The following is a 49,952-nucleotide window of genomic DNA, read 5'->3' on the forward strand; positions in this document are numbered from 1 at the left end:
GTATCTATCCAATCCTATTAACATTCCAAGTACTAAATTATGATAAAACTTCTCCTGCTTATCTCCATCATGGTAACTTACACTTGTTAAAAACATATTTTGAATCTCTTCCTCTATTGAATCTATTCCACTAACTTTTCCTCTAACTAACGCTTTCTCCAAATCTGCAAAACTACTTTTACTATTATTTCCAATTATATCTATAAATGTATTTTTAAAATACTTCTTCACTTCATAGTTTGGTATTTTTATATAGTATTCATCATCCCAATCCTCTGATAGTCCATCTATAGTTAGATATCCAGCAGAAAACATCAAATACAGCACCGTACTATCGCTATAATTTTCTCCAAATATCATATAATCATTTAGTATTGTCGATACTTTTTCATCCTTTAATAACTTGTAAAAAATATCTTTTATCTTGTCATCACTTTCTTCCAATATCTTCATTATAAGCTTATTCGCACTTGTGTTTACCCAATAACTTTCTAGTTTTTTTGTGTCACAATAATTTAATATACTCCACGGGTTGTATACCTTTACTTTTCCAAATAAATAACCATTATACCACATTTTTGCATCTTCTAAAGCTGTCTCTAGATCATAGTAATTCAGTATCCCATCCACTTCCCACTCTTCCATACCAAACTGTATGTAGTCTTCACTTAAAATTGTACTCACTTTCAAATTATTTAATGTCGAAAATATTGATTCTTTTGCTATACGTAGTATTCCTGTTATTACTGAAAAAGCTGCAACTCCATCTTTTAGCGCACTCCCATAAAATCCACCAATCAACTCTTTTATGTCTTCATAGTATCCATATTCATTAGCTTTTATCATTGGTGCATCATATTCATCTATTAATACAACTGGCTTTAATCCTGTATATTTGTAGACTATTTCTGCTAAAAATTTTAAAGATTCACCGTAGTTTCCATCTTCTTCCTCTAACCAAATTTTATTAAACTCTTTTAACTCTCGAGTATTTAATTTTTCCATAATATATTCATAATCATCAAAAAGTTTACTCAATAAACTTTTAAATTTTTTTAAAAACTCTAGGTAACTCTCCCCACCGCAATCTTTCATAGTTAAATAGATTACTGGGTACTTCCCTTGTTCACACATATATTTTGATTTTTCTATATCTAAATCTTGAAAAAGCTTCCTGTTTTCCTCTGCATTCTTTATATCTAAAAAGTATTTTAGTGTTGTCATATTTAAAGTCTTACCAAAACGTCTAGGTCTTGTTATCAGTGTTGCTTCTGCTTTCTTTTCAAGTACTTCAGCTATAAAGCTTGTTTTATCCACATAATAATAGTTATCCTCAATCATTTTCTTAAAATCACTTATACCTATTGGTAATCTTTTTTTATCCATGACACTCACCTCACTTTATATTCTCTTATATTATAACAAAAAGCTTATAAGAATAATAGAATAAAACTCTACTTATCTGAGCCAGCTTTATTTTTAATAAATTTATTTTAATATTTAAGTGAACATTTATTAAAAAAAGTGGTCACTTATTTTTTAATATATATTTATTACCTCTCCCTTTTCCAACTTGCTTAATGAAGTTCTTTTCAACAAGCGTATTTAAAAGGATTGCAGATATTACTCCACAACTCTCTCGTAAAACTTTAGTTTTTTCCCGCTGAATACCAAACCTAATTTCACTATTTTAGATATCCCTCTTTCTCTCATTCCACGCTCATACATTTTTTTATCTATCTGACGCAACGCCTCAATTCCCGCTTCATTCATATCTTTTTCTTCAGTACTTTTAGCTACCTTAAACTCAAATATATATCCAAATCTATTTTTATCCTTAGGCTCTAGTGCTAGATCATATCGTCCCAGTCCCTCTTCTCTATTTGAATATACATGGAAGTATCTATCCAATCCTATTAACATTCCAAGTACTAAATTATGATAAAACTTCTCCTGCTTATCTCCATCATGGTAACTTACACTTGTTAAAAACATATTTTGAATCTCTTCCTCTATTGAGTCTATTCCACTAACCTTTCCTCTGACTAGTGCCTTCTCCAAATCTGCAAAACTACTTTTACTATTGTTTCCAATTATATCTATAAATGTATTCTTAAAATACTTCTTCACTTCATAGTTTGGTATTTTTATATAGTATTCATCATCCCAATCCTCTGATAGTCCATCTATAGTTAGATATCCAGCAGAAAACATCAAATACAGCACCGTACTATCGCTATAATTTTCTCCAAATATCATATAATCATTTAGTATTGTCGATACTTTTTCATCTTTTAGTAACTTGTAAAAAATATCTTTTATTTTGTCATCGCTCTCTTCCAATATCTTCATTATAAGTTTATTCGCACTCGTGTTTACCCAAAACTCTTTTAACTCTCCTAAACGACAATGACTGAGTATACTCCACGGATTATACATTCTTTTACTTCCAAATAAATAACCATTATACCATATTTTTGTGTCTTCTAAAGTTGTTTCTAGATTATAATATTTTAGTATATTTCCTACTTCCCATTCCTCCATGCCAAAATAGCTGTAATCTTTATCCAATATTGTGCTGACCTCTAAATTATTTAATGTCGAAAATATTGACTCTTTTGCTATGCGTAATATTCCTGTTATTACTGAAAAAGCCGCTATTCCATCTTTTAGTGCACTTCCATAAAATCCACCAATCAACTCTTTTATATCTTCATAGTATCCATATTCATTAGCTTTTATCATTGGTGCATCATATTCATCTATCAATATTACTGGTCTCATTTTATAATGCTCAAAAATAATTTGTGATAAAAACTTTAGGGCTTCACTATATTTCCCATCGTCTTTCTCTAACCAGATTTTATCAAACTGTTCAAGATCTCTTATATCTAAATATTCTCTTATATCTTTGTGTTCTACAAATAGATTACTAACTAAACTTTTAAAGTTCTTTAAAAACTCTGAATAATTGTCTCCACCACAATCTTTCATAGTTAAATAGATTACTGGGTACTTCCCTTGTTCACACATATATTTTGATTCTTCTATATCTAAACCTTGAAAAAGTTTTTTGTTTTCCTCCACATTCTTTATATCTAAAAAGTATTTTAGTGTTGTCATATTTAAAGTCTTACCAAAACGTCTAGGTCTTGTTATCAGTGTTGCTTTAGCTCTTTTTTCCAATATCTCAGCTATAAAATTTGTTTTATCCACATAATAATAATTATCTTCTATCATCTCTTTGAAATCACTTATACCTATTGGTAATCTTTTTTTATCCATGACACTCACCTCACTTTATATTCTCTTATATTATAACAAAAAGCTGGTAAGAATAATAGAATAAAACTCTACTTATCTGAGCCAGCTTTATTTTTAATAAATTTTTTCACTAATTTCTTCTACTTCTAATAAATTCTTCTAAATTTTCTGAATAGTCATCTAAAAGTTCTTTTCTTAATTCATTTAACTCCATATACTTTTTTAAAACTACAATTTCAAATTTTTCTCTTTCAATTGGTTCTCTATCTAAAATAACTACTCCATTTCTAACAACTTGATTTTGAAAAACTGTTGTTGAATCTTTCAAATCTATTAAATCTATTTCTCTATTAACTTTACTCGATATCTCTTGAGCTTTTATAAAAATATCATATTTTTCTATTTTTTTATCTGATAAAAAAGCTATATCAATATCACTCTCTTCATTAACTTCACCTGTAGAATATGAACCAAATATATATATCACTTTACATTCAAAGTCCTTTAAGCATTCAATTATGCTCTTCAAAATAATTTCATCCATAATTAATCCTCCAATATTTTTTTAGCAATAATCAAAGAATCTCCTAAATGTTTTTCTATTATTTTCTGTAATATTTCTATATTTAAGCTTTGATAATCGTGGACAGCTATATTTCTAAATCCTACCATTCCTTGCATATTTACTGATGTCTTTTTATCAATAACTCCATTTTTTTCTAAAACCTCAAATATCTGTTTGCTTGTTTGAGGAATTTCTAATTTCTTTATTTTTATATAATGAAGCCCTAAATCTAATGTTGTTTCACACATCCTTTGTAAATTTAAAATTATAGAATCTTGTTTCGTATAATTTTCTAAATTACTTGGTGTATTTGCGTATTCCTCTTCTATTCTCTTTATACATCTTTTTATAGTTTCAATTTTATTAATAACTACATCATCTTTCAACTTAGCTCCTCCTTAGACTAACTCTCTTTTTTTCCTCTCTCGCTTCTGCTACTTGAAGTGTTTTCTCTACTCTTTCAGTAAGTTCAATATATATCTTTAAATATTTAATTTTTTTCTTCCTTAACTTTTGATATTAACTCATCTATTACAATTTTATCTATATAAAATCTTTCTAATTCTTCTCGTAATTCTAGCTGTGTCCTAAGTGATTTTTGGTACCACTCTCCACCCGAAATTATATTAAGTAAGATATTTCTCAGACAAATTTCAATTTCAATCTCTGTTGTTCCTAATATTCCTTTTATTTCTTTATAAATAACTCTATTTTTAATTTTTACATTCCTGTCTGAAAACATTAGCTTCTCCACAGTTGAAATATCTGTTGGAACCCAATTTAAAGTCATCAACAACTCTTTTTTCATCCATCTAAACTCTTGATGTTCAACTAACTTAAACTCTGAAAAATCTAAAACTGTACAGTTATAGGTAGATAATTTTATAACAAACTCTTCATACTCTTTTTGAACTTCATCAAAAAGTTTATCCACTCTTATGTCTATATTTAATTCTTCTCTGATCTCTCTTTCCAAAGCTTTTTTAGGTTCCTCTCCCTCTTCAATCTTACCCCCTGGAAATTCCCACATTCCTGGGAAGGTTTTATCCTTTGGTCTCATAGCACAAAATATATCACCTTTTAGATTTTCTAAAATAGCTCCTACTACTTCAATAGTTTTTTTCATTAATTTCTCCTACTTCTGCTACTTGTAGCGTTTTTTTTACTCTTTCAGTGAGCTCAATATATATATATCTTTAGATAGTGGATTTTCTAACTTTAAAGTTGTAGTTATAGGTTTACTTCCTCTATAATTTACACAATCCCCTTTTCCTATATAGATATATGGTTGAACTACACCATCAATCTTTTTATATTTTCTTACAAAAAGATGTATCTTTATATCTTTCTCTCTATTTTTAACTATTCTCTCCCCTATTTCACTATCTACTCTTGTTGCATTTGGAGTTTCCCATTGAAAATGATATCTATCTAATATTTTATCTTTATACTTAATACTTTCTTTTATATTTTCATCTTTATGTAAATCTATAAATACAAAATAATCCTTATCTTTTTTTAAAAGTCCACTCCCTCTAAAAGCACTATGTTTTTTATCGTAGTTACACAGTAGTGCAACATCCTTCATAAAATAGTTTTCATATAACTTTAAAAATGGAAAACCATAATCCTTTGTTCCAAAACTTTCTTTATATTTTAAAAGTCCATAATCTAAAACTTCTAAAATATAATCTTTTATATCTTTATTTTTTAAAACCTCATTTAACAACTCTGTTTTCTTTATAGTTCCATCAGAAACTTGAAAAAGATTTCCACATCTTTTCAAATCTTGCGAATCATAATAATCTCCATTCAAATATCCCATAGCATGGTCTATAGTACCAAAAGTATGGTTAACATCAGATATCTCAATATATTTTCCAACTACTCCTAAAACCTTACTTTTTGATAATCCTTGATTCTTTGCTATTAACTCACGAATTATTGCAAATTCATACACTCTTTTTATAGGTAAAAATCTCTCTATCTCACGAATAACTACTTTCTCTTTTTCGTTTAATGCAAATAGATTATCCTTTACTTTATCTAAAAAATCTAAATATGATTTTTGAAGTCTTACATATTTATAAAAATTTGGAGCATCTTCATATTCAATAAAATCTAGTGGTCTTGGAACTCTTCCCTTTAAGCAATCTTTAAACTCATCATACTCAGCTTTCAAGTACTTTAAACTATTAAAGTTTTCATTATCTAGTTGTTTCAATATCTCTTGCTTACAAATCTCTTCCATCTTTACATGAATAGATTTAGATAAGTTATAAAAATCCCTTTTTACAGCTATTTTTATACTCTCTTTATCATAACCTTTTCTTCCCATCAGTGCCAATGCAATTAAAAAAACTCTAGAATGGTTTCCTATAAAATCTATAACTGTTAAAAACTCCTTGTTTTCATAGTGTCTTAATCCCCTTCCCAACTGCTGTGTAAATATAATTGGTGAAGCTGTTGGTCTTAACATTAAAATACTATTTATACACGGAATATCTATTCCTTCGTTAAAAATATTAACTGTAAATATAACTTCTAAATCCTCTGTCTCTTTGAATTTTTTTATTATATCCTCTCTTAAATCTTTTCCATGATTTCCTGTTATAATTGCTGCTTTTATCCCTTTTTTTAGAAACTCTTTAGCCATATATTCACAGTGTTCAACAGAGACACAAAACCCTATAGTTTTTCTTCTCTCTCCGCTATATCCATAAAATTTCATCTTTTCTATAATAAAGTCCACTCTTTTTTCCAAATTTAAGGCTTTAGTCACTGCAGCAATATCGTTTAAATCTATTCCTTCTAAATTTACATCTGATATATCCTTTACTCCATAATAATGAAATGGTGTCACAAGCTCTCTATCTAGAGCCTCCTGTAAACGAATCTCCACAGGGACATTCATGTGAAAAATCTCATATATATTTCCACCATCACATCTTTCAGGTGTAGCTGTTAATCCTAGTAAAAACTTAGGTTTAAAATAATTTATAACCTTCTCATAACTTTTAGCAGTTATATGATGAGCTTCATCAACTATTATATAATCAAACTCATCCTCATTAAACTCTTGGTATCTATTATTTAAACTTTGTATAGTAGCAAAAATATAATCTCTATCTATATTTTTTTTATTTCCTGTAAAAAATCCCATAGCTTTTTCAGGTAAAATATTTTTAAAAGTTTCCATAGCAGATTTTAAAATTTCTTCATTATGAACTATAAATAGCAACTTATTAGCTTTGAATGCCTTTACATCAAAAGCACCTAAGTATGTTTTCCCTGTTCCTGTAGCTGCAATGCAAAGAGCTCTTGTCTCTCCATACATTCTAGTTGTTTCTAAGTTTTTTAAAGCTATCTCTTGCATATAATTTGGTTTTATATCTGATTCTTTATAAATTCCAAAATCATGATCCTCTGCCACTAAAAAATATTCATCTCTAACTTTTTTTCTTACAACTATCTCCTCTTTTCTTACATATGAAACTATATATGGATTTACATTTTCAACACCCTTTTCCCAAAGGTAATTAAACTCATTTAAAACCCCTTTTATAAAGTCACTATTTTTTTCTGTAGTAACTGCTGTATTCCATTCAATATTACTTTTAAGTCCACTTTTAGTCAGGTTAGAAGAACCTATTATAGCTTTATAGCAATCATCATACTCAAAGATATATCCTTTAGTATGAAATCCTTCCATCTTATCACTATCAAAAAATTTAACCTCTATATTTTTAAATCTTTTTAAAAACTCTATAGATTTCAGTTCTGTAAAATGAAGATAGTTTGTTGTTAAAATTTTACCTTTTATATTATGTTTTTCACTTTTTTTCAAAATATCTAAAATTATTTGTACTCCTGCAAAGTTAATAAACGCCACAGAGAAACAGAAACTTTTAGCTTTTTTAAATCCATTTTCTATATATCTATATAAATTTCCATTATTTTCTAAGTTAGTATTACTTATAAATTCATATTTCATATATCCCCCATTAAAACTTATATTTTAACTTTATACTATAAAGTATACCATATTTCTAATGTAAGATTAATTGAGATTACAAAAATGGAGAAACTAGTTTCAGTTTCTCCATCCTTTATCTATTATTTCTCTATATAGTTCTCAATATTGTTATAACATATATTTTGAACCATTTTCCCCAATTTATCTACATCATTTGGAATCTCTCCATTTTCTACCCACTCCCCAAGTAGGTTACAAAGTATTCTTCTGAAATACTCATGTCTTGTGTAAGATAGGAAACTTCTAGAATCTGTTAGCATTCCAACAAATCTTGAAAGTAATCCTAAATTAGCTAAAGCCGTCATCTGCTTTATCATTCCATCCTTTTGATCTAGGAACCACCATCCAGATCCTAATTGAATCTTTCCTGGAATTCCCCCTCCTTGGAAACATCCTATTAATGTTCCTAAAGTCTCGTTTTCTCTAGGATTCAAATTATATAATATTGTTTTTGGTAACTCATTTGTATCATCTAAAGTATCTAAAAACTTTGATAGTGAATGTACAAAAATATCGTCTGCAATACAATCAAATCCAGTATCTGGACCTAACTTTTTAAACATTCTAGTTGAGTTATTTCTAATAGTTCCCATGTGAAGTTGCATTACCCAACCTCTTTTATTATACTCTCTTCCTAAGAACGTCATAATGTTTGTCTTAAACATCTTAGCCTCTTCTGAAGTTAAAGTTTCACCAGATACTCTTTTCTTAAGTATAGCGTTCACTTCATCCTCACTTCCCATTACAAAAACAACAGGATCTAAAGCGTGATCTGATATTCTACATCCTACTTCGTGGAAAAACTCTATTCTTTCTCTTAAAGCTAATTTATACTCAGCTAATGAATCAATCTCTTTTCCATGTAACCTTTCTAATTTCTCTAACCAAGGTAAAAAATCATCTTTTTCAATATTAAACCCTTTATCTGGTCTAAATGCTGGGTTTACAACAACTTCAAAATCATTATCCTTTTTTAAAGCTATATGGTACTCCAGTGAATCTAATGGATCATCAGTTGTACAAAGTGCTTTTACATTGGCTCTTTTTATTAACTCTCTAGCTGTAAACTCATCTTTTTGTAACATCTCATTTGTTTTTTCCCAAATCTTTTCAGCTGTTTCTTTAGAAAGAATTGTATCTATTCCAAAGAATTTTTTTAACTCTAAGTGAGTCCAGTGAAAAAGTGGATTTCCGTAACACTCATCCATTGTTTCAGCCCATTTCATAAACTTCTCTTTATCCTCTTTGTCTCCAGTAATATAGTCTTCAGAAACTCCATTGCTTCTCATTGCTCTCCATTTATAGTGGTCTCCACCTAACCAAATCTCGGTTATAGATCTATATTTTTTATTCTCATATATCTCTTTTGGATTCAAATGACAGTGGTAATCATAAATTGGCATATCTTTTGCATACTCATGATACAGTATTTTTGCTATATCACTATTTAATAGAAAATCTTCACACATGAACTTTTTCATCTTTAACTCCTCCATTTTTAGTTTTATATCAGTCCAAATACTTCAGGTAAAAATAAACTTATTGCTGGTATATAAGTTACTAACAATAGTCCTATTAACATTACAATAAAGTACGGTAAAATCGTTTTTATTATATCCTCTATTTTCAAATCTGCAATGGCACAACCTAAAAACAGTGCATTTCCAACAGGTGGAGTACAAAGTCCTATACATAGATTATAGACCATTAAAATTCCAAAATGAACCGGATGCATCCCTAAAGATGTTACAACAGGTAGGAATATTGGTGTAAATATAAGCACAGCCGGTGTCATATCCATAAATGTTCCAACGACTAGTAATAATATATTTATAATAAGCAAGATGATATATTTATTGTCTGAGATTCCAAGCAATATACTTGTTATATATTGGGGAATTTGAGAATATGCCAAAGCCCAAGACATAATACTTGAAGCTGCCATCAAAAACATGATAATTCCTGTCATCTTAATTGTCTCATCTAAAATCTTTTTTAATACTTGTATGTTTAAATTTCTGTAGATTAAGGATAAAACTAATGTATATATTACTGCAATTCCTGACCCTTCAGTAGCCGTAAAAACCCCTTTTATGATTCCTCCAATAACAACTATTATCAAAAATAAACTTGGTAGTGCATCCAAAGTAGTTTTTATAACAAAAGACATCTCTGGCTTTGGTTCCACAGGGTAGTTATTTTTTTAGCAAATATATATGCTAAAATCATAATTCCTAATCCCATAACTATTCCTGGTAAATATCCAGCTATAAATAAGGCTCCAATGGAAGTTCCACCACTAACTAACGCAAATACTATAAGCACATTACTAGGTGGAATAAGTAGCCCTGTTGGACAAGATGTTATATTCACTGCTGCACAGTATTTTGGATCATATCCTTCTTTTTTCTGCAGTGGATATATTGTTCCTCCAATAGCAGCTTCTGCTGCAACTGCTGAACCAGATATAGCTCCGAATAACATATTTCCTAAAATATTTACCTGAGCTAACGACCCTGGTAATCTTCCCCCAATTAATTTAGCAAAATTAACTAATTTTATTGCTATACCACCATTATTCATTATATTTCCTGAAAGTATAAAAAATGGTATTGCCAATAATGCAAAATTGTCTAATCCAGTTATCATCTTTTGAGCTGATGCTATTATTGTCATATCAAGTGGTAGAGATAAAAGTATTGCTATAAATGATGCTAACCCTATCCCCACTGATACTTGAAGCCCTAAAATTAAAAATACAAAGAAACTTGCAAATAGTGCAATTGCCACTATTCCTATGTTAACTCCCACTATCTATCACTCTCCTTCAGTGCCAACTCATCAGTTATGTAAGTCATAAAATAAAATATATTTATAACTCCAGTTATTGGAAGTATCGAGTACACAACTCCCATTGGAATATATAGCACTGGTGATAGTTGCTTCATTGTATTTAAAGTTAATAGTGTCCCACCCCAAACCATAACAAATCCCATAAATACAATACTTAATATTGGAAGTGTTACTTTTATAATTTTCACTGTTTCAGCTCTTAAGAAAGTGTGTAGATAATCCATTGAAAGATGTGCTTTACAACCAAAAGCATAAGTCGTTCCAAGCATTCCTATCCACATCAATAAAAATCTAGCAAGTTCATCTGTAAAAATACTTGGCGAATTAAAAACATACCTCGATATCACTTGCCAAGCTACAGTTGCTACCATAACTGTTAAAAGTAGTGAACTCACTATAAATATAACTCTATTTACATATTCTCTTAATCTATCCATATTTTCTCCTGCTATTCAAAATTTCTTATTCTTTCAATATAATCTTTAATCAGTGGGTCTTTTGTAACTTCATCATAAAGGGGCTGAACCTTTTCCACAAACTCTGTTTTATCCACTTGAAAAAACTCTACACCCTTATCTTTTAAGGTTTCCATTAACTTGTCCTCTGTTTCAGACCATATCTCATTTTGATAGTCAAAAGAATTTAAAGCCGCTGTTTTTATTATGGCTTTCTCATCACTTGATAATTTGTTCCAAGTTTTTGTATTCATAATCAACACATCCGGTGATATTGAATGCTCATCAAAGGTAAAATATGGAGCCGCTTCATAATGCTTTGATTCAGCATAGGAGATTAAATTATTTTCTGCTCCATCAACTACGCCTTGTTGTAAGGCTGTATATATCTCTCCAAAACTCAGTGGTGTTGGACTTCCTCCTAAAAGATTAGTCATTCTCACCATAGTTTTACTTGTTTGTACTCTAATCTTCATCCCTTTTAAATCATCCGTATTTCTAAGAGATTTCTTTGTATAGAAATTTCTTGTTCCTGAGTTATAAAATGTTAATCCTATGAATCCTCTATCCTCTGTTGCCGCTAGAATTTCCTCACCGATTGGTGACTTTAACACTCTCAAATTGTGTTCCATATCTTTAAACAGATATGGTAATGGTAAAACTGAATACTCCTTTGCAAAACTCTCTAATGGACCTGCATTAGTTTTTATAACGTCAATTGCTCCTGCTTGCATCAGCTCAGTAATCTCTCTTTCTCCACCTAGCTGTCCATTTGGAAATATCAAAACCTCGATCTTTCCATCTGTTTTTTTATTTACTTCCTCTGCAAACTTAGTCATTGCCAAATGTACCGGATGACTTTCTGTCAATGCGTGTGCCAATTTTATTTTCTTTGTTGTTTCCTCACTCCTACCACATCCCATTAAAAAAACGAAAATTAAAGCCAGAAAACCGATAATTCTTTTCATTGTGCCCCCTGTTGATTATAACGTAACTCCAGATTTAAAAATCGCAATCTCTTGGAATCTATTTAATTCATTGTTTACTTTTTTTCCATTTATTACTTCAATTATATACTCTATAAATTCTTCTAATAGCTCATCCATTGTAATATCTTCTGATACTAATCTTCCTGCATCAAAATCTATCCATCTTCTTTTTTTATTATACAATTCACTATTCGTAGAGATCTTTACAGTTGGAACATATCCTCCATATGGATTTCCTCTTCCAGTTGTAAATAAAACCATATGACACTTCGCTGCCGCAAGAGCGGTAGTCGCAACAGAATCATTCCCAGGAGCACTCAAAAGATTTAAGCCTTTCTCTTTTAAAACTTCTCCATACTTTAATACATCCATAACTTGTGAAACTCCAGACTTTTGAGTACATCCTAAAGATTTATCCTCTAAAGTTGTGATTCCGCCAGCCTTGTTTCCTGGAGACGGATTTTCATATATCTCTTGGTCATTCTTTATAAAATACTCTTTGAAATCATTTATTAGTGATACACACTTTTTAAAGACCTCTTCATTTTTACATCTTTTCATAAGAAGAGTCTCCGCTCCAAACATCTCTGGAACCTCAGTTAAAACTGTTGTTCCACCTTGAGCAACAATATAATCTGAAAACTCTCCTAACATTGGATTTGCAGTTATTCCAGAAAGTCCATCCGACCCACCACACTCTAATCCAAAGTTTATCTCACTTAAACTAGCACTTTCTCTTTTATCCTGAAGCATCTTCTCATATAACTTTAAAAGTATATTTTTTCCAGCTTCAACCTCATCTTCAATATCTTGAGTTACTAAAAACTTAACTCTATCTTTATCGTACTCTCCTAAAGTCTTTTCAAATTCACCAATTTGATTATTTTCACACCCTAGTCCTAAAACAAGCACTCCTCCAGCATTTGGATGTTTAACTGTATTTTGTAGTATCACTCTTGTATTTATGTGGTCCTCTCCAAGTTGTGAGCATCCATAGTTATGAGTTAAAACATTGATATTGTCTATTTGAATATCTCCAATCTCATTTAAAAACTCATCTTTTATCAGTTGAGCAATTCCATTTACACATCCAACTGTTGGAACAATCCATAATTCATTTCTTATTCCTACATCTCCATTTTTTCTTTTATAAACCTCTACACTTCTTTTTTCTAAGTCTAAAACTCTATCTTGAAACTTTGGATTATAAATATAGTCACTTAAATCTTTTAAATTTGTTTTCATATTATGAGTATGTATCCATTCACCCTTTTTTACAGGTGTTACTGCATGACCGATAGGCATTCCATATTTTATTATATCCTCATCTTTTTCTATATTTCCAAGGGCAATTTTATGCCCTTTAGAAACGTCCTCTAACAATATTAAACTATCTCCATCTAAAGTTATAGTTTCACCTTTTTTATAATTTTTTAAAGCGATAACTACATTATCACTTGTGTTTATCTTTATAAACTCTTTCATTACTTAACCTCTTCTAAAGCTCTTTCCACTCCATTTTTATCTATATTCTCTAAATATTTTGTCACTAACTCAGCCATTCCATCAACTGAATTTAGATCTATATCCCAGTGACTTTTTAATCCCAATACATATTTAACTATATTTTCGTAGTTATTCTCTTGCCATAAATCTTCATACATATCTAAATGATGTCTATCATCTCTTAACTGAATAGTATCTCCATTTTCTCTAACCCCTTTGTAGAATCTTATTAAAGCTGCTAAAGAGAATAGAAGTCTTTTTGGTAACTTTCCTGTTCTTTTGTATGTCTCTAAAACTTGTGGAAGTATTCTAGATTTATATTTAGCCATTGAATTTAATGAAATATCCATTAACATATGCTTTACATACGGGTTTTTAAATCTGTTAATCACAGCCTCTTTAAACTCTTTTAACTCCTTTTCATCCATATCTAAAGCTGGAATAATCTCCTCATCTATTGCTAACTCAATAAAGTTTCTAATATCATCATTTTCCATAGCTTCTCTAACTGTATCTATTCCATATAGATATGAAACTGGAACCATAGCCGTATGTGCTCCATTTAATATTCCTACTTTTCTCATTTTATACGGTTTTAAATCGTCAACTATTAAGATATTTAGATTTAAGCCTTCTAACTTTAACTCCCTCGTCAATATGTCTTTTGGTCCTTGAATTACAAATAGGTAAAAGTACTCCCCAGTTGTTATAAAGCCATCCTCATAACCCAACTCTTTTGTTAACTCCTCTTTTTCTCCTCTTGGGTACCCTGTCACAATTCTATCAACCAATGTTGAGCACCAAATGTTTCCATTTATTAACCAATTTTTAAAGTCCTCTCCTAAGTTCCAAAGTTCAGCATATTTTAAAACCATCTTTCTTAACTCTTCACCATTATAATCAATTAGTTCACATGGCATTAAAATAAATCCTTTAGTCATATCTCCATTAAAAACTACAAATCTTTCATGCATCAGTCTTGTTAACTTTCCTGGGAATGTACTTTGAGGAGTGTCCTCATATCTATCCTCTGCACTAAAAGCTATTCCAGCTTCCGTTGTATTAGATACAATAAATCTCATCTCTGGATTATGAGCTAATTGTAAATATTCTTGGAAGTTTTTATAGATAGGTATCTCTCTATTTATAGATGAGATTACAGTATAATCTTTAACAACCTCTCCTCTTTCATCTATTCCCCTAATTATTGCTGTATATAATCCATCTTGAGTATCTAATAATGGAACTGCATCAAAATCAATTGGTCTTACTACCGCTACTCCAGCGTTTAAATCTGTATTTTTATTTATTATGTCTAATTGCCAATCAAAGAAACATCTTAAAAAATTTCCCTCTCCAAATTGAATTACTTTCTCTTCATATTTTGGTAAATTTAACTCTTCTCTAGTTAACATCTTTTCTCCTTTTTCTGATATATCAGTATTATATTATAAATATATTATAATTAGAAATAAAAATCAAGCTTTTTAGATAAATTTAATCAATAACTATATTTTACGTTCTCTTTAAGAACGATTTCTTATTTTGTGTTGGTTTTTTAAAAAAAATATTATATACTATTGATATAAAAAATGAGGAGTTATATATGAAGAGTTTAAAAGACAAAGCTTATGATGAGTTAAAGGAGTTAATTATTTCTGGTAAATTAGAAGCAAATGAAAGAATTGATGAAGATTTCTTATCAAAATCACTTAATGTCAGTCGGACTCCTGTCAGAGAAGCTATCAATCGACTTGAGCAGGAGGGATGGATTAATATAGTCCCAAGAAAGGGTATGTTTGTTAATAATATTTCACTTAAGGAAATCAATGATATTTTTCAAGTTAGAAGTAATCTAGAGCCAATTATCCTTGAAATGGCTTTCCATAAAATCGATAGAGAAAATTTGATAAGTTTAAAAGAAAAATTTAAAAATTTTTCAAATAAAATCTCTTTGACACTCGAAGAAAAAAAGGAGTTAGATACTTTAGATAACGAGCTCCATCTATTAATTTTAAAAAATTGTAACAACAATTTTATTATTAAAATGATGGAAAATGTTTACGAACATAATATGAGGATAAGAAATATAAGCTCTCAACCACCAATCAGAAGATTTGATGCCACTAAAGAGCACATAGATATTATTGACGCTATCTTAGATGATAATCTTCATAATGCAATAGAGGAATTAAAAAAACACAATTTAAAAGCTAAAGAGGGCTTTTTCTATAGCTTGATTGAGCAGTAAAAAAAGAGATTTGATAATTCAAATCTCTTTTTTATTTTAATTTAGTTATCTAACTAACCATCCACCATCTATAGCCAATATATGTCCATTTATATAATCAGATGCTTTTGAAGCTAAAAATATAACGCCTCCCACAAGATCTGATGTTTGCCCCCATCTTCCCGCTGGTATTCTTCCCAATATCTCAGCATTTCTCTTTTCGTCAGCTCTAATTGGAGCTGTATTTGCTGTTTCTATATACCCTGGTGCTATTGCGTTCACTTGAATATTATCTACTGCTAACTCATTTGCAAATGCTTTTGTAAGTCCTGCCACTCCATGCTTACTTGCTGTATATGATGGAACAAATTTTCCACCTTGGAATGACAACATTGAAGCTATGTTTATTATCTTTCCGCCACCTTGTTTTTTCATCTCTATTGCTGCAGTTTTACTTAAATAATAAATTGATGATAAGTTTAAATCAATAACTTGCTGCCAATCGCTATTTGCTCCTTCTAAAATTGGCGATCTTTTTATTGTTCCAGCGTTATTCACTAGGATATCTAATCTTCCAAAAGCCTCTACACACTTACTAACTGCTTCCATAGCTACACACTCTTTCGACAAATCTCCAGTTGCGTAGGCAATTTTTCTTCCTAATGCTTCAACTTCTTTTACCATATTCTCCATATTATCATCATTATATGTGAATATAAATAGGTCTGCCCCCGCTTTTGCAAGTCCCATTGCTAGTGCATTTCCTATCCCTACATTTCCCCCAGTCACCATCGCAACTTTTCCCTCTAAATTAAACATATTTAACATCTTTTTCCCCTCCTATCTTAACTCGTCCATTGAAACATGATCCATATCAGTAAACGTTTGATTCTCTCCAGCCATTCCCCAAATAAACGTATAGTTCTTAGTTCCTACTCCAGCATGAATTGACCAAGATGGTGATATCACCGCTTGCTCATTAGCCATTACAATATGACGAGTTTCTTGAGGCTGTCCCATCAAATGGAACACTCTTGAATTCTCATCCATATCGAAATAGAAATAAACTTCCATTCTTCTTTCATGTGTATGTGTTGGCATAGTGTTCCACATATTATTTGGATCTAATTCTGTCATTCCCATCACAAGTTGACATGATTTACAAACTGCTGGATGAACATATTGGAATATAGTTCTCTTATTTGAGTTTTCCAAATCTCCCAATTGAACTTTATTAGCTGTTGTTCTATCTATCTTTACAGTTGGATAGCTAACGTGTGCCGGTGACGAGTTTATATAGAATTTAGCCGGTTTATCCTTAGAGTTTGATATAAATGTTAACTCTCTATTTCCTACACCCACATACAGCCCATCTTTGGCTTCCATATTATGTTCTACTCCATCAATTACTACCTTTCCTGCTCCACCAACGTTTATTATCCCAAGTTCTCTTCTTTCTAAAAAGAATTCAGATCCAAGCTCCTTACACCCCTCTAGCTTTACATCCATGTCAACTGGCATAATTCCTCCAGCTATAACTCTATCCACGTGAGAATAAACTAAATTAACCTCATCAGCAATGAAAACTGTCTCCATTAAATAGTGTTTTCTTAACTCCTCTGTTGTATAATGTTTTGAATCTTCTGGATGATTTGCATACCTTATATCTAATCTCATTTTTTTACACTCCCTCTCTTATTTTTATTTTTTAAAATAATTTTCAAACTCCCCTTGTATTAAGTTTTGTAATCTTTTTATTCCACTATATAGGTGTTCCGTAATTATTTTTTCAACTTGCGCCACATTCTTTTCCTTTATAGTGTCCACCAATTTTTTATGATCCTCGTATATAGCTTTAAAATTCTTTACCTCAAGTATATCTAACATCTTAAATCTTTTATAATGTATTTGAGCTTTCTCTAACTGTTCCCAGATAAATATATTTTTAGTTAGTTCATACCAAAGTTTATGGAGCTGGCAATCTAAATCGTAAAACTCCTTTGTTTCAAACTCTCTTTTTAAAAGAAGCTCTTGCAGTTTTAAGTTATACTCCATCTCTGCAATAAACTTATCGTTCATCATCACTATAGCGTCTTTTATAATTTGTTTTTCCAAGACAACTCTCATGTAGATACTTTGCCTTATAATATCCATATCTAATAGACTCACATAGCTCGATTTAAACGGCTCACTTTCAACCAACCCTATCGAATTTAATTTTCTTAGTATGTCTCTACTCGGAGTTCTTGAAACTCCGTACGTTTTACCTATCTCTTGTTCCGTAATTATTTGTCCCGGTTTATATTCTAAATTCATTATTTTTTCTTTTAAATCTTCATAGATATTTTCTGTACTATTTCTTACTGACATTTTTAACTCCTCACATCCGTATACTATTTTTAAAATTGTATACTATATTTAATTTAGTATACGTTTTTGTTTCTGTTTTGTCAATTCTTTATTTCTATATTGCATCTTATTAGCGAGTACACAAAAATAGAGAAAATCTTTATCAGATTTTCTCTATTTTAAATTATTTAAAACTCTTCAATCACTCTCTTTTTACATTACCATTTAGTTGCTGTATATCTCCCAGTTTTAGAGTTTTTAACAACATTTATATATACAACTTTTCCAGAACTTCGATCTATATAATCAGATATTCCAGATATTAAATATGGATAATCTTGATTCAAATCGGGAGTTTCCGCTTGTACATGACTTTTTACTCTCCATAGAGGAACAGTATCTTCATAAGCCGACAAACTTAGAGCTTTGACAAAATAGTTCACATACTGAGTATTATCACTATACCACGCTTCTTCAAACATTCCATTGTGAACTCCAGCATACGTCTGCTCCACTCCCCACCATTCGTTCACAGGAGCCGAAAAACTCTCCTCCGCTGTAAATGGTCCTGCCACACTATAATCATACACTATATTATAACTAGCTCCTTTATTAACAAAAGTTCTTGTATAACCTTTTGCTGCTAACATATTCTGTAATGAATTTTCAAAGCTCTGTTTTTGTAATCCAGCTACTGCACTCTTTGATGAAAGATAATATGTTCCTGCTGTAACTGATTTTGGAGCATATGAATCCACAGCCACTAAATGTCCATCCATTAAGGAAGTACATCCTTGAAATAATAGCAAAGTTAATGGAAATAGATAGGTTAATTTTTTTAACATAATAAAAGCCTCCTTGAACTTATCTTCTTTAAAATAACTTTACTATAACCTCTTTACTCTTCCTTTATTTCTTTTTTACAAATTAAAATACATATCCTACATGTACTTGAAATAACATTTCATTGTTTAAAACATTGTTTGAAATTGAAAAGTCCATCGGTCCTAAGAATGTATCCCAACCAATTCCAACTCCATACCCTTGCTTTTTCATATCCCAAATCTCTTTTTCACTTTCAAAACCTGAATAATAGTTGTATGTTCCCACATTGTAGTTAAAACTTAAATACAAATTTTGTGCAACCGTATATTGAAGTCCCAAACTTCCCATGAAAAAGTTATCTGTGTACACTGACGATATCGGCAAACCTACAAAAGTATAGTTTCTTCTCATTGGGTCACTTTTTAATCCCCCTAAATTGAAAAGTTCAGAGAGAGGTGTATTCCTAGCATTATACATCTGTCCTCCGTTTATTCCAGTATTTAAGGACCATTTGCTACTCAGTTGAATATATTTCATCACCATCATTGAATATCCTTCAAAAGAGTTCCCCTCTTTTGCGTTTGTTTCAGAGAACACTTGTAATAGACCTTGCCCTCCTTTTGTCGCATATTCTGACTGATTCATTGTATCATAGTAAAAACTAAATGTGTTTGTAAAGTATGACCCATCCTTTTTAAAATAGGAAAAATTTTTAATTTTTTCTCCAGAGGAATAGTTTGTTTGCATATTTTTATAGCTCAGTGTATATCCCGCAATTATATTATTAAGTATAGTTGTCCCTATCGATAAGTTAGTTTCGAAGGTATTATTCTCATAGGTTGAAACATTGTCTCCACCTTTATATAAAAATATAGGATTTAAACCGTATCCCAATTCTGCTGAAACCAATAACTTATAATCCCAAATATTATACTGAGTCATATCTGTCAACGATATTTTAGGGTATCTCGAAAACTCAGCTTTCAGGGTATAATTTTTTTGAGAAAGATTAAATTTATTAAATACTGGTATCTCTGCCACAGCCTCCAATCCAGCACCATAGTTTGAAACATAGGACATTCCAACCTTTAATTTTGTATCCAATTTTTCTCTCACAGTAAAGTTGACTGTATCACCATCAACTGTATAGAAAACTCTGTCTACAAAGTTTTTAGCAAATATTTTCTCTGTCCATAAGTTTAAATCACTTACAGTCATTTCACCTTTTTCTGGTCTTAGCTTTTCTACCTCTTTCATTGTCAATAGGTCATTTCCATGAATATTTATATTTTTTATATCAAATTTTCTACTTTTCATCCTCTCTTTTTTTAAGTTTATCTCAGCATATCTCTCTTTATCAGTCAATTTAGTGAGAGCATAATCCAATTTTTCTGTTGCAATCTCCCCCTCTTTTACCAATTTTAATAGATTATCAAAATCTAAAGTGCTATGTTTTTTTACATCAGGAGTAATTAAAATATCTGGATAGTGTGTTTGAATCTCAGTATTTTTATCACCATTATATGTCGATAATTTATCCAGTATTTGAATTATATTTGAGTTGTCGGTTATAACAATTGGTTCCGCAGCTATATCCACCCCTATAACTATATCCGCCCCCATATCTATAGCTTGTAAAACTGGAAAATTATCTGCAACACCTCCGTCCACATAGTAGTTATCATCCTCTCTTATAGGATCCAGAAATGTTGGAATAGCCATACTTTTCAAGGTTGCTAAAGCTAAATCCCCACTATTTAGTTCCACTGATTCACCAGTTTGTAAGTTTGTTGTCATGGCTCTAAAAGGTATTGGGAAATCTTTAAATTCATTTATATTCTCCGCTCTAGCAAAAATCTTTTTTAATTCCAAGTATATATACTCCCCATTTAATACTCCCATTGGCAATGAAAGATTGTACTCTTTTGTCAATGAAACGTACAGAGGATATTTATTTGATTGCGTCTTTTGAACGATTCCCTCCAAATCTCTATTTGAAGAGTTTCTAAACAAATCATAAAACTGTAAATCTGTCACTATTTTTTCAATCTCATCTGGTGTATACCCAACAGAGTACATAGCAGCTATTATACTTCCTGCACTGGTTCCAACTATATAATCTATTGGTATTTGATATTTTTCCAATGTTTTTAAAACACCAATATGTGCAGCACCCTTAGCTCCACCGCCACTCAGTACCAACCCTATTTTAGGTCTTGCCACATTCTGGTTTTTTATGAAAGTTTGCCTTAAAGTCTCCAAATTTTTTCTCTTTAATTCCAACTCCTGTATCTGTTTATCAATTTCTTTTATCTTCTCCGCTGTTGTATTGACTCTATTTTCTGGACCTTCAACTGCAAAAATAGACAAAGAAATTGCTAAAAACAACATTATTTTTTTTAGATTTCCCATCTAGTTTTTAATCCTCCCATATTATTTTAATCTTTTGATGATAGTATTCCTGATCCAATTATAAGTCCCAATATTACATTAGTAAGTAAAATTCCAGTTATTATCTCTATAACAACCAAGAATTGTGCTAGCATCGTCAGCGGATACACATCTCCATATCCTACTGTTGTTATCGTTATAAAGCTAAAATAGATATGTTTAAAATAAAACTCAATCTGTGGTAAATCTTGAGTTATACCATTAAAAACCTGCTTTGAACTAAATAAACTAAGTATAGTATATAGTAGTCCAAAACTTATAGCAATAGTTATATAAGTGGTTATTACGACAACTACATCTTTTGGAACCACTTTTCTCCTCCGCCTTAGGAAATCTGCAAAAACATACTTCAATATTATTATATGACAAGCTATTAAAAGAAGTATATTTATGAAAGATAAAAAATAAAAAAAATATTTTAAACTGCTCTCATCCTCATTTATATTCAAAGAATAGTTTACAATCGGTACCAGTATTAAGTAATAAAAAATTAAAGCTGTAGCTTTTAACGGTCCATCTCTAAATAAAAAATTTTTTTGTTTTAAAAATACTATCGGCAGTATACTAAAAAATATTTTTACTGCACTCAGTCCTATTTCCAAAAAATCTATCCTCAATTTATTTTTATCCACCAATACATGTGCCACTATTGATATTAAAACTGCTACCACTCCAGATAAAGTAGCGCTTTTTAAAAAATTGTGTATCTGTTCTTTTTTGTATAATTTCATCTACCCTCCTAGGAACTTACATAGTTCTACAGTTTTTGGATTTTCAAATACTGTTCCCGGCGGTCCCATTTCGACTATTTTTCCTCCGCTTACAAATATTATGTAGTCAGCTACTCCCCTAGCAAATCCCATCTCATGAGTCACTAAGATCATATCTTTTTTTTCTTTCCGCAGTTCTTTAATAACTTCTAGAATCTCTTTTGTTAACGCTGGATCTAGAGCTGAAGTTGGCTCATCTAAAAGTAGAAATCTTGGTTTTAATGCCATTGCTCTTACTATTGCTACTCGTTGCTGTTGTCCTCCCGATAATTGATGTGGATATTTCTCTTTATGCTCATAAAGCTCAAATCTTTTAAGCAGTATCTCCGCTCTTTTATTTGCATCTTTAATAGACATTTTATGGACTTTTTCCAAAGGTAAAGTTATATTTTTCAAAGCTGTTAAATGTGGAAATAGATTAAATGCTTGAAACACTACTCCTATACCTTTCCTGTATTCATGGAGTTCTTTTTCCTCTTTTGGAATTCTCTCCCCATTTATCTCAATTTCACCACTATCACTCACTTCCAACCCAGCTAAAATTTTTAAGAGTGTCGATTTTCCTCCGCCAGATGGTCCTATTATAACAAGAGAATTTATATTTTTTATAGCTAAATTTAATTTATTTAACACAACTTGTTCTCCAAAACTTTTATATAAATTTTCAATTTTAATTTCCATAGCTAAATCTCCTCTCTAAATACTTAGAAAGATGTGAAATTGGATATGTCATTATTAGATATCCCACCGCTAAAATACAGTAGTTTTCTATTGGTGAAAAAGTTAGAGAGTCAACTTCTTGAACATTTTTTGTAAACTCATTCACTGCTATTATTGACAATAGTGAAGAATCTTTAATTAGGCTGGCAAATTGTCCTGCAAGCGGTGGCATAACTCTTTTTATAACCTGTGGCAGTATTATATACCTATATGTTTGAACTCTTGTAAAAGCTAAGGATTTTGCAGTTTCAATTTGAATTTTATTTACACTTTCAATTCCAGCACGAATAATTTCCGAAACGTAAGCTCCCGAAAAAATTCCCATTATCAAGACTCCCATTATATAACGATTTTCTATTCCAAACGCAGTTCCTATCACATAATAAAATAGATATATTTGAACTATCAGCGGAGTTCCACGAATAACTTCAGTGAATCCTTTAGCAAAATAATAGGTCGGCAAAAAACTTCCTCTCTGTCCTAAAACTAAAAGTCCACCAATTATCAAACTCGCTATTAAAGAAAATATTGATATTAATAGAGTCATTGTAAAACCAAATATGAACTTGTATCTATATTTTTCAATTATTTCTGCCCAGTTATATGGATAATCCAGTCTGCTAAAAGCAAAGTGAAAAACTTGCAAAACTATTACAGTTACCAAAACTATATTTACCCATTTCACAGCTGTAGTTTCACTTTCAGTTTTCGGTTTAAAAAATAAAGTTTTTAGTATGCTCATTTTATCTCCTAATCAAAAAAGAAAGGTACATTTTTTTCTTGAAAGAAAGCTCTCTCCTTACCTAAATATTTATCAGCTAAGTTGTTAAATCCCCCTTTTTCTTTATATTCAACTATAAATTCATCAATTTGAGCCCCCAATTTCTCCTCGCCCTTTCTATAAGCTATTGCCCAAGGTTGTGATTCTGTTTCAAACTGAGCTAACAATGGCGTTGTAGTTTCTGAATTTCTTGTCCAATTTCTATAAATCGTCAATGGATCGTATATAAAAGCGTCAACTTTACCCTGTGAAACCTCTAGTATACAAGCGCTCTCTTTATCAAAAACCATTATTTCTGCGTTTGGAAAATACTTCTCTGCCACAGTATGTCCACTCGTACCTTTTTTCACCGCAACCCTCTTACCTTTTTGATTCAAATCTTTAGCGGTTGTAATTCCAGATTTATTATTTACTAGCATTGCCAAATAACTTTTAGCATACGGTATTGAAAAATTCACTGATTTTTTTCTTTCATCTGTTACCGACATAGACGATATTATTATATCTACCTTTTTTGTTTTTAAAGCTGGTATTAATCCCCCATAAGCCATGTCCTCTATAATAACATCTCTTCCTAAGTACTCACCAAGTGCATAAGCCATATCGACACTTATCCCTGTTGGCTTTCCACTTTCATCTGACATTTCAAATGGAGGATATGCTAACTCCATCCCAACAATTAAAGGTTTTTCATTTGCAAAAACTAAGTTTCCTAAAATCAATGTAAAAAAAAGTATTATTTTTTTCATAAATATCCTCCATCTAAAAAATATTTCTATAATTCCTATTTTATTTTTCGAATAAATCAATTTTTTCCTCTTAAAATAATATTGTAATAGTAAAAAAAACTCCTCAAATTTTTTGAGGGGGTTTCCTTATATTCTGGACTACATATTTTTTCTAATTTAACTCTCTTCTCCACATCTTTTTAAAAGAGTTTCCCATTTCTTATCTACCTCTCTTTGTAACTCCTCTATTAAGTGCTCATTCCCAGGTTTAAATAGATGTGCAAATCTACCTTGATCTTTTATAAACTCTGTAATAGGAAGCTTATTTTTAGGTCTATAAGATAACTTCCACTCTCCATTTATAACTTCAAACAATGGCCAATAGCAAGTTTCAACTGCTAATTTACACATCTCCATAAGTTTTTCCGTAGAATATCTCCAACCTCTTGGACACGGTGCTAAAATATTTAAAAATGCTGCTCCCTCTGTATAGATAGCCTTTTCTGATTTTTCATGTAAATCCTTTAAATTTCCTATAAATGTTGTCTGAGCAACATATGGAATATTATGATCAGCAATAATAGCAGTTAAATCCTTTCTGCTTTGAACTTTTCCGTTGCTATCCTTACCTATTGGTGATGTTGTTGTATCTGCAAACATAGGTGTCGCTGATGATCTTTGTATTCCCGTGTTCATATACGCTCCATTGTCGTAGCACACATATACCATATCGTGCCCTCTCTCCATTGCTCCAGATAGCGACTGAAATCCTATATCATAAGTTCCTCCATCTCCACCGAAAGCTATAAACTTATATGTATCATCTATCTTTCCACGTCTTTTTAAGGCATTATATGCTCCCTCTACTCCACTTAAACTTGCTCCTGCATTTTCAAAAGCACTATGAATAAATGAATCTTTCCAAGCTGTATAAGGATACATAAATGTTGAAACTTCTAAACATCCAGTAGCATTTGCGATAACTGCTCTATCCTCCACTTTTAGAGCTCTTAAAACTCCTCTTACCGCAACTCCTGCTCCACAGCCAGCGCAAAGCCTATGTCCTCCAGTCAATCTTTCTGGTTTATTCATTTCCTCTTTAAAATTATATGCCATCTTACTACCCCCTCACTCCTAAGTGTCTGTAAACCCTATTTACTTCAAAATCGTCTGTATGAGCTAAAAGTTGTTCTGGGTTGTAAGCTACTTCAAAATCATCTTCCATACGTTGCTTTGCGTCCGCTTCATACAACAGATCACTAAATACCTTTTTTATATCCCCTACTGTCACATCTCTTCCACCCAATCCGTATACATAGTTAAACATCTTTGGTCTGTCATGTGAATCGTAAAGTGCCGATCTAACCTCAGCAAAAAGTGGTCCTCCAGCTCCAGAGAATCCCTCACATTTATCTAGTACTCCCACAACCTTCAAACCTGTCAAGGTATACTTTAACTCATCAAATGGAAATGGTCTAAAGACTCTAATTTTAATAAGTCCAACTCTTTTCCCCTGTGCTCTAAGTTCATCAACAGCTACTTTTGCTGTTCCGGCAGTTGAATTTATGACAACTATTACTGCAAGTGCATCTTGAGTTTTGTATTCTTCAAAGAATGAATATTTTCTTCCTGTCAAATCTTCAAATTTCTTTGCGACCTCTTTTATTACTACTCTTGCATTCACCATAGCTTTGGCTTGCTGAACTTTATGCTCCATATAAAAATTTGCTGTATCATATGGTCCATGAGCTATTTGTCTAGCAGAGTTTAGTAGATAGTCCTCCGGATTATATGCCCCTACAAAAGCCTTCACTTTTTCATCCTCTATCAGTTCTATATTTTCAACAGCATGAGATGTTATAAATCCATCTTGACAAACCATAGTAGGAAGCATAACTCTTGGGTCTTCAGCTATCTTTACAGCTTGAATATAGTTATCATACGCCTCTTGATTGGTTTCGCTATATATTTGAATCCATCCAGTGTCTCTAGCTCCCATTGAATCGCTGTGATCCGCATTTATATTGATTGGACCCGTTAAAGCCCTGTTTATTACTGCCATAGTTATAGGTAACCTCATTGAAGCTGCCACATACAGCATTTCCCACATTAAAGCAAGTCCGCAAGATGAAGTGGCTGTCATAGTTCTAGCTCCTGCTGCTTCAGCACCAATAGCTGCAGACATAGCACTATGCTCTGACTCCACTGGAATAAACTCTGTATTCACATCTCCATCTGCCACATATTTAGAAAAATATTGTGGTATCTCAGTTGATGGGGTAATTGGAAATGCTGGCATTACATCTGGATCTATCTGTCTCATTGCTGTAGCTACGGCTTCGTTTCCTGACATTCTCTCTCTTATACTCATTTTTCCCTCTCCTCCTAAACCTTTGTAAACTCTATGGCTTTAAATGGACATACCACAAAACAAACTCCACATCCTTTGCAGTGATCCTGATCAAAATCTAATCTCTTTCCATCCTTAACTGGAATAGCCGAATCTGGGCAAACTGGAATGCAAAGTAAACATTGTTTGCAATTCTCCTCAACAAAGTCAACTTTCATTACTCTCCAGTCACCAGTTTTAAAGTTTTCAGCACTTCCAGCCTCATACACTACGCCACCAGGTGTTATCTCCTGCCAAGTTATAGTTTCATCTATTATTCTACCATTTTTATTTTTCATTATTCTTCCACCTCATCCATTGAACGCTTTAATGCACACATATTTCCCTCTAAAACTTGAGGTTTAGTACTAAATTTATGCTTAAATGATTCCTCCATATTTTTTATAAACTCATCCTCTGGTACAAGTTTACTAACTTTTACAACTGCTCCTAACATTGGAGTATTGGGAAAATACTTTCCTAAGCATTCCTCCGATATTTTTTTAGCATTGCACGTATAAAGTCTACCTGTATATCCCCTCAATTCAGCTCTTAATTCCTCTGGAGTTCTCTCACTATTTACGATTATAGCTCCTCCTTCCTTAAGACCTTTTTCTACCTCAATCGCTTCTATTAAAGTTTCATCCACTACAACTACAAAGTTTGGTTCATAAATATTTGAGTGAACTCTAATAGGTTCATCTCCAATACGATTATAAGCTGTTATTGGTGCTCCCATTCTCTCCGGTCCATACTCAGGGAATCCCTGAACATACATCCCACTACTAAACGCTACATCTGCCAATAGAAGTGAAGCTGTCTTTGCACCTTGTCCACCTCTACCATGCCATCTGATTTCTACCATTTTACCCATGATTTACCATCCTTTTTTAAATTTTACTTAAATAACGATATATTGTTGATTCAGAAACGTTTAAAGCTTCTGAAACCTCTAAAACTCCACCTCTCAAATCAAATATTCCCTTTTGCTGAAGTTTTTTTATGACACTGAGTTTCTCCTCCCCCTCTATCTCTTTCCAAGATACTCTACCCTTCAAAATTTCAAGTAAAGCTTTACTTATCATCTCTTTTATAGAATTTGGAAAATCCACTTCTGTTACCAACTCTTTTTCACTTTTTAAGTTCAAACCAAAATTTGCCATACTTTCCATTTGATAAGCTATATTAAAATAGCTACTTACATCCACATTTACACATATCATTCCAATAATATTCTCTTCCACATTCTTTATAAAAAATGTTGAAGATCTAAGAATTTTTCCTCCTACAACACCCTTTGAGTTTGTTATAAACTCCCTATCATTATAGAGTTTCTCTTTCAAAATTTTTAATCCAAATTCACTCATAGGAGAGCCTATCTCTCTTCCACTCACGTGATTGTTAAATATCTCTATACTAGAACTACTTATATCCCTTAGGTCATGGAGAACCACTTCCACATTTTCACCATAACACTTTGACATAAATCTGGCTATTTTTCTATACTCTTCTAAGATTTCTAAGTCCCCTTTCAAGTATATCCCCTCCTTTTCCAATATAGGTATATACCTTACGCCTTTCAAAAAGTCAAAAAAATATTCTCGCAATAAGAATTTTTTTCTTATTTTTTCTTTATCTACAAAATAAAAAAAGCGTGAAATTCACGCTTTTTTTACTCTAATCAATATTTAAACCGTCTCTAATCCATTTTTTAAATCCGTAATTATATCCTCTACATCCTCAAGTCCCACAGATATTCTAACTAATCCATCTGTTATTCCAGCAGTTAATCTCTCCTCTCTTGTATATGGTGAATGAGTCATTGAAGCCGGATGCTGAATAAGCGTCTCTGTATCTCCAAGTGATACTGCCAATGAACAAAGCTCCAGATTATTTAATAATGTTTTTCCAGCATCCATTCCACCTTTTAATTCAAAGGCAAAAATTCCTCCAAAATCTTTCATCTGTTTACATGCTATCCCATGTCCTGGATGTGTTGTCAATCCCGGATAAAACACTGTTTCAACTTTTGGATGAACATTTAAGAACTCCGCCACTTTCCTAGCGTTAGAACAGTGTCTTTCCATTCTAATTTCTAAGGTTTTCATTCCTCTAATTATATAATAAGCGTCCATTGGACTTAAAACTGCTCCAGTCATATCTTTTACTCCAACAAGCCTAACTTGAGTTACTAAATCCATCTTACCTACAACAAAACCTGCTATTACATCTCCATGTCCATTCAAGTATTTTGTAGCTGAATGAACAACAATATCTGCGCCCAATGTTAGAGGCTTTTGACAGTACGGTGTTGCAAATGTATTATCCACTACAACTAATAGTTTGTCATTGTATGCATGAGCTAGCTTTGAAACCGCTTCTATATCAACAATTTTTAAGTTTGGATTTGCTGGTGTTTCTAAATAAACAACTTTTGTATTTGACTTTAAAGAACTCTTTACAGCTTCTAAATCTGATGTATCTATGAACTCTACGTCTATTCCAAACTTTGTCAATCCATGACTAAGTAGTGCAAATGTACATCCATAGAGTGTCTTATCTGCTAAAACGTGGTCTCCTGCTTTTAAAACTGTCCACATAACCGAAGCTATCGCACCCATTCCAGAAGCTGTAGCCAGTGCCGCTTCTCCCTCTTCCAAAAGAGCTAACTTTTTCTCTACAACCGTCACCGTAGGATTTCCTAATCTTGAATAGATATATCCCTCTTCCTCCAAGGCAAACCTTTTTCCTCCCTGTTCTGCTGAATCAAATATAAATGTTGATGTTTGATAGATTGGTGTAGCCAATGTTCCAAAGACATTTTTTTCACTTCCCCCATGAATTGCTACTGTACCAAACCCCTTTTTCATATTTTTTTCCATAATAACTCCTCCCTCTGAAACCTATTTCTAATCCAATTATACCTCTTTTATTTCTTAAAGCAAGGTTTCAAAGAAAAAAATAAAAATCAGATCATAAGACCTGATTTTTCTATTTTAATACTATTTTAATATATCACTGTATAAAAACATTGCTAAATAAAAGTATATGACTAAAGCTAAAGCATCCACAATAGTTGTCACAAGTGGTCCCGCCATTATCGCTGGGTCTAATTTCAATTTTTTAGCTCCGATTGGAAGCAATCCTCCAACCAATTTTGCAATTACCACCGTTACTCCCAAAGTGACTGAAACTAACATTGACATCTTGAAATCTTGTTTCAATATGTAGTTCATACGCAAAAAGTTCACAACCCCTAATCCTAATCCAACAATCAGACTTACTCTTAACTCTTTCCACACAACTTTTAAATAATCATTTATTTTGATCTCTCCCAAAGCCATTCCTCTTATTATAAGGGTTGACGATTGAGAACCGGCATTCCCTCCCGTATCCATAAGCATTGGAATTGCCGTAGCTAAAACAACCATCTGCTCTATTATCTCTTCATATTTGCTGATAATTGATCCTGTAAATGTGGCTGAAACCATCAAAATTAAAAGCCATGCTAAACGATTTTTAGCCAAATGTACTACCGAAGTTTCTAAATACTCCTCCTTACTCGGAGCCATAGCTGCCATTTTTTGGAAATCCTCTGTATTCTCCTCTTCAATGACATCTACCATATCATCTATAGTAATAATTCCTACTAAAATATTCTCCTTGTCAATCACTGGTAAAACTGTTAGATCATATTTTTTAAATAACTTTACAGCTTTTTCCTGATTTGTCGACGTTTTCACAGAAAGTATATTCTTATCCATAATATTTTCTATAACTTCATCATCAGAGGAGGCTAAAAGCTTTTTTAAAGTTATCTCTCCCTCAAGTTTCTTATCTTTATCTATAACATAAGCAACATCTATAGTTTCAAGTTCCTCCGCGTATTTTCTTATATGCTCAAGGCTCTCTTTTACGGTCTGATTACTTCTTAGAGAAAGGTACTCTATTGTCATTAAACTTCCTGCTGAATCCTCTTCATATGATAAAAACTGATTTATTAAAAATCTATTTTCATGTTTATAATTTTCAAGCACTCTTTTTACAACATTTGAGGGCATCTCTTCTAAAAAATCAATCATATCATCAAAATATAGCTCCTCCAATAAGGACTGTAACTTGTCATCATTTATTGATGTTACAATTTTTATCTGCTCATCGGTATCCAAATTTGCAAATACTTCCGCTGCTAACTCTTTATGTAAAAGTCTAAAAAGAATGATTATATCTTTCTCATTTTCACTATTTGCCTCAATAAATTCAGCTATATTCACAGGAGTTTCTAAATTTAGAACCTCTTTTAAACCTTTTAAATCTTTTTTTAATAGAAGCTCTTTTACTTTTGTTTCAAACATTTTTCCTCCTTGAGTTTTGCAGAGGAAAATTGAAGAAAAATTTTCTAGATCTCTCCCCTACAAACTATACATATTAAATTGTTTTTATTTTTAATTCGTTTGGGATAACTCTCCATTTCTTCTCCTTACAATTTATTTGTTTTCTAACCTTTAGATTATACCTTTTTTATGAAAGAAAGTAAATCATTTATATTTAAGCATAAAAAAAAGTCTTAGAAAAATTTCTAAGACTTTAAGTATCATTACTTTACAGTTACGATGTTAGATGCTTGAGGTCCTCTTTCACCTTGAACTACATCAAAAGTTACTTCTTCCCCTTCTACTAACTTTTTGAATCCATCTTTTTTGATTTGAGAAAAGTGTGCGAATACATCTTTCCCGTCCTCACCAGTAATAAATCCAAATCCTTTTTCTTCGTTAAACCATTTAACTGTACCTTTCATTTGATACCTCCATAAAATTATTTTTTATAACTCTACAAATCTTAATCTTTTAATCAGAGGTTAAACAAACTCAAGTTACCTATCGGTTTCTCTTCTAAAAATTTTAAAACTCATATTATTACTCTTTTTGTATTATACACCTTTTTTTTCAAAAAGTAAATCTTTTTTATTTTTTATTTAACTCTTCAATTGTCACAAACTCAAACCCTCTAGCCTTTAATTGAGGAAGAACTACCTTCAAAGCTTGGGCAGTTTTTCCGTAGTCATGTAATAATACAATTCCTTTATCCTTAGCATTTTCTACTAAAAATTTAGCTATATAATCTTTATCAGATGGTTTTTCCCAATCTTTTGGACTGATATTCCACATAACTGATTCCATACCTAAATTCTTTTTTAACTCCTCTTTTTGAGCTTTTCCCAACGCACCATACGGAGGTCTAAAGTATACAACCTTTTTATTGGTTACTCCTGTTATAATCTTATTTGTACTTTCTAACTCTTTTTTCACGTCGCTCATTGGTAATTTTTTTAAATTTGGATGATTATACGAATGATTCGCAATCTGGTGCCCCTCTTCATGTATTTTTTCTAAAATTTTAGGATGTCTCTTTCCATTTACTCCCAAAATAAAAAATGTTGCTTTTGCATCATTTTCACGTAATACCTCCAATATCTCCTCTGTTATCTTAGACTTTGGACCATCATCAAAAGTAAAAGCTATTTTTTTAGTTGGCTGAGCAAACAGTGACATAGCTGTTATACATATTGCCAATAAATACTTTAATATTTTCATTTTTCACCTCTTTACAATTTTTTCCATTAAAATATAACATAATATACCGCTTTTGGTATAGATATTTTCTTTTCTTTTTTTATTTTTTCAGAAGGAAAAATATATCTTTTTTCAGAATAATATATTATAATAAGTGAAATTTTAGAAGAAAGGGGGGATTTCTATGAATTATACTCTTTATAAAACTTTTGGTTCCCATATAAAAAAAATTGATGGTACCACCGGAGTTATGTTTACTCTCTGGGCACCTAATGCTATAAAAGTCTCAGTTGTTGGAGATTTTAATAACTGGGATGGAAAAAGAAACTATATGAATAAAGATATTAAAACTGGTGTTTGGTCTCTTTTTATACCCAATTTAAAAGAGGGAACCCTCTATAAATACATGATTGCTGATAAAAATCAAAAAATATTTATGAAAAGTGATCCTTTTGCTTTTTACTCCGAAGTCCGTCCCAATACAGCCTCCATAGTTTACAATCCTTTTACACCTTTTCACTGGGAGGATAAAGACTGGTTAAAAAAAAGAGAGAAAGATAATCTCTATAAGAAACCTATCAGCATCTATGAACTCCACTTAGGTTCTTGGAAAAGAAATTACAATCGTGGAGAGGGTCCTGAAGATGGAAGTGAATTTCTAAATTACAGAGAAATCGCTAAAAAACTTGTCCCATACATCTTAGAAACTGGTTTTACTCATATTGAGATACTCCCTCTTACTGAACATCCTCTAGATACATCATGGGGATACCAGAGCGTTGGATACTTCTCTATCACAAGCCGATATGGAACACCTGAGGACTTTAAATACTTAGTCAATGAGTGCCATAAAGCCGGTATCGGTGTCATTCTAGACTGGGTTCCCGGACATTTCTGTAAAGATGCCCACGGTTTATATAGATTTGATGGAACACCTCTTTTTGAATACGAAAACGAAATTTTGGGGGAGAACCCAATTTGGGGAACTGCTAACTTCGATTTTACTAAACCCTTTGTTAGAAACTTTTTATTATCTAGTGCAACATTTTTATTTGAACATTTTCATATTGATGGAATTCGTGCTGATGCAGTTTCAAATCTTTTATACCTTGAGTATGGACGTGAAAAAACAGGTCTTAAAAATACTCTCGGTGGGGATGCTAAGCTAGAAGCTATCGATTTTCTTAGAACACTCAACGAAACAATTTTTAAACTTTACAAAAATCCACTTATGATTGCCGAAGAGGCTACATCTTGGCCTTTGGTTACCGCTCCTACGTATAAAGGCGGTCTTGGATTCAACTACAAATGGAATATGGGATGGATGAATGATATGTTGAAATATATGTCCTATACTCCCTGTGAACGAGATAAAAACCACAATCTTTTAACATTTTCTATTATGTATGCTTTTAGTGAAAACTTTATATTAGCTCTTTCACATGACGAAGTTGTACATGGAAAAAAATCTCTTCTCGATAAAATGAGCGGAGACTATATTCAAAAATTCGACTCGCTTAGAATGTTTTATGGATTTATGTTTGGTCATCCCGGAAAAAAACTTCTTTTTATGGGAGGAGAATTCGGACAATTTATTGAATGGAGATACTATGAGGAACTCGAATGGAAACTTTTAAAGTATCCACAACACGATTCTTTAAAAACTTATGTAAGCAAACTTAATGAGTTTTATAAATCAGAACCTGCTCTTTGGGGTAAAGATTCAAGTTTTGATGGGTTTGAGTGGATTAACCATAAAAATTACACCCAAAAACTTATAACTTTTATTAGAAAAAGTGATAATCTGGAAGATTTTATTTTAGTTGTTTGTAATTTTACTAAAAATGAATATATAAATCATTCTATCGGTGTTCCAAGAATGTTTGAATATATAGAGGTTTTCAATAGTGATAAAGACATATTTGGAGGCAGTAACCAAGTAAATAATGGAGTTATCAAGCCAATAAATAAAGAGTTAGATGATCAACCGTTCTCTATCTCTATAAATATAGCTCCACTTTGCACACTATTTTTAAAACCTATATCAAAAAAAGGGGGGATTTAATTATGAAAAAGAAAATGATTGCTATGATTTTAGCAGGGGGGCAAGGAAGTAGGCTTAAAAGACTCACAAGGGATGTTGCAAAACCTGCTGTTCCTTTTGGAGGTAAATATAGAATTATTGATTTTCCACTGAGCAACTGTGTCAATTCTGGAATTGATATCGTCGGTGTTTTAGTTCAATATAAACCATTTTTGTTAAATAGACACATTGGAGTTGGAAGTTCATGGGATTTGGATATTGAAGGTGCTGGAGTTAGTATTCTACCTCCTTACTCTACGGAGAGTGAAAATCGTTGGTATAAAGGAACTGCTGATGCTATATTTCAAAATGAAAACTATATCAATATGTATAATCCTGAATACGTCCTTATTTTATCTGGAGACCATATATATAAAATGGACTACGATAAAATGCTAGATTTTCACATTGAAACTGGTGCCCAAGCTACTGTTGCTGTTATTGATGTTCCCATTGAAGAGGCTTCTCGTTTTGGAATTATGAATACAACTGAGAATGGAGAAATCTATGAGTTTGAAGAGAAACCCAAAGAACCTAAAAGTACTTTAGCAAGTATGGGGATATATATATTCGATTGGGCTACTCTTAAAAAAGCATTAAAAGAGGATCAACAAGATAAATATTCTGACAAAGATTTTGGAAAGAATATTATTCCTAAATTTTTAAGAGAGGGAAAAAAGCTAATGGCCTATCCTTTCTCTGGATATTGGAAAGATGTTGGAACTATTGAAAGTCTTTGGGCTGCAAATATGGATCTATTGGATAGCTCAAATTCTATTGATTTATTTGATAAAAATTGGAGAATCTATTCTCAAGCTACAAATAAGCCCGGTCATCTCCTTGAAGAGAGTGCAGTTGTTAAAAATTCTATTATTTCAGAAGGGTGTATCATCAAAGGTGAAGTTATTAACTCTGTCATATCAGCCGAAGTCTATGTGGGTGAAGGAGCCAAAGTACATAATAGTGTTATCTTAGCCGGAGCAGTTTTAAAAGAAGGAAGTTTTGTTAACAGAATAATTTTAGGTGAAGATGTTGTCGTTGAAAAAAATGAACATTTTGGTAGAAAAGATGAAATTTTATTTATTAGTGGGGGAGATGAATAATGTTAGCGAAATACACAGGAGTTATAACATCATTTGAGAGTAAGGAACTTTTAAAAACTTTAACAGCACATAGAGGAATTGCTACTGTTCCCATTGCGGGAAAGTATCGAGCTATTGATTTTCCACTATCATATATGAAAAATGCTGGAATTAGAAATATACATGTTCTTGCTAGTAAAAACTGCTATTCTCTTAGAACACATTTAGATGTTGCTAAATCTTGGGGATTGAATAGAAAAAATGGTGGTCTTACAATACATAGTGGAAATGCTGAAACTGACACTGAACTTTTAATTAAAAACTTTGATGATCTCTTAGATGCAAAAGATGAGATGATTGTCATTGCTCCTACCTATATGATTGCTAATATAGATTTAGATAAAGCTATTGAATTTCATGAGTTATCAGAAGCTGATATCACTGTTATATACAAAAATATTCCAAACCCATCAGAAAATTTTCTTGGTTGTGATGTTTTAGAATTTAATGAAAAAAACTATCTTACAAGAGCCTACGCTAACTTTTTACCAAAGAAAAATCAAAATATATCCTTAGAGATTTTTTTAATAAAGAGGTCTCTTTTAATGGCTTTAATTATGTCTAGACCAAATAAGGAACTATCTCTAAAAGATATTATTTACAGAAGTAAAAACAATTTAAAAATAATGGGATTTGAACACAAAGAATATCTTTCTTGTTTAAATTCATTGGCAAACTATTTCAGAACTAACATGGATTTACTGAACTCTAAAACTTTAAAAGAGATTTTCTTCAATGAAAATAGACCTATTTTTAGTAAGGTTAAAGACTCAATTCCTACTCACTATTTAAGTGACGCGATTGTAAAAAATTCTATTGTTTCCAATGAATGTTTTATCGAAGGAACTGTCATTAATAGTATACTTTCAAGATATGTGAACGTAGAAAAAGGTGCTCAAATAGAAAACTGTATCATTCTCCAAAATTGTACTATAAAAGCTGGTACACATTTAAAAAATATTATTGTCGATAAGAATGTAGTTTTAGAAGAAACAGAGTTGGAAGGAAATCCTTCGTATCCTCTTGTTATTCAAAGAAAATATAAATTTTAACTTTACCAAGGAGGACGAAAGAATGAAAAATATCAATCTGCTTTTTGCCACTTCAGAAGCTGATCCATTTTTGAAAGTTGGGGGACTTGGAGACATATCTCACGCTCTGCCAAAAGCATTAAAAAAAGTTGGAGTTAATGTTAAAGTTATACTTCCTAAAAATGGAAATATTCCTAAAGAATTTGTTGAACAAATGGATTTTCTAGGAGCTTTTTCAGTTCCTGTTGGTTGGAGAAATCAATATGCTGGTCTTTTTCATTTAGAATATGATGGCATAGATTTCTATTTTTTAGATAATGAATATTATTTTAAAAGACATATTCCTTACGGTCACTATGATGATGGTGAGATTTTCTCCTTCTTTTGCAGAGGAATTTTAGAAGCTGTTAAACATATACCAAATTTTACTCCTGATATTATTCACTGTAATGACTGGCACACCGGAATGGTGCCTGTACTTTTAAAGGCTTTTTATAGAGAAGACCCTCTTTTAAAAAACACAAAAACAGTTTTTACTATACATAATTTGAAATACCAAGGCGTATTCTCGAAAGATATTTTAGGTGAACTTTTATGTCTCGACTCTTCATACTATTCAGAGGATAAACTAAAATTTTATGATGGTGTATCCTTTATGAAAGGTGGACTTATATACTCCGATTTAGTTACAACCGTCAGTGAAACTTATGCCAAAGAGATTACCTATCCCTTTTATGGTGAAAAACTAAATGGATTAATTATCGCACTTGGTGATAAAGTTCATGGAATCGTTAACGGTATTGACTACACCTTGTACGATCCCAGAAAAGATGATAAGTTATATGCTAATTTTGGCTTAACCAACCTAAAGAAAAAATCTATAAATAAGACTGAACTACAAAAAAGATTGGGATTACCTGTTGATGAAAATATCTTAATGGTCGGATTAGTTTCTCGCCTAGTTAATCAAAAAGGTCTTGATCTCATAAAATGGGTTATGGATGAAATTTTAAATATCAACCTGCAATTCGTAGTTCTTGGGACTGGCGAACTACAATATCAAGATTTATTCAACTACTACTCATATATCAATCCTAAAAAACTTTCAGCTAATATAACATTTAGTGATGAATTAGCTAGAAAAATTTATGCTGCCTGTGATATATTCCTTATGCCATCATTATTTGAACCATGTGGTATCGGACAGCTTATCGCTATGAGATACGGTAGCGTTCCTCTAGTCAGAGAAACTGGTGGCTTAAAAGATACTGTTTCCAACTTCAATCCAGACACTCTTACTGGAACTGGATTTGTTTTTCAAAACTACAATGCTCACGATATGCTTTTCAAACTTGAATATGCTGCTAAAATTTTTTATGAAAACAAAAAAGCCTGGACTGCTCTTATGAAATCTTGTATGAAATATAATTCTGATTGGAAAGAATCGGCTAAAAAATATAAATCCTTATACGGAGGTCTTTTATGAATTTAACTAAAAATCAATTTAAAGATGATTATATAAAAAGACTTACGCTAACTTTTGCTCAGACTACTGGCGAAGCTTCTCTAGAGCACAAATATTTAGCTCTTGGAAAACTTATAAGAGATTATATATCTGAGTCTTGGGCAGAAACAAATAACTATTATACTAAGAAAAAATGTAAGCAAGTATACTATTTTTCCATGGAATTTTTACTTGGAAAACTCTTAAACTCATATCTTTTAAATTTGAATATTAGAGATGTTGTTAAAGATGGTCTTAAAGATTTGGGAATAGATTTAGATACTCTTTTGGAGTTAGAACCTGATCCTGCTCTTGGAAATGGTGGATTAGGTAGACTTGCTGCATGCTTTATGGACTCTCTTGCATCACTTGGATTCCCCGGTCATGGATGTGGAATTAGATTTAAACATGGACTTTTTAATCAAAAAATTGTAAATGGATATCAAAAAGAGCTTTTAAATAATTGGCTAAAAGAGGATTTTTTATGGGAAATTAAAAAGCCTGAAAAAACTGTAACTGTGAGATTTGGTGGAATTGTCACTTTGATAAATACTCCTGATAATATCGAACCTATATACTCTGGCTGTGAAGAGATTGACGCGGTTCCTTACGACATCCCTATTTTAGGGTCCAACATGGAGACTGTTAATACACTTAGATTATTCAGTGCTGAGCTTCCTGAGGAAGATATCGATTTGAATAGTCTTCAAAGAGGAGAATATCAAAAATTTATCGATAAAAAATTCGCCGTTGAAGCTATTTCACAAATTTTATATCCAGATGATTCCAGTATGCGTGGAAAACTTCTACGTTTAAAACAGGAATATTTTTTTGTCAGTGCCGGTCTTCAAACCATTTTAAAAAGGTATAAAAAACTTAAGGAATCTATCCATAAATTCTCTGATTTTGTGGGAGTTCATATCAATGATACTCACCCTGCCATAGCTGTTGGTGAACTTATGAGACTTCTTTTAGATGAAGAAAAACTCGATTGGGATAGTGCTTGGGATATAACAGTTAAAACACTGGCTTACACTAATCACACTATTTTAGCTGAAGCTATGGAAAAGTGGCCCTACGATATGTTTAAAAAAACTGTACCTAGAGTTCTTATGATAATCGAAGAGATTGACAGAAGATTCTGTGAAGAAGTGAGTAAAAAATATGAAGAAGATTATAATAAAATCGATTCTATGAGAATAATTTATAATGGCGAAGTTAGAATGGCAAATCTAGCTATAATAGGTTCCCACTCAATTAATGGAGTTGCTAAAATTCACACTGAAATTCTAAAAAGTCGAGAACTTCATGATTTTTATCTTCTTTATCCAGAAAGATTTAATAATAAAACCAATGGAATCACTCACAGAAGGTGGCTAAAAAATGCAAATCCGGAACTATATAAATTAGTCATAGAAAAGAGTGGTCCCGAATGTCTAAGTGATACACATAAATTTATTAACTTCTTAAAATATGTAAATGATGATTCTGTATTACAAGCACTCGATAAAATTAAATTTAAAAATAAGGAAAAAGTAGTAACTTTTGTCAAAAATAAATATGACCTCAATATAAATCCCTTTTCTATCTTTGATGTTCAAATTAAAAGACTTCACGGATATAAAAGACAGCTACTTAATGTTTTCAATATAATTTATCTATATAATCAATTGAAAGAAAATCCTGAACTAGATATTGTCCCTCGTACATTTTTCTTTGGAGCTAAAGCAGCACCATCCTATTATTTAGCAAAAAATATCATAAAACTTATCAACTCCGTAGCCAATGTTGTAAATAACGATCCAGATATTAGAAATAAAATAAAAGTCATCTTTCTTGAAAACTATGGTGTTTCTATAGCTGAACTTATAATTCCTGCTGGAGATGTGAGTGAACAAATTTCGACAGCTTCCAAGGAGGCTTCTGGAACTGGAAATATGAAATTTATGATGAATGGAGCCGTTACTCTTGCTACTCTGGACGGAGCAAATGTAGAGATCTATGATGAAGTTGGAGACAATAATATTGTCATTTTCGGTCTCACTTCACAGGAAGTTATGAGCTTAGAAAAAAATAGAACCTATAACTTTAGAGATATCTTGAATTCCAATCCTGATTTACAAAGAGTTATTAGACAACTCAGTGACGGAACTTTTTCTGAAAATAAAGAGGAGTTTAAAGATATTTTAAATCATATCTACGGAGAAGGAGACCCTTACTTTGTTTTGAAGGATTTCTCAGCATATGTTGAGGCTCAAAATAAAATTAACACTCTTTATGAAAATAGAAGAGGATGGCTACAGATGTGTTTGGTCAATATTGCACACTCTGGAAAATTTTCCTCTGATAACAGTATTAAAAAATATGCTGAAGATATTTGGCATATTAAGGAGGTGAAAAGGTGTGAATAGTCTTTCTTATTCATTATCAAAAGATTCAATTTTATTTGACTCTCAAGATGAAAGATTTAAGACACCTTTTGGAGCTACTCCTTGTGGAGAAAATATCACATTCAATATATTTGTTCAAAAAAATATCGACTGTTTGAATGTCAGCTTAATTGTAAAAAATGGCAGAGAATCGGAATTTAAAATGCTTCCTGGAATAGAAAAAAAAATAGGAGACTATGACTATATTGTCTGGTCTCTCACTTTTATAGTTCCTGCTCTAGCTAGAACGATTTTCTATCATTTTAAAATATCCATTGGAAATGAAAATACTATTTTCTATTATGGTAATAACTCTTTAGCTCTTGGTGGCATTGGTGAAATCTACGAAGACTATCCGATTGACTATCAAATCACTCTTTACTACAAAGATAATCCTACTCCGAACTGGTTTAAAGAGAGTATTGCCTATCAAATTTTTCCAGATAGGTTTAGAAATGGAAATAAGGACGGAAAAATAAATAATCCTAAAACCAATAGTTTTTTATATGGACAATGGTCCGATACACCTATGTACATAAAGAATAATAAAAATGAAATAGTTCGTTGGGATTTTTTTGGAGGCAACCTAAAAGGAATCACTGAAAAAATAAACTATTTAAAGGGATTGAATGTTGGAACTTTATATCTCACTCCAATTTTTGAAGCTACTAGTAATCATAGATATGATACCAACAACTACCACGATATTGATCCCGTTCTAGGCTCTCATAAAGATTTTAAAGAGATGGTCAAAGAGTGTAAAAAAAGAGGTATATACACAATCCTAGATGGTGTTTTTAATCATACTGGTAAAGATAGTATTTATTTTAGAGATGCATCAATATCCAAATCCTCGCCTTTTTATCCATGGTACAGATTTCAAAATTATCCGTATGATTATGATTGTTGGTGGGGAATAAAAGACCTTCCTTGTGTAAATGAATTGGAACCTAGCTTTTTTAAATATATTATAGAGGATGAGAATAGTGTCATTAACCATTGGATGAAAACTGGAATTAAAGGGTGGAGACTTGATGTAGCTGATGAACTTCCTAGCTTTTTTATAGAAAGTTTAAAATATCGGTGTAAAAGTATCGATTCCGAATCAATAATTATTGGTGAAGTTTGGGAAGATGCCAGCAATAAAATAAGTTATGGACAAAGAAGAGAATATTTTAATGGTAAGCAGCTCGATTCGGCTATGAACTATCCTCTCAGAACATACCTTTTAAACTTCTACAATGGATCTATTGACAGTGAAACTCTTTGTAAGTATATGAATTCATTAAAGGAAAATTATCCTAAAGAAAACTATTTTGCGTGTTTTAATCTTTTAAGTAGTCATGATGTAAAGAGAATAAAAACTTCAGTTAAAGAGATAGTAAAAGATTATAATCTTGATTCTCAGTACTTAGAGCCTGCTACAATTAGAGTTTTGAAATCCCTAAGTTTAATTCAATTTACTCTTCCAGGAGTTCCTGTCATATACTATGGGGATGAAGTTGGAGTAGAAGGTGGCAAAGACCCTGATAATAGAAGAACATATCCTTGGGGAAAAGAAAATCATGATCTTTTAAATTGGTACAAAAAAATCTCTTTTTTGAGATCTAGTTCTGAAGTATTAAAAAAAGGAGATATTAAATTTTTTTCACCACACCCTGATATCTTTGCCTATATCAGATTCTTTCCCAATGAAAAAGACTTTATAGGAGTTCTTACAAATAGAAATCCAAACAAATCAAAAATTTTTAAAATTAATTTGAAGGAATTCCTTGGGCAATTTAGTAATAATATAGCGACTGACATATATCGTTGGAATGACCCCCTAATCATTCCAATAGATTCATCTACTAATTTCCCAATAAAAATCCCCCCACTAAAGACACTTCTATTTAGTAGTAAAAGTGTCTAAAAAAAAGCTGAGCACTCCCCCCTGCTCAGCTTTTTTCCTTTCCCACTATTTTACTTATCTACATTATTTAAGTGAACATCCATCTGTGGGAATGGTATGCTTATATTTTCTCTATCTAAAGCACCTTTAATTCCATTTAATGTCTCCTTATAAACTGTCCAGTAGTGTTCGTTGGTTGTCCAACCTTTTAATGCTATATTTATAGAACTATCCGCATACGCATCCACATGACTATATACAGGCGGATCGGCTAAAACTAGAGAATTATCTCTTAAAAGTTTTTCTAATGCTTCTCTAGCCACATCTAAATCTGCATCATAAGATACTCCTATTACAAATTTTAATCTCCTTATTGGAGTTTTAGTATAATTGATTACTTTATTTGAAACAATAGACCCATTTGGTACTATCACTAAATCATTGTTATGAGTCCTTACTGTGGTGGAAAAAATATCAATATCATGAACATATCCTACCTCACCCGATATATTCACTTCATCTCCAACTTTATAAGTTTTAAAAATAAGAACAATTATCCCACCTGCAAAATTTGACAGATTATCTTTTAGTGCTAAACCAACACCTATTCCAAGAGTTCCAAAAAATGCAAGTAGACTGCTCTCCTTTACCCCCATAACCAAAAGACAAATGGTTATCAAAGTTGCGTGTAAACCCACATATAAAATTGATCTGATAAAACTTCTAAGAGATGGATCTATTACACTCTCTTCCCTAGCTTTATTATAAATTGGAGCTATTTTTTTTATTATTTTCAAAGCAAAATAGTATATTCCTATACAAATAAACAATTTTATTATAAAAAATAAGAACTCCACTGTGAAATTCACAAAAATATTTTTATCCATTAAATGGTTTAAAACTTCCTTTATAAAACCTTGTGATTTTTCTTCCATTCGCTTCTCCCTACATTACGCTTGATAAACTTTTAAAATAAATTCTACAGATGAAACAAATTATCATTTCCTCTTTATTAAACTTGATACTCTTTAGGTATTATCCCCTTTGATTTCCAATCCTCTACTGGAATCTCTATCTCAACTATCTTTCCACTTCTAATGTCTAAAACCCAGCCATGAATTTTTGGATATTTTCCATTTTCAATTCTATTTTTTATAATTGATAATTCAAATAGATGTTTCAATTGTTCTAATACGTTTAATTCTGTCAACCTATCAAGTCTTTCCTGTTCTGTAGCTAATTTTTCTAGCTCTTCTCTATGCTCCACCTCTATCTTTTTTATTGGCATTAACCAACTCGATATTATTGAAGAGTGTCTACATTTATCATGAGCTGTTTTTATTCCTCCGCACTCATAGTGACCTGAAAGTATTATGTGCTCTACTTCAAGCTGCTCCACTGCATACTCCAATGTCGCTAAAAAATTCATATCGTTAGGAAATACCTGATTAGCTATATTTCTATGAATAAAAAAACTTCCTGGCTCACTTTGTGTAAATGTATCTATCGGCATTCTGCTATCTGAGCACCCTATATATAAAAACGGGGGATTTTGTCCTTTAGAAAGATTTTTAAAATAGTCTTTATTTAACTCTAACTTTTTTTCTATCCATTCTAAATTTGCTTCTAATAATTCATTATAATTTTGCATTTTTCCTCCTTAAGATCTACATAGAGTATTACTTATATTCTACAATATTTTACAATATATTTCTACTTTTTTAGGATTCCACTTCCTTCAGTTTCATCTATGAAATTTTTTTATAAAATTAATATTGTTTATATCTCATTTTTTTTATAGAATTAATATAACTAAATAAAATGAATTGTAAGGGGGTTTACAAAATGTTAAAAAAACATGAAATTATAGATAGAATCATTAATACTGGGGTAGTAGCTGTTGTTAGAGCTGAAAATTTAGAAGAAGCCAAGCGTGTTTCTAATGCTTGTATCGCTGGTGGAGTTAATGCAATCGAGGTTACTTATACTGTACCTGGTGCTACCGAGGTTATTAAGGAACTCTCTAAAGAGTTTCCTGGAGATGACTTCATAATCGGTGCTGGAACTGTTTTGGACACTGAAACTGCTAGACTTGCTATTTTAGCTGGAGCAAAATATATTGTTTCTCCCGGATTTGATGTAGAGACTGCAAAACTTTGTAATAGATACGCTATTCCATATATGCCTGGATGTATGACTATAACTGAGATGATTAAGGCTATGGAATTAGGTTGTGATATTATTAAACTTTTCCCTGGAAGTGCTTTTGGACCTGATTTTGTTAAAGCTGTTAAAGCACCTTTACCTCAAGCTAACATTATGCCAACAGGTGGGGTTTCTTTAGAAAATGTTGATCAATGGATTAAAAACGGTGTTGTTGCTGTTGGTGTTGGTGGAAAGTTAGCTACTGGACCTAGTGAAGAGATTACTACTACTGCAAAAGCTTTCATAGCTAAAGTTAAAAAGGTTAGAGAGGAGATTTAATTATGAGTAAAATCGTAACTCTTGGAGAGATTATGTTACGTCTTTCCACTGAAAATAACAATAGATTTATTCAAAGTAATACCTTTAGAGCCGACTATGGTGGCGGAGAAGCCAACGTAGCTGTTTCTCTTGCCAACTTTGGAATTGAGTCTGAGTATGTCACTAAACTTCCAAACAACCCGCTTTCTGATTCTATTTTTAGATATTTAAAAGCTAATGGAGTTGAAACTAAAAATATAGTTCTTGGTGGTGAAAGACTTGGAACTTACTATCTAGAAGTTGGAACAAGCGTTAGAGCATCATCAGTTATTTATGACAGGAAATACTCATCATTCTCTACACTAGATTACAATGAACTAGAGATAGAAAAAATTCTAAAAGATTGCAAAATACTACATCTTTCCGGAATTACACCCGCTCTTTCTGAAAATTGTAGAGAGCTTACTATTAAAATTATGAAAAAAGCTAAAGAGATGAATGTTTTAATCAGTTTTGATTTTAATTACAGAGGAAAACTTTGGACTTTAGATGAAGCATCTCCTGTTTTAACAAGTTATCTTCCATATATAGATATCTGTTTTGCTGGTATTTTAGATGCTAAAAATATTATGAGATTGGGAGAACACTCCAATTTAGATGAGTATTACAAGGAGATTACAAAAAAATATCCAAATATAAAATATCTACTTTCTACAAAACGTGAAACTCACTCAGTTAATGAAAACTCTTTAACTGGCTTCATCTTTAAAGATGGAGAACTTATAGCTTCACCTAGATACACTTTCCAAATTGTTGATAGAGTCGGTGGAGGAGATGCTTTTGCCGCTGGAGCTCTTTTTGGAATCTATAACAATCACTCACCTGAAGATATTGTAGATTTTGCAACTGCAGCTTCTGTTTATAAGCACACTGTAAGGGGAGACGCAAACTTAGTTTCAAAAGATGAAATTTATAATATCATCAATAATGGTATTTCAACTGTTTCAAGATAGTAAAAAATGGTAAGGAACTCACCCCTTACCATTTTTTCATTTTTTAAAAATTTTTTAAATCCTCTTCTACCGTTGAAATAGTCCCAATATTAAAGCTATCTATCAAAACTTTTAAAACATTTTCTGATAAAAATGCTGGAATTGTTGGTCCTAAATGGATATTTTTAACTCCTAAATGTAATAATGCCAATAAAACTATTACGGCTTTTTGTTCATACCACGCTATATTATAAACAATTGGTAACTCATTTATATCATTTAATTGGAATATCTCTTTTAATTTTAAAGCTATCAATGCTAAAGAATATGAATCATTACATTGCCCTGCATCTAAAACTCTTGGAATTCCACCAATATCCCCTAAATTCAATTTATTATATTTATACTTTGCACAACCTGCCGTTAAAATAACTGTATCTTTTGGTAAATTAGCTGCAAACTCTGTATAATAGTCTCTAGATTTCATTCTTCCATCACAACCTGCCATTACGTAAAATCTTCTAATAGCTCCAGATTTTACGGCATCTACAACTTTATCAGCTAACGCAAATACCTGATTATGAGCAAATCCACCTATAATTTTTCCCGTTTCAATCTCTTTTGGTGCTTTACACGTTTTAGCCAATGTTATGACTTCCGAGAAATCCTTTTTTCCGTCCCTTTCTTCAACTCGCTTCCACCCAGGGAAACCAGTTGCATTCGTTGTAAAAACTTTTCCTTCATATGAAGCCCCAGATTTTGGTGGCACTATACAATTTGTTGTAAATATAATAGGACCATTAAATGTTTCAAACTCCTCATTTTGTTTCCACCACGCATTTCCATAATTTCCAACTAAGTGTTTATATTTTTTTAACTCTGGATAATAGTGAGCTGGTAACATCTCCGAGTGAGTATATATATCCACTCCTGTTCCCTCTGTTTGCTCTAAAAGTTGAACTATATCATTTAAATCGTGCCCAGATATTAAAATACCAGGATTACTTCTAACACCAATATTTACTTCTGTTATCTCTGGATTTCCAAATTTTTCTGTGTTAGCAAAATCCAATAGTGCCATTACATCTACTCCAAATTTTCCTGTTTCTAAAGTCAATCCTACTAAATCTTCTAACTCTATTGAGTCATCCAAAGTTGAAACTAAAGCTTTCTCTATAAACATAACAATTTCTGATTTTTCATATCCTAGATTCACAGAATGTTCATAATATGCTGCCATCCCTTTTAATCCATAAGTTATAACCTCTCTCAAAGATCTTATATCCTCATTCTCTGTTGAAAGAACTCCAATGCTTAAAGCTTTTTTATTCATATCTTCTACTGTTTTTACTGTAAACTTTGTTGCGTCATGATTTTTTAATCTTTTTATATCAAGTCCTAAATTTTCTAATTGAGCCTTTACTTTATCTCTGATTTTTAATCCTTTTAGAATTTCTTTTGCAATCATTTCATCATCAAAATTGGCATTTGTTATTGTTATAAATAAAGAGTTGGTGATATAGTAATCGATCTCTGAGTTTAACTCTTTATTTTCTAATCTATTTTCCAAAGATAGATTCTCTCTAAAAATAGATATCCCCTTTGTTGTATAAACAAGTAAATCCTGAAGATTTGATGTTGTTGGTTTCTTTCCACAAACTCCTACCACTGAGCAGCCCTTATTTCCAGCTGTTTCTTGACATTGAAAACAAAACATTGGTATTTTTTCCATTTCTCTCTCCTCATTTCTAAATTTTATAACTGGATTATATCAGTATAGTTATTTTTTATCTGTAACATATGTTACAAATATAACTTTTTTTCTAGTAGATTTTTTATATTTGAGGTATAATCAGTTAGACTAATAAAAATATTCTTTTTATAGGAGGAAATTTTATGAAAAAATATCTACTTATTTTTAGTTTTTTACTTTTCTTGATGGGATGTAGTAATGCAAATGAATATCTTGTTTCTGATTTTATTGTGGCAGGAGATTTTACTTATAAAGGTGGATTTGAAAATGCTGGTTCGAAAACTACTAGTAAAGCAGTCAAAAAAAATGGTCTAAATTTTATTGTTGAAGAAACTATTGATACCGCCACAAGAGTTGAACGGGTATATCTGATCAATAAAAATTCTATCTCCTTAATCTATGTCGGTGAAAATACTCATATCAATATAGAAAATCTTGACATAAATAAGGGAGAAGTTATTCTAAAAGCACCATTAATTGTTGGAGAAACTTGGAAATCTGGTGAAAATACCTATGAAATAGTTGAATTTGTAGATGCTGAGTCTGGACCGGAAGTCACTGTAGAAAAAAAATATCCTAGCGGTACTACTGAGAGAACTACTTATCAAAAAGGATTTGGAAAAATACAAAAGACTACAACAATGGTGAACTAAAATATGAAAAAATTAGTTCCAGCTATGGAAAAAATCGATAAAATTTTCAACTATCTCTATTTAAAGGAAAAAGCTTCTCAAGCTGAAATATCCAAAGACCTAAATATACCCAAAGCTACTACAAATAGATTAATTTATACTTTAGTTACAATGGGATATATCTGTCAAAATGGAAAAGATTATAGCTTAGGGAATAAGTTTGACTATTTTTCAAATAAAAACAAAAATTATAATTTAATTAAAAATATATCTTATCCATATTTAGAAGAACTTTCTTTAAAATTTAAAGAAACTTTTAAAGTCAGTGTTTTTGATAAAAATAAAATTAGAGTTATCGCCTCTGTCGAAAGCAATGACTACTATAAAATTACTGTCCCTGAGAACGCGATTTTTCCTCTACACGCTGGCGCAGCAAGTAAAATTCTAATCTGCCAACTACCAGAAAAAAGGCTCAACTCTCTATTGCCTGAAATTTTACCAAAATACACTGAAAATACTATAACTAGTAGAGAAAATCTAAAAAAAGAGCTCTTTAAAGTAAATGTAAAAAAAATTGCATTTGATAATATGGAACACTCAAATACAATCAGTGCCGTAGCTATTCCCATCTATGATAAAAATAATAAGATTATAGCTGCTTTAAGTTGCCCTTTCTTCAGCAATAATACAAATGAACACCACATAAGCGAAATCGTAATTGCTATGAAAGATATTTCTGAAAAAATAGGTACTACTCTTAACAATATGTCATACTAATTTTTTTATTTTCTTTGAAGGAAAATTTAAAAATCCTCGAATAATGAAAGTGAAGTTAGAAAATAAAACTAAAGGCTTTTAAAACAAGAGGAGGATTTTTTATGGAAAATAAAGATCTAGTATTTCAAATGAACAAATTTGTAGGAGATTTACACGTATTTAAAACTAAAGTACACAATTTCCACTGGAATTTAACTGGGGAACATTTCTTCGTTATACATCCAATGCTTGATGGAATAATGAGTGAAATTGATGCACAGATTGACTCTGTCGCTGAAAGAATCCTAATGATTGGACATAGACCTTTTGGATCTTTAGAAATCTATTTAAAACACACTGTTTTAGCTGAAGCTGAAACTAGAGCATACTTAGCTAAAGAAGCTGTCAAATTAATGTTAGAAGATTTTAAACTTCTATTAGCTGAAGCTAACCTTGTTATGGGAATTGCTGAGAAAGAAAATGATCAAGAAACTCTTACACTAATTACAGATATAGCTGCTTTATATCAAAAGCACATCTGGATGTTTGGTGCTTGGTTAGCATAGATATAAAATTAACCCCCTTGAAAGTTTCAAGGGGGTTTCATTTTATGGGAGTATAAATAATTTTGTGTAAATAATAATTGCAGACCTTCTAGATTAATGATGTAATATCATTAAAATCTAGGAGGTTTTTTTATGGCAAGAAAAAGAATTGTTTCTGAATCTAGAAAAAAAGTTATTCAAGATTTTCTCGCAGAATATCAACCTAAAACTGCTAAAGAATTGCAAG

44 protein-coding genes and 1 pseudogene are annotated in these 49,952 nt (G+C 31.5%); 12 read left to right on the forward strand and 33 right to left on the reverse strand.

Annotation, left to right across the window (positions count from 1 at the left end; all coding sequences use genetic code 11):
- The 12 genes and pseudogenes from ACWI69_RS05900 to ACWI69_RS05955 all read right to left on the reverse strand — a co-directional run.
- Positions 1 to 1,386: AAA family ATPase (locus tag ACWI69_RS05900; RefSeq protein WP_448820923.1), on the reverse strand; the 1,386-nt coding region annotated here is incomplete at its 3' end.
- Positions 1,387 to 1,623: 237 nt separating this feature from the next.
- Positions 1,624 to 3,285, reverse strand: a complete 1,662-nt coding sequence (locus ACWI69_RS05905; RefSeq protein ID WP_448820924.1) for an AAA family ATPase — start codon at positions 3,283 to 3,285, stop codon at positions 1,624 to 1,626.
- A gap of 109 nt (positions 3,286 to 3,394) precedes the next feature.
- Complete coding sequence (gene mntA / locus ACWI69_RS05910; protein ID WP_448820925.1) at positions 3,395 to 3,808, reverse strand: type VII toxin-antitoxin system MntA family adenylyltransferase antitoxin; 414 nt, start codon at positions 3,806 to 3,808, stop codon at positions 3,395 to 3,397.
- Positions 3,809 to 3,810: 2 nt separating this feature from the next.
- The gene (gene hepT / locus ACWI69_RS05915) at positions 3,811 to 4,215 is read right to left on the reverse strand and encodes a type VII toxin-antitoxin system HepT family RNase toxin (RefSeq protein WP_448820926.1); all 405 of its coding nucleotides are present in this window, start codon (positions 4,213 to 4,215) and stop codon (positions 3,811 to 3,813) included.
- A 104-nt stretch (positions 4,216 to 4,319) separates the two neighbouring features.
- Positions 4,320 to 4,955 carry a (deoxy)nucleoside triphosphate pyrophosphohydrolase gene (locus ACWI69_RS05920; protein WP_448820927.1) on the reverse strand — a complete coding sequence of 212 codons (636 nt, stop codon included), beginning with the start codon at positions 4,953 to 4,955 and terminating at the stop codon, positions 4,320 to 4,322.
- 36 nt (positions 4,956 to 4,991) lie between these two features.
- A complete protein-coding gene (locus ACWI69_RS05925) occupies positions 4,992 to 7,823 on the reverse strand; it encodes a DEAD/DEAH box helicase (RefSeq protein ID WP_448820928.1) in 2,832 nt (943 codons plus the stop codon).
- A 122-nt stretch (positions 7,824 to 7,945) separates the two neighbouring features.
- Positions 7,946 to 9,346: a glucuronate isomerase gene (uxaC, locus tag ACWI69_RS05930; protein ID WP_448820929.1), complete on the reverse strand. Its 1,401-nt coding sequence runs from the start codon at positions 9,344 to 9,346 to the stop codon at positions 7,946 to 7,948.
- A gap of 23 nt (positions 9,347 to 9,369) precedes the next feature.
- Positions 9,370 to 10,676: pseudogene (locus ACWI69_RS05935) on the reverse strand (TRAP transporter large permease).
- Positions 10,676 to 11,155: a TRAP transporter small permease gene (locus ACWI69_RS05940; protein ID WP_448820930.1), complete on the reverse strand. Its 480-nt coding sequence runs from the start codon at positions 11,153 to 11,155 to the stop codon at positions 10,676 to 10,678. The pseudogene ACWI69_RS05935 and the gene ACWI69_RS05940 overlap by 1 nt, the downstream one beginning before the upstream one ends.
- A gap of 11 nt (positions 11,156 to 11,166) precedes the next feature.
- Complete coding sequence (locus ACWI69_RS05945) at positions 11,167 to 12,141, reverse strand: TRAP transporter substrate-binding protein (RefSeq protein WP_448820931.1); 975 nt, start codon at positions 12,139 to 12,141, stop codon at positions 11,167 to 11,169.
- A 15-nt stretch (positions 12,142 to 12,156) separates the two neighbouring features.
- Complete coding sequence (locus ACWI69_RS05950; RefSeq protein ID WP_448820932.1) at positions 12,157 to 13,647, reverse strand: UxaA family hydrolase; 1,491 nt, start codon at positions 13,645 to 13,647, stop codon at positions 12,157 to 12,159.
- Entirely contained in the window at positions 13,647 to 15,083 is a 1,437-nt protein-coding gene (locus tag ACWI69_RS05955; RefSeq protein ID WP_448820933.1) for a tagaturonate reductase, read from the reverse strand. Before ACWI69_RS05955 ends, ACWI69_RS05950 begins: the two co-directional genes overlap by 1 nt.
- 191 nt (positions 15,084 to 15,274) lie before the next feature.
- Here ACWI69_RS05955 and ACWI69_RS05960 point away from each other — a divergent pair, with 191 nt between their 5' ends.
- The gene (locus ACWI69_RS05960; protein WP_448820934.1) at positions 15,275 to 15,919 is read left to right on the forward strand and encodes a GntR family transcriptional regulator; all 645 of its coding nucleotides are present in this window, start codon (positions 15,275 to 15,277) and stop codon (positions 15,917 to 15,919) included.
- A gap of 45 nt (positions 15,920 to 15,964) precedes the next feature.
- Here ACWI69_RS05960 and kduD read toward each other — a convergent pair whose 3' ends face one another.
- The 18 genes from kduD to ACWI69_RS06050 form a co-directional block, all read right to left on the reverse strand.
- Positions 15,965 to 16,726, reverse strand: a complete 762-nt coding sequence (kduD, locus tag ACWI69_RS05965) for a 2-dehydro-3-deoxy-D-gluconate 5-dehydrogenase KduD (protein WP_448820935.1) — start codon at positions 16,724 to 16,726, stop codon at positions 15,965 to 15,967.
- Positions 16,727 to 16,738: 12 nt separating this feature from the next.
- The gene (gene kduI, locus ACWI69_RS05970) at positions 16,739 to 17,575 is read right to left on the reverse strand and encodes a 5-dehydro-4-deoxy-D-glucuronate isomerase (protein ID WP_448820936.1); all 837 of its coding nucleotides are present in this window, start codon (positions 17,573 to 17,575) and stop codon (positions 16,739 to 16,741) included.
- A gap of 24 nt (positions 17,576 to 17,599) precedes the next feature.
- Entirely contained in the window at positions 17,600 to 18,268 is a 669-nt protein-coding gene (locus ACWI69_RS05975) for a GntR family transcriptional regulator (RefSeq protein ID WP_448820937.1), read from the reverse strand.
- Between the two features lie 197 nt (positions 18,269 to 18,465).
- The gene (locus ACWI69_RS05980; RefSeq protein ID WP_448820938.1) at positions 18,466 to 19,092 is read right to left on the reverse strand and encodes a hypothetical protein; all 627 of its coding nucleotides are present in this window, start codon (positions 19,090 to 19,092) and stop codon (positions 18,466 to 18,468) included.
- An 82-nt stretch (positions 19,093 to 19,174) separates the two neighbouring features.
- The gene (locus ACWI69_RS05985; RefSeq protein ID WP_448820939.1) at positions 19,175 to 21,484 is read right to left on the reverse strand and encodes a patatin-like phospholipase family protein; all 2,310 of its coding nucleotides are present in this window, start codon (positions 21,482 to 21,484) and stop codon (positions 19,175 to 19,177) included.
- A 26-nt stretch (positions 21,485 to 21,510) separates the two neighbouring features.
- Entirely contained in the window at positions 21,511 to 22,254 is a 744-nt protein-coding gene (locus tag ACWI69_RS05990; protein ID WP_448820940.1) for a potassium channel family protein, read from the reverse strand.
- Positions 22,255 to 22,974, reverse strand: coding sequence for an amino acid ABC transporter ATP-binding protein (locus tag ACWI69_RS05995; protein WP_448820941.1), 720 nt, complete (start codon positions 22,972 to 22,974; stop codon positions 22,255 to 22,257).
- On the reverse strand, positions 22,964 to 23,755 hold the full coding sequence (locus ACWI69_RS06000; protein ID WP_448820942.1) for an amino acid ABC transporter permease: 792 nt from the start codon (positions 23,753 to 23,755) through the stop codon (positions 22,964 to 22,966). Before ACWI69_RS06000 ends, ACWI69_RS05995 begins: the two co-directional genes overlap by 11 nt.
- Positions 23,756 to 23,763: 8 nt before the next feature.
- A complete protein-coding gene (locus tag ACWI69_RS06005; protein WP_448820943.1) occupies positions 23,764 to 24,543 on the reverse strand; it encodes a transporter substrate-binding domain-containing protein in 780 nt (259 codons plus the stop codon).
- A 156-nt stretch (positions 24,544 to 24,699) separates the two neighbouring features.
- Complete coding sequence (locus ACWI69_RS06010) at positions 24,700 to 25,638, reverse strand: thiamine pyrophosphate-dependent enzyme (protein ID WP_448820944.1); 939 nt, start codon at positions 25,636 to 25,638, stop codon at positions 24,700 to 24,702.
- Between the two features lie 4 nt (positions 25,639 to 25,642).
- Positions 25,643 to 26,893, reverse strand: a complete 1,251-nt coding sequence (gene porA, locus ACWI69_RS06015; RefSeq protein WP_448820945.1) for a pyruvate ferredoxin oxidoreductase — start codon at positions 26,891 to 26,893, stop codon at positions 25,643 to 25,645.
- Positions 26,894 to 26,907: 14 nt separating this feature from the next.
- Positions 26,908 to 27,210, reverse strand: coding sequence for a 4Fe-4S binding protein (locus ACWI69_RS06020; RefSeq protein WP_448820946.1), 303 nt, complete (start codon positions 27,208 to 27,210; stop codon positions 26,908 to 26,910).
- On the reverse strand, positions 27,210 to 27,785 hold the full coding sequence (locus ACWI69_RS06025; protein WP_448820947.1) for a 2-oxoacid:acceptor oxidoreductase family protein: 576 nt from the start codon (positions 27,783 to 27,785) through the stop codon (positions 27,210 to 27,212). Before ACWI69_RS06025 ends, ACWI69_RS06020 begins: the two co-directional genes overlap by 1 nt.
- A gap of 16 nt (positions 27,786 to 27,801) precedes the next feature.
- A complete protein-coding gene (locus ACWI69_RS06030) occupies positions 27,802 to 28,446 on the reverse strand; it encodes a helix-turn-helix transcriptional regulator (RefSeq protein ID WP_448820948.1) in 645 nt (214 codons plus the stop codon).
- Between the two features lie 153 nt (positions 28,447 to 28,599).
- Positions 28,600 to 29,793, reverse strand: coding sequence for a methionine gamma-lyase (gene megL, locus ACWI69_RS06035; protein WP_448820949.1), 1,194 nt, complete (start codon positions 29,791 to 29,793; stop codon positions 28,600 to 28,602).
- Between the two features lie 120 nt (positions 29,794 to 29,913).
- Positions 29,914 to 31,266, reverse strand: coding sequence for a magnesium transporter (mgtE, locus tag ACWI69_RS06040; RefSeq protein ID WP_448820950.1), 1,353 nt, complete (start codon positions 31,264 to 31,266; stop codon positions 29,914 to 29,916).
- Between the two features lie 242 nt (positions 31,267 to 31,508).
- Complete coding sequence (locus ACWI69_RS06045) at positions 31,509 to 31,709, reverse strand: cold-shock protein (RefSeq protein WP_023052090.1); 201 nt, start codon at positions 31,707 to 31,709, stop codon at positions 31,509 to 31,511.
- Positions 31,710 to 31,875: 166 nt separating this feature from the next.
- A complete protein-coding gene (locus ACWI69_RS06050) occupies positions 31,876 to 32,505 on the reverse strand; it encodes a polysaccharide deacetylase family protein (RefSeq protein ID WP_448820951.1) in 630 nt (209 codons plus the stop codon).
- Positions 32,506 to 32,668: 163 nt separating this feature from the next.
- On the opposite strand from ACWI69_RS06050, the gene glgB reads away from it, so the two are divergent.
- Genes glgB through ACWI69_RS06080 form a run of 6 tightly spaced genes read left to right on the forward strand, consistent with a single transcriptional unit; the run spans position 32,669 to position 42,585 of the window.
- A complete protein-coding gene (gene glgB / locus ACWI69_RS06055) occupies positions 32,669 to 34,549 on the forward strand; it encodes a 1,4-alpha-glucan branching protein GlgB (RefSeq protein ID WP_448820952.1) in 1,881 nt (626 codons plus the stop codon).
- Positions 34,549 to 35,670, forward strand: a complete 1,122-nt coding sequence (locus tag ACWI69_RS06060; RefSeq protein ID WP_448820965.1) for a glucose-1-phosphate adenylyltransferase — start codon at positions 34,549 to 34,551, stop codon at positions 35,668 to 35,670. The genes glgB and ACWI69_RS06060 overlap by 1 nt, the downstream gene beginning before the upstream one ends.
- Positions 35,670 to 36,761: a glucose-1-phosphate adenylyltransferase subunit GlgD gene (glgD, locus tag ACWI69_RS06065; protein ID WP_448820953.1), complete on the forward strand. Its 1,092-nt coding sequence runs from the start codon at positions 35,670 to 35,672 to the stop codon at positions 36,759 to 36,761. Before ACWI69_RS06060 ends, glgD begins: the two co-directional genes overlap by 1 nt.
- A 22-nt stretch (positions 36,762 to 36,783) precedes the next feature.
- On the forward strand, positions 36,784 to 38,226 hold the full coding sequence (gene glgA / locus ACWI69_RS06070) for a glycogen synthase GlgA (RefSeq protein ID WP_448820954.1): 1,443 nt from the start codon (positions 36,784 to 36,786) through the stop codon (positions 38,224 to 38,226).
- A complete protein-coding gene (locus ACWI69_RS06075) occupies positions 38,223 to 40,655 on the forward strand; it encodes a glycogen/starch/alpha-glucan phosphorylase (RefSeq protein ID WP_448820955.1) in 2,433 nt (810 codons plus the stop codon). The genes glgA and ACWI69_RS06075 overlap by 4 nt, the downstream gene beginning before the upstream one ends.
- Positions 40,648 to 42,585 (forward strand): glycoside hydrolase family 13 protein, encoded by a 1,938-nt coding sequence (locus ACWI69_RS06080; RefSeq protein ID WP_448820956.1) that lies wholly within the window; start codon positions 40,648 to 40,650, stop codon positions 42,583 to 42,585. The genes ACWI69_RS06075 and ACWI69_RS06080 overlap by 8 nt, the downstream gene beginning before the upstream one ends.
- 50 nt (positions 42,586 to 42,635) lie before the next feature.
- Here the strand turns inward: ACWI69_RS06080 and ACWI69_RS06085 are convergent, their stop codons facing one another.
- Entirely contained in the window at positions 42,636 to 43,499 is an 864-nt protein-coding gene (locus tag ACWI69_RS06085; protein WP_448820957.1) for a mechanosensitive ion channel family protein, read from the reverse strand.
- A gap of 77 nt (positions 43,500 to 43,576) precedes the next feature.
- Positions 43,577 to 44,215: a carbonic anhydrase gene (locus ACWI69_RS06090; RefSeq protein ID WP_448820958.1), complete on the reverse strand. Its 639-nt coding sequence runs from the start codon at positions 44,213 to 44,215 to the stop codon at positions 43,577 to 43,579.
- A gap of 194 nt (positions 44,216 to 44,409) precedes the next feature.
- On the opposite strand from ACWI69_RS06090, the gene ACWI69_RS06095 reads away from it, so the two are divergent.
- Both ACWI69_RS06095 and ACWI69_RS06100 read left to right on the forward strand, forming a co-directional pair.
- Positions 44,410 to 45,048 carry a bifunctional 2-keto-4-hydroxyglutarate aldolase/2-keto-3-deoxy-6-phosphogluconate aldolase gene (locus ACWI69_RS06095; RefSeq protein ID WP_448820959.1) on the forward strand — a complete coding sequence of 213 codons (639 nt, stop codon included), beginning with the start codon at positions 44,410 to 44,412 and terminating at the stop codon, positions 45,046 to 45,048.
- Positions 45,049 to 45,050: 2 nt separating this feature from the next.
- Complete coding sequence (locus ACWI69_RS06100; RefSeq protein WP_448820960.1) at positions 45,051 to 46,040, forward strand: PfkB family carbohydrate kinase; 990 nt, start codon at positions 45,051 to 45,053, stop codon at positions 46,038 to 46,040.
- Between the two features lie 43 nt (positions 46,041 to 46,083).
- Here ACWI69_RS06100 and hcp read toward each other — a convergent pair whose 3' ends face one another.
- The gene (gene hcp, locus ACWI69_RS06105; protein WP_448820961.1) at positions 46,084 to 47,751 is read right to left on the reverse strand and encodes a hydroxylamine reductase; all 1,668 of its coding nucleotides are present in this window, start codon (positions 47,749 to 47,751) and stop codon (positions 46,084 to 46,086) included.
- A gap of 164 nt (positions 47,752 to 47,915) precedes the next feature.
- On the opposite strand from hcp, the gene ACWI69_RS06110 reads away from it, so the two are divergent.
- The 3 genes from ACWI69_RS06110 (at position 47,916) to ACWI69_RS06120 (ending at position 49,726) form a co-directional block, all read left to right on the forward strand.
- A complete protein-coding gene (locus ACWI69_RS06110; protein ID WP_448820962.1) occupies positions 47,916 to 48,425 on the forward strand; it encodes a hypothetical protein in 510 nt (169 codons plus the stop codon).
- A 3-nt stretch (positions 48,426 to 48,428) separates the two neighbouring features.
- The gene (locus ACWI69_RS06115) at positions 48,429 to 49,181 is read left to right on the forward strand and encodes an IclR family transcriptional regulator (protein ID WP_448820963.1); all 753 of its coding nucleotides are present in this window, start codon (positions 48,429 to 48,431) and stop codon (positions 49,179 to 49,181) included.
- Between the two features lie 101 nt (positions 49,182 to 49,282).
- Positions 49,283 to 49,726, forward strand: coding sequence for a Dps family protein (locus tag ACWI69_RS06120; protein ID WP_448820964.1), 444 nt, complete (start codon positions 49,283 to 49,285; stop codon positions 49,724 to 49,726).
- Positions 49,727 to 49,952 lie beyond the last annotated feature (226 nt).

The organism is Cetobacterium sp. (genome assembly GCF_977044495.1).

What these genes read in the sequence shown, in the direction of transcription:
- ACWI69_RS05905 (WP_448820924.1), bottom strand. Translation starts at nt 3,285, where the DNA reads ATGGATAAAAAAAGATTACCAATAGGTATAAGTGATTTCAAAGAGATG.
- ACWI69_RS06100 (WP_448820960.1), top strand. Translation starts at nt 45,051, where the DNA reads ATGAGTAAAATCGTAACTCTTGGAGAGATTATGTTACGTCTTTCCACT.
- mntA (WP_448820925.1), bottom strand. Translation starts at nt 3,808, where the DNA reads ATGGATGAAATTATTTTGAAGAGCATAATTGAATGCTTAAAGGACTTT.
- ACWI69_RS05945 (WP_448820931.1), bottom strand. Translation starts at nt 12,141, where the DNA reads ATGAAAAGAATTATCGGTTTTCTGGCTTTAATTTTCGTTTTTTTAATG.
- ACWI69_RS06005 (WP_448820943.1), bottom strand. Translation starts at nt 24,543, where the DNA reads ATGAAAAAAATAATACTTTTTTTTACATTGATTTTAGGAAACTTAGTT.
- glgA (WP_448820954.1), top strand. Translation starts at nt 36,784, where the DNA reads ATGAAAAATATCAATCTGCTTTTTGCCACTTCAGAAGCTGATCCATTT.
- ACWI69_RS05950 (WP_448820932.1), bottom strand. Translation starts at nt 13,647, where the DNA reads ATGAAAGAGTTTATAAAGATAAACACAAGTGATAATGTAGTTATCGCT.
- ACWI69_RS06075 (WP_448820955.1), top strand. Translation starts at nt 38,223, where the DNA reads ATGAATTTAACTAAAAATCAATTTAAAGATGATTATATAAAAAGACTT.
- ACWI69_RS06000 (WP_448820942.1), bottom strand. Translation starts at nt 23,755, where the DNA reads ATGAGCATACTAAAAACTTTATTTTTTAAACCGAAAACTGAAAGTGAA.
- glgD (WP_448820953.1), top strand. Translation starts at nt 35,670, where the DNA reads ATGTTAGCGAAATACACAGGAGTTATAACATCATTTGAGAGTAAGGAA.
- ACWI69_RS06010 (WP_448820944.1), bottom strand. Translation starts at nt 25,638, where the DNA reads ATGGCATATAATTTTAAAGAGGAAATGAATAAACCAGAAAGATTGACT.
- ACWI69_RS05925 (WP_448820928.1), bottom strand. Translation starts at nt 7,823, where the DNA reads ATGAAATATGAATTTATAAGTAATACTAACTTAGAAAATAATGGAAAT.
- ACWI69_RS05920 (WP_448820927.1), bottom strand. Translation starts at nt 4,955, where the DNA reads ATGAAAAAAACTATTGAAGTAGTAGGAGCTATTTTAGAAAATCTAAAA.
- ACWI69_RS06120 (WP_448820964.1), top strand. Translation starts at nt 49,283, where the DNA reads ATGGAAAATAAAGATCTAGTATTTCAAATGAACAAATTTGTAGGAGAT.
- ACWI69_RS06050 (WP_448820951.1), bottom strand. Translation starts at nt 32,505, where the DNA reads ATGAAAATATTAAAGTATTTATTGGCAATATGTATAACAGCTATGTCA.
- ACWI69_RS06090 (WP_448820958.1), bottom strand. Translation starts at nt 44,215, where the DNA reads ATGCAAAATTATAATGAATTATTAGAAGCAAATTTAGAATGGATAGAA.
- ACWI69_RS06020 (WP_448820946.1), bottom strand. Translation starts at nt 27,210, where the DNA reads ATGAAAAATAAAAATGGTAGAATAATAGATGAAACTATAACTTGGCAG.
- uxaC (WP_448820929.1), bottom strand. Translation starts at nt 9,346, where the DNA reads ATGAAAAAGTTCATGTGTGAAGATTTTCTATTAAATAGTGATATAGCA.
- ACWI69_RS05985 (WP_448820939.1), bottom strand. Translation starts at nt 21,484, where the DNA reads ATGGGAAATCTAAAAAAAATAATGTTGTTTTTAGCAATTTCTTTGTCT.
- porA (WP_448820945.1), bottom strand. Translation starts at nt 26,893, where the DNA reads ATGAGTATAAGAGAGAGAATGTCAGGAAACGAAGCCGTAGCTACAGCA.
- hcp (WP_448820961.1), bottom strand. Translation starts at nt 47,751, where the DNA reads ATGGAAAAAATACCAATGTTTTGTTTTCAATGTCAAGAAACAGCTGGA.
- mgtE (WP_448820950.1), bottom strand. Translation starts at nt 31,266, where the DNA reads ATGTTTGAAACAAAAGTAAAAGAGCTTCTATTAAAAAAAGATTTAAAA.
- kduD (WP_448820935.1), bottom strand. Translation starts at nt 16,726, where the DNA reads ATGTTAAATATGTTTAATTTAGAGGGAAAAGTTGCGATGGTGACTGGG.
- ACWI69_RS06110 (WP_448820962.1), top strand. Translation starts at nt 47,916, where the DNA reads ATGAAAAAATATCTACTTATTTTTAGTTTTTTACTTTTCTTGATGGGA.
- ACWI69_RS06045 (WP_023052090.1), bottom strand. Translation starts at nt 31,709, where the DNA reads ATGAAAGGTACAGTTAAATGGTTTAACGAAGAAAAAGGATTTGGATTT.
- ACWI69_RS06115 (WP_448820963.1), top strand. Translation starts at nt 48,429, where the DNA reads ATGAAAAAATTAGTTCCAGCTATGGAAAAAATCGATAAAATTTTCAAC.
- ACWI69_RS05975 (WP_448820937.1), bottom strand. Translation starts at nt 18,268, where the DNA reads ATGTCAGTAAGAAATAGTACAGAAAATATCTATGAAGATTTAAAAGAA.
- kduI (WP_448820936.1), bottom strand. Translation starts at nt 17,575, where the DNA reads ATGAGATTAGATATAAGGTATGCAAATCATCCAGAAGATTCAAAACAT.
- ACWI69_RS05940 (WP_448820930.1), bottom strand. Translation starts at nt 11,155, where the DNA reads ATGGATAGATTAAGAGAATATGTAAATAGAGTTATATTTATAGTGAGT.
- ACWI69_RS06085 (WP_448820957.1), bottom strand. Translation starts at nt 43,499, where the DNA reads ATGGAAGAAAAATCACAAGGTTTTATAAAGGAAGTTTTAAACCATTTA.
- ACWI69_RS05955 (WP_448820933.1), bottom strand. Translation starts at nt 15,083, where the DNA reads ATGTTAACTAGAGAAGAGTTAAATTTACCAAAATATGAAGAGAAAGTA.
- ACWI69_RS05995 (WP_448820941.1), bottom strand. Translation starts at nt 22,974, where the DNA reads ATGGAAATTAAAATTGAAAATTTATATAAAAGTTTTGGAGAACAAGTT.
- ACWI69_RS05990 (WP_448820940.1), bottom strand. Translation starts at nt 22,254, where the DNA reads ATGAAATTATACAAAAAAGAACAGATACACAATTTTTTAAAAAGCGCT.
- megL (WP_448820949.1), bottom strand. Translation starts at nt 29,793, where the DNA reads ATGGAAAAAAATATGAAAAAGGGGTTTGGTACAGTAGCAATTCATGGG.
- glgB (WP_448820952.1), top strand. Translation starts at nt 32,669, where the DNA reads ATGAATTATACTCTTTATAAAACTTTTGGTTCCCATATAAAAAAAATT.
- ACWI69_RS05980 (WP_448820938.1), bottom strand. Translation starts at nt 19,092, where the DNA reads ATGTTAAAAAAATTAACCTATCTATTTCCATTAACTTTGCTATTATTT.
- ACWI69_RS05960 (WP_448820934.1), top strand. Translation starts at nt 15,275, where the DNA reads ATGAAGAGTTTAAAAGACAAAGCTTATGATGAGTTAAAGGAGTTAATT.
- ACWI69_RS06095 (WP_448820959.1), top strand. Translation starts at nt 44,410, where the DNA reads ATGTTAAAAAAACATGAAATTATAGATAGAATCATTAATACTGGGGTA.
- ACWI69_RS06025 (WP_448820947.1), bottom strand. Translation starts at nt 27,785, where the DNA reads ATGGGTAAAATGGTAGAAATCAGATGGCATGGTAGAGGTGGACAAGGT.